This is a genomic window from Burkholderia sp. E168m15, from assembly GCF_016586105.1.
Classification (GTDB): domain Bacteria; phylum Pseudomonadota; class Gammaproteobacteria; order Burkholderiales; family Burkholderiaceae; genus Burkholderia; species Burkholderia orbicola.
Genome location: NZ_BCPO01000119.1, coordinates 1 through 55,611 on the forward strand (window position 1 = coordinate 1; position 55,611 = coordinate 55,611).

Annotated in this window: 54 protein-coding genes (1 of these 54 only partly in view); 32 read left to right on the forward strand and 22 right to left on the reverse strand. The window is 67.7% G+C overall.

All coding sequences use genetic code 11. From position 1 onward, the window contains the following. The coding region (locus JMF86_RS18925) for a porin (protein ID WP_201317107.1) at positions 1 to 396 on the reverse strand (396 nt) is incomplete at its 3' end. A 434-nt stretch (positions 397 to 830) separates the two neighbouring features. Here JMF86_RS18925 and JMF86_RS18930 point away from each other — a divergent pair. The 16 genes from JMF86_RS18930 (at position 831) to JMF86_RS19005 (ending at position 15,405) form a co-directional block, all read left to right on the forward strand. Further along, the gene (locus JMF86_RS18930) at positions 831 to 1,148 is read left to right on the forward strand and encodes a non-heme iron oxygenase ferredoxin subunit (protein ID WP_006478721.1); all 318 of its coding nucleotides are present in this window, start codon (positions 831 to 833) and stop codon (positions 1,146 to 1,148) included. Between the two features lies 1 nt (position 1,149). After that, positions 1,150 to 1,461: a recombinase-like helix-turn-helix domain-containing protein gene (locus JMF86_RS18935; protein ID WP_011547421.1), complete on the forward strand. Its 312-nt coding sequence runs from the start codon at positions 1,150 to 1,152 to the stop codon at positions 1,459 to 1,461. A gap of 60 nt (positions 1,462 to 1,521) precedes the next feature. Next, positions 1,522 to 2,592 carry an aromatic ring-hydroxylating dioxygenase subunit alpha gene (locus JMF86_RS18940; RefSeq protein WP_011547422.1) on the forward strand — a complete coding sequence of 357 codons (1,071 nt, stop codon included), beginning with the start codon at positions 1,522 to 1,524 and terminating at the stop codon, positions 2,590 to 2,592. After that, positions 2,585 to 3,355 (forward strand): SDR family oxidoreductase, encoded by a 771-nt coding sequence (locus JMF86_RS18945; protein WP_011547423.1) that lies wholly within the window; start codon positions 2,585 to 2,587, stop codon positions 3,353 to 3,355. Before JMF86_RS18940 ends, JMF86_RS18945 begins: the two co-directional genes overlap by 8 nt. Positions 3,356 to 3,389: 34 nt before the next feature. Beyond that, positions 3,390 to 3,917, forward strand: a complete 528-nt coding sequence (locus JMF86_RS18950) for a cupin domain-containing protein (protein ID WP_011547424.1) — start codon at positions 3,390 to 3,392, stop codon at positions 3,915 to 3,917. A gap of 18 nt (positions 3,918 to 3,935) precedes the next feature. Further along, entirely contained in the window at positions 3,936 to 4,853 is a 918-nt protein-coding gene (locus JMF86_RS18955; RefSeq protein WP_011547425.1) for an alpha/beta fold hydrolase, read from the forward strand. Beyond that, on the forward strand, positions 4,850 to 5,707 hold the full coding sequence (locus JMF86_RS18960; RefSeq protein WP_011547426.1) for an IclR family transcriptional regulator: 858 nt from the start codon (positions 4,850 to 4,852) through the stop codon (positions 5,705 to 5,707). The genes JMF86_RS18955 and JMF86_RS18960 overlap by 4 nt, the downstream gene beginning before the upstream one ends. Continuing rightward, positions 5,704 to 6,501: an SDR family oxidoreductase gene (locus tag JMF86_RS18965; RefSeq protein ID WP_011547427.1), complete on the forward strand. Its 798-nt coding sequence runs from the start codon at positions 5,704 to 5,706 to the stop codon at positions 6,499 to 6,501. Before JMF86_RS18960 ends, JMF86_RS18965 begins: the two co-directional genes overlap by 4 nt. Then, a complete protein-coding gene (locus JMF86_RS18970; protein WP_011547428.1) occupies positions 6,494 to 8,161 on the forward strand; it encodes a thiamine pyrophosphate-binding protein in 1,668 nt (555 codons plus the stop codon). Before JMF86_RS18965 ends, JMF86_RS18970 begins: the two co-directional genes overlap by 8 nt. Next, positions 8,154 to 8,981 carry an aspartate dehydrogenase gene (locus JMF86_RS18975; protein WP_011547429.1) on the forward strand — a complete coding sequence of 276 codons (828 nt, stop codon included), beginning with the start codon at positions 8,154 to 8,156 and terminating at the stop codon, positions 8,979 to 8,981. The genes JMF86_RS18970 and JMF86_RS18975 overlap by 8 nt, the downstream gene beginning before the upstream one ends. A 72-nt stretch (positions 8,982 to 9,053) precedes the next feature. Next, positions 9,054 to 10,544, forward strand: coding sequence for an aldehyde dehydrogenase (locus tag JMF86_RS18980; protein WP_011547430.1), 1,491 nt, complete (start codon positions 9,054 to 9,056; stop codon positions 10,542 to 10,544). An 18-nt stretch (positions 10,545 to 10,562) separates the two neighbouring features. Beyond that, a complete protein-coding gene (locus JMF86_RS18985; RefSeq protein ID WP_011547431.1) occupies positions 10,563 to 11,525 on the forward strand; it encodes a VOC family protein in 963 nt (320 codons plus the stop codon). After that, on the forward strand, positions 11,522 to 12,766 hold the full coding sequence (locus JMF86_RS18990; RefSeq protein WP_011694776.1) for an NAD(P)/FAD-dependent oxidoreductase: 1,245 nt from the start codon (positions 11,522 to 11,524) through the stop codon (positions 12,764 to 12,766). Before JMF86_RS18985 ends, JMF86_RS18990 begins: the two co-directional genes overlap by 4 nt. 38 nt (positions 12,767 to 12,804) lie before the next feature. Continuing rightward, positions 12,805 to 14,205: an MFS transporter gene (locus tag JMF86_RS18995; RefSeq protein WP_011547433.1), complete on the forward strand. Its 1,401-nt coding sequence runs from the start codon at positions 12,805 to 12,807 to the stop codon at positions 14,203 to 14,205. Between the two features lie 171 nt (positions 14,206 to 14,376). Next, on the forward strand, positions 14,377 to 14,928 hold the full coding sequence (locus JMF86_RS19000) for a GNAT family N-acetyltransferase (protein ID WP_011547434.1): 552 nt from the start codon (positions 14,377 to 14,379) through the stop codon (positions 14,926 to 14,928). A gap of 75 nt (positions 14,929 to 15,003) precedes the next feature. Then, complete coding sequence (locus JMF86_RS19005) at positions 15,004 to 15,405, forward strand: PPC domain-containing DNA-binding protein (RefSeq protein WP_011547435.1); 402 nt, start codon at positions 15,004 to 15,006, stop codon at positions 15,403 to 15,405. Positions 15,406 to 15,551: 146 nt separating this feature from the next. Here the strand turns inward: JMF86_RS19005 and acnB are convergent, their stop codons facing one another. Further along, positions 15,552 to 18,137, reverse strand: a complete 2,586-nt coding sequence (gene acnB, locus JMF86_RS19010) for a bifunctional aconitate hydratase 2/2-methylisocitrate dehydratase (RefSeq protein WP_011547436.1) — start codon at positions 18,135 to 18,137, stop codon at positions 15,552 to 15,554. A 369-nt stretch (positions 18,138 to 18,506) separates the two neighbouring features. Between acnB and JMF86_RS19015 the strand changes: the two genes are divergently transcribed. Next, complete coding sequence (locus tag JMF86_RS19015) at positions 18,507 to 19,307, forward strand: BPL-N domain-containing protein (RefSeq protein WP_236593020.1); 801 nt, start codon at positions 18,507 to 18,509, stop codon at positions 19,305 to 19,307. 22 nt (positions 19,308 to 19,329) lie between these two features. On the opposite strand, the gene JMF86_RS19020 is transcribed toward JMF86_RS19015, so the two are convergent. The 3 genes from JMF86_RS19020 to JMF86_RS19030 form a co-directional block, all read right to left on the reverse strand. Beyond that, positions 19,330 to 19,803 (reverse strand): nuclear transport factor 2 family protein, encoded by a 474-nt coding sequence (locus JMF86_RS19020; protein ID WP_011547438.1) that lies wholly within the window; start codon positions 19,801 to 19,803, stop codon positions 19,330 to 19,332. Between the two features lie 139 nt (positions 19,804 to 19,942). Next, on the reverse strand, positions 19,943 to 20,191 hold the full coding sequence (locus tag JMF86_RS19025; protein ID WP_006478739.1) for a hypothetical protein: 249 nt from the start codon (positions 20,189 to 20,191) through the stop codon (positions 19,943 to 19,945). A gap of 475 nt (positions 20,192 to 20,666) precedes the next feature. Continuing rightward, positions 20,667 to 21,101, reverse strand: a complete 435-nt coding sequence (locus JMF86_RS19030) for a universal stress protein (RefSeq protein WP_011694775.1) — start codon at positions 21,099 to 21,101, stop codon at positions 20,667 to 20,669. 364 nt (positions 21,102 to 21,465) lie between these two features. Between JMF86_RS19030 and JMF86_RS19035 the strand changes: the two genes are divergently transcribed. The 6 genes from JMF86_RS19035 (at position 21,466) to JMF86_RS19060 (ending at position 26,479) form a co-directional block, all read left to right on the forward strand. After that, entirely contained in the window at positions 21,466 to 22,950 is a 1,485-nt protein-coding gene (locus JMF86_RS19035; protein WP_011547441.1) for an amidase, read from the forward strand. A gap of 376 nt (positions 22,951 to 23,326) precedes the next feature. Then, positions 23,327 to 24,013: a hypothetical protein gene (locus JMF86_RS19040; RefSeq protein ID WP_011547442.1), complete on the forward strand. Its 687-nt coding sequence runs from the start codon at positions 23,327 to 23,329 to the stop codon at positions 24,011 to 24,013. A 143-nt stretch (positions 24,014 to 24,156) separates the two neighbouring features. Then, a complete protein-coding gene (locus JMF86_RS19045; protein ID WP_011547443.1) occupies positions 24,157 to 24,987 on the forward strand; it encodes an arylamine N-acetyltransferase in 831 nt (276 codons plus the stop codon). Positions 24,988 to 25,078: 91 nt separating this feature from the next. After that, positions 25,079 to 25,255 carry a ribbon-helix-helix domain-containing protein gene (locus JMF86_RS19050; protein WP_006478745.1) on the forward strand — a complete coding sequence of 59 codons (177 nt, stop codon included), beginning with the start codon at positions 25,079 to 25,081 and terminating at the stop codon, positions 25,253 to 25,255. A gap of 2 nt (positions 25,256 to 25,257) precedes the next feature. Next, entirely contained in the window at positions 25,258 to 25,608 is a 351-nt protein-coding gene (locus JMF86_RS19055) for a glyoxalase/bleomycin resistance/extradiol dioxygenase family protein (protein ID WP_011547444.1), read from the forward strand. A gap of 7 nt (positions 25,609 to 25,615) precedes the next feature. Beyond that, entirely contained in the window at positions 25,616 to 26,479 is an 864-nt protein-coding gene (locus JMF86_RS19060) for a class I SAM-dependent methyltransferase (protein ID WP_011547445.1), read from the forward strand. A 22-nt stretch (positions 26,480 to 26,501) separates the two neighbouring features. Here the strand turns inward: JMF86_RS19060 and JMF86_RS19065 are convergent, their stop codons facing one another. The 5 genes from JMF86_RS19065 to JMF86_RS19085 all read right to left on the reverse strand — a co-directional run bounded on the left by JMF86_RS19065 (position 26,502) and on the right by JMF86_RS19085 (position 34,053). After that, the gene (locus JMF86_RS19065) at positions 26,502 to 31,343 is read right to left on the reverse strand and encodes an NAD-glutamate dehydrogenase (RefSeq protein WP_011547446.1); all 4,842 of its coding nucleotides are present in this window, start codon (positions 31,341 to 31,343) and stop codon (positions 26,502 to 26,504) included. 140 nt (positions 31,344 to 31,483) lie between these two features. Continuing rightward, entirely contained in the window at positions 31,484 to 31,705 is a 222-nt protein-coding gene (locus JMF86_RS19070; protein WP_012339784.1) for a hypothetical protein, read from the reverse strand. A gap of 447 nt (positions 31,706 to 32,152) precedes the next feature. Next, positions 32,153 to 32,341 carry a 4-oxalocrotonate tautomerase gene (locus JMF86_RS19075; RefSeq protein WP_011547447.1) on the reverse strand — a complete coding sequence of 63 codons (189 nt, stop codon included), beginning with the start codon at positions 32,339 to 32,341 and terminating at the stop codon, positions 32,153 to 32,155. Between the two features lie 70 nt (positions 32,342 to 32,411). Continuing rightward, a complete protein-coding gene (locus tag JMF86_RS19080; RefSeq protein ID WP_011547448.1) occupies positions 32,412 to 33,185 on the reverse strand; it encodes a class II aldolase/adducin family protein in 774 nt (257 codons plus the stop codon). Then, a complete protein-coding gene (locus tag JMF86_RS19085; RefSeq protein WP_011547449.1) occupies positions 33,163 to 34,053 on the reverse strand; it encodes an urea transporter in 891 nt (296 codons plus the stop codon). Before JMF86_RS19085 ends, JMF86_RS19080 begins: the two co-directional genes overlap by 23 nt. 362 nt (positions 34,054 to 34,415) lie before the next feature. Between JMF86_RS19085 and JMF86_RS19090 the strand changes: the two genes are divergently transcribed. Beyond that, complete coding sequence (locus JMF86_RS19090; RefSeq protein WP_011547450.1) at positions 34,416 to 34,970, forward strand: putative glycolipid-binding domain-containing protein; 555 nt, start codon at positions 34,416 to 34,418, stop codon at positions 34,968 to 34,970. On the opposite strand, the gene JMF86_RS19095 is transcribed toward JMF86_RS19090, so the two are convergent. From JMF86_RS19095 to JMF86_RS19115, 5 genes are all read right to left on the reverse strand, one after another. After that, the gene (locus JMF86_RS19095) at positions 34,931 to 35,869 is read right to left on the reverse strand and encodes an alpha/beta fold hydrolase (RefSeq protein WP_011547451.1); all 939 of its coding nucleotides are present in this window, start codon (positions 35,867 to 35,869) and stop codon (positions 34,931 to 34,933) included. The two genes, JMF86_RS19090 and JMF86_RS19095, sit on opposite strands and share 40 nt — an antisense overlap. 4 nt (positions 35,870 to 35,873) lie before the next feature. Next, the gene (locus JMF86_RS19100) at positions 35,874 to 36,779 is read right to left on the reverse strand and encodes a metal-dependent hydrolase (protein WP_011547452.1); all 906 of its coding nucleotides are present in this window, start codon (positions 36,777 to 36,779) and stop codon (positions 35,874 to 35,876) included. Then, on the reverse strand, positions 36,776 to 37,705 hold the full coding sequence (locus JMF86_RS19105) for an SDR family oxidoreductase (protein ID WP_011694774.1): 930 nt from the start codon (positions 37,703 to 37,705) through the stop codon (positions 36,776 to 36,778). Before JMF86_RS19105 ends, JMF86_RS19100 begins: the two co-directional genes overlap by 4 nt. A gap of 20 nt (positions 37,706 to 37,725) precedes the next feature. Continuing rightward, positions 37,726 to 39,306 carry an NAD(P)/FAD-dependent oxidoreductase gene (locus tag JMF86_RS19110; protein WP_011547454.1) on the reverse strand — a complete coding sequence of 527 codons (1,581 nt, stop codon included), beginning with the start codon at positions 39,304 to 39,306 and terminating at the stop codon, positions 37,726 to 37,728. A 246-nt stretch (positions 39,307 to 39,552) separates the two neighbouring features. Then, the gene (locus tag JMF86_RS19115) at positions 39,553 to 40,224 is read right to left on the reverse strand and encodes a lysoplasmalogenase (protein ID WP_041489474.1); all 672 of its coding nucleotides are present in this window, start codon (positions 40,222 to 40,224) and stop codon (positions 39,553 to 39,555) included. Between the two features lie 351 nt (positions 40,225 to 40,575). On the opposite strand from JMF86_RS19115, the gene speB reads away from it, so the two are divergent. Continuing rightward, complete coding sequence (speB, locus tag JMF86_RS19120; protein ID WP_011547456.1) at positions 40,576 to 41,544, forward strand: agmatinase; 969 nt, start codon at positions 40,576 to 40,578, stop codon at positions 41,542 to 41,544. A 79-nt stretch (positions 41,545 to 41,623) separates the two neighbouring features. On the opposite strand, the gene JMF86_RS19125 is transcribed toward speB, so the two are convergent. The 4 genes from JMF86_RS19125 to JMF86_RS19140 all read right to left on the reverse strand — a co-directional run bounded on the left by JMF86_RS19125 (position 41,624) and on the right by JMF86_RS19140 (position 45,099). After that, complete coding sequence (locus JMF86_RS19125) at positions 41,624 to 42,604, reverse strand: sulfonate ABC transporter substrate-binding protein (protein ID WP_011547457.1); 981 nt, start codon at positions 42,602 to 42,604, stop codon at positions 41,624 to 41,626. A 123-nt stretch (positions 42,605 to 42,727) separates the two neighbouring features. After that, positions 42,728 to 43,576 carry a MerR family transcriptional regulator gene (locus JMF86_RS19130; protein ID WP_006478759.1) on the reverse strand — a complete coding sequence of 283 codons (849 nt, stop codon included), beginning with the start codon at positions 43,574 to 43,576 and terminating at the stop codon, positions 42,728 to 42,730. Between the two features lie 9 nt (positions 43,577 to 43,585). Continuing rightward, complete coding sequence (locus tag JMF86_RS19135) at positions 43,586 to 44,146, reverse strand: GNAT family N-acetyltransferase (protein WP_011547458.1); 561 nt, start codon at positions 44,144 to 44,146, stop codon at positions 43,586 to 43,588. A gap of 80 nt (positions 44,147 to 44,226) precedes the next feature. After that, the gene (locus tag JMF86_RS19140) at positions 44,227 to 45,099 is read right to left on the reverse strand and encodes a LysR family transcriptional regulator (RefSeq protein WP_043887355.1); all 873 of its coding nucleotides are present in this window, start codon (positions 45,097 to 45,099) and stop codon (positions 44,227 to 44,229) included. A gap of 140 nt (positions 45,100 to 45,239) precedes the next feature. Here JMF86_RS19140 and JMF86_RS19145 point away from each other — a divergent pair, with 140 nt between their 5' ends. After that, a complete protein-coding gene (locus JMF86_RS19145) occupies positions 45,240 to 46,238 on the forward strand; it encodes a quinone oxidoreductase (protein WP_011547460.1) in 999 nt (332 codons plus the stop codon). A gap of 59 nt (positions 46,239 to 46,297) precedes the next feature. On the opposite strand, the gene JMF86_RS19150 is transcribed toward JMF86_RS19145, so the two are convergent. Next, complete coding sequence (locus JMF86_RS19150; protein WP_041489377.1) at positions 46,298 to 47,812, reverse strand: MDR family MFS transporter; 1,515 nt, start codon at positions 47,810 to 47,812, stop codon at positions 46,298 to 46,300. Between the two features lie 230 nt (positions 47,813 to 48,042). Between JMF86_RS19150 and JMF86_RS19155 the strand changes: the two genes are divergently transcribed. After that, positions 48,043 to 49,602 carry a methyl-accepting chemotaxis protein gene (locus JMF86_RS19155; RefSeq protein WP_011547462.1) on the forward strand — a complete coding sequence of 520 codons (1,560 nt, stop codon included), beginning with the start codon at positions 48,043 to 48,045 and terminating at the stop codon, positions 49,600 to 49,602. A 51-nt stretch (positions 49,603 to 49,653) separates the two neighbouring features. On the opposite strand, the gene JMF86_RS19160 is transcribed toward JMF86_RS19155, so the two are convergent. Together JMF86_RS19160 and JMF86_RS19165 are read right to left on the reverse strand one after the other, a co-directional pair. Beyond that, entirely contained in the window at positions 49,654 to 51,327 is a 1,674-nt protein-coding gene (locus tag JMF86_RS19160) for an ATP-dependent helicase (RefSeq protein ID WP_011547463.1), read from the reverse strand. A 127-nt stretch (positions 51,328 to 51,454) separates the two neighbouring features. Continuing rightward, a complete protein-coding gene (locus JMF86_RS19165; protein WP_011547464.1) occupies positions 51,455 to 52,309 on the reverse strand; it encodes a helix-turn-helix domain-containing protein in 855 nt (284 codons plus the stop codon). Between the two features lie 476 nt (positions 52,310 to 52,785). Between JMF86_RS19165 and JMF86_RS19170 the strand changes: the two genes are divergently transcribed. The 5 genes from JMF86_RS19170 to JMF86_RS19190 all read left to right on the forward strand — a co-directional run. After that, positions 52,786 to 52,995 (forward strand): hypothetical protein, encoded by a 210-nt coding sequence (locus JMF86_RS19170; protein WP_011547465.1) that lies wholly within the window; start codon positions 52,786 to 52,788, stop codon positions 52,993 to 52,995. Positions 52,996 to 53,168: 173 nt separating this feature from the next. Continuing rightward, complete coding sequence (locus tag JMF86_RS19175) at positions 53,169 to 53,444, forward strand: hypothetical protein (RefSeq protein WP_006478768.1); 276 nt, start codon at positions 53,169 to 53,171, stop codon at positions 53,442 to 53,444. Between the two features lie 6 nt (positions 53,445 to 53,450). Next, positions 53,451 to 53,732 carry a hypothetical protein gene (locus JMF86_RS19180; protein WP_011547466.1) on the forward strand — a complete coding sequence of 94 codons (282 nt, stop codon included), beginning with the start codon at positions 53,451 to 53,453 and terminating at the stop codon, positions 53,730 to 53,732. Next, positions 53,729 to 55,063, forward strand: a complete 1,335-nt coding sequence (locus JMF86_RS19185; RefSeq protein WP_011547467.1) for an FAD-binding oxidoreductase — start codon at positions 53,729 to 53,731, stop codon at positions 55,061 to 55,063. Before JMF86_RS19180 ends, JMF86_RS19185 begins: the two co-directional genes overlap by 4 nt. Before the next feature lie 60 nt (positions 55,064 to 55,123). Further along, positions 55,124 to 55,611, forward strand: partial view of a TrkA family potassium uptake protein gene (locus JMF86_RS19190; RefSeq protein ID WP_011547468.1) — the 5' end (the start) only. The gene runs 607 nt beyond the window's last position; only the first 488 of its 1,095 coding nucleotides appear in the window; its start codon is at positions 55,124 to 55,126; the stop codon falls past the right edge of the window.

Consider the following 55,611-nt stretch of genomic DNA (forward strand, 5'->3'; position numbering starts at 1 on the left):
GAGATACGCGGTGCTGAGCGGATCGAGATAGTCGAACGACAGCGGCGTCTGGCGGCCGAGCGTCAGTGTGCCGTAGCGCTCGGCGCTGAGGCCGACGAACGCCGCGCGGTTCCAGATCGTGTTCGCCGTCGCGAACTGGCCGTTGTTCGTATAGAAGCCGTTTTCCAGCTGGAAGATCGCCGACAGTCCGTCGCCGAGATCTTCCTTGCCCTTCAGGCCCCACCGGTCGGGCTGCGTATTGCCCTGGATCATCGCCCACTTCGCGTGGCCGCCGACGTTGTTCACGTATGCGACGCCCGCATCCATGCTGCCGTACAGCACCACGCTGCTCTGCGCCCACGCGCCCGACGCGACGCCCATCCCGATGACTGCTGCTACTACCGCATGCTTGACCATTTGATCTCCTGACTCTCCAACCTGATGAATACGTGTTGTGACGGCCTGCGCGGGGACGGCCGGCCGTCGCGCATGTTCATCGCCGAACGGGCATTCTTGTGTTCCATATAAGGAACAATGTGCCTTTAATGGAATGGAGTATAGAGGGGGTGCGCGCCCGATCAAAAATAAATTTTTCGGGACGGATGAGTGGCGGGCAGACGCCCGGCAATCCCGCGTGATGTCTTGAAAAAGCCGATAAATCCCCGTCGCATAACAAAAAATTACATTCGACAGGGTAGACGAAGGGAGCGGCCGAGCTAAGTGTCGGTGTTTTCCCTAGGACATGCAGCTTTTTATTTTGCTCGCGGAAAGTCGCTCCTATAATCACCATCCATAAACTGACGTTCCGGATATGGAACAAACCGAGAGTCGATCAGAAGGAAGGGTGTGAGATGTCTGAACAATGGATTTGCGCCGGTCATGCCGGCGCGCTGTCGGAAGACACGCCGATCGAGTTCAAGCGGACCGACGGCGTGGAAATCGGGATCTACCGCGTCGGCGACGACGTGTATGCGCTCGAGAACGTATGCCCGCATGCGTACGCGTTGTTGACGCAGGGGTTCGTCGACGAAGGCACGGTCGAGTGCCCGCTGCACGAGGCCGTGTTCGACATCAAGACGGGCGCATGCCTGAAGGGTCCGGGCGGACGCGCGCTGAAGCAGTACGCGGTGCGCCTCGCCGGTGAAGAAATCCAGATCAAGGTGGAATGACATGAAAGAAGCGACCGTCAACTTCAATCCCTTCCTGAAGCCGTGGGTGGCGCCGCAGCCGAACAACGTCGCGGGCAAGGGGCAGATCGAGATCCCCGGTCAGGTCGAGAACCAGATCTGGCAGAACCGCAAGGCCGCACCGACCCAGTACGAGAACGACCTCGGCGATGCGCTCGAACGCGTGTTCGAGAGCGGCGCGACCGAGGTGGACGATGTCGTCGCGGGGCTGAACCGCATCGGCTTCCGCGCGCCGGACGGCACGGTTTGGACACCTGAGCGTTTCCGCGCCGAAATGGCCTCGCTGGCGGAATGAACGCACTGACCGCGCCGCGCGCCTGAGCGCCGACCCGACAACCGCATCCGGAGCACACTGATGACGTCCCCCGACCAACACGAAGCCCAACACGACCCGGTCCGTGACTATCTCGACCGCGGCATCAAGAACTACTGGTATCCCGTCGCGCCGAGCTGGCAGGTGTCGAACGCGCCCGTCGGCCTCACGCGCCTGTCCGAGCAGATCGTGCTGTGGCGCGATCACGACGGCAAGGTCCACGCACTGGAAGATCGTTGCCCGCACCGCGGCGCGCGTCTGTCGCTCGGCTGGAACCTCGGCGGCAACATCGCGTGCTGGTATCACGGCATCGAAGTCGACGGCGGCGGCACGGTCAACCGCGTACCGGCCGTGTCGAACTGTCCGCTCGAAGGCACGAAGTGCGTGAAGTCGTATCCGGTCGAGGAGAAGGCCGGCGCGATCTTCCTGTGGTTCGGCGACGAAGCGCACGGCGAGCCGGCGCCGCTGAACCTGCCGGAAGAACTGGTCGCCGACGAGTATGCGCACTTCCTGTGCGTGTCGAACTGGAAGTGCAATTACCAGTACGCGATCGACAACGTGATGGACCCGATGCACGGCGCGTATCTGCACGCGACGTCGCACTCGATGGCCGAAGGCGACAAGCAGGCCGACATGCGCGTGCGCAAGACGGACACGGGCCTGATGTTCGAAAAGATCGGCCAGCGCGACGTGAACTTCGACTGGGTCGAGCTCGGCGAAACCGGCTGCCTGTGGATGCGCCTCGCGATTCCGTACAAGCAGAAGTTCGGCCCGGGCGGCAACTTCGGGATCATCGGCTTCGCGACGCCGGTCGACGGCGACCACTGCCAGGTCTATTTCTGGCGTACCCGCAAGGTCGGCGGCTGGCAGCGCGACGTGTGGCGCTTCATGTACCGCAACCGCCTCGAAGGCCTGCACTGGGACGTGCTCGAGCAGGATCGCTACGTCCTCGAAAGCCTCGCGCCGCATGCACGCGATCACGAATACCTGTACCAGCACGACGTCGGCATCACGCGCGTGCGCCGGATGCTGCGCCAGCGTGCGCAGGAGCATCTGTCCGCGCTCGACGCGCATCGTGCGGCGCACGCCGCCGCGGAGCCCGCGAATGGCTGAGTCCACTCCGGTCGTCGCGCTGCCCGGCCGCCGGGTGCTCGTCACGGGCGGTGCGCGCGGCCTCGGCGCTGCGTTCGTGACGGCGCTGGTCGAAGCGGGCGCGCAAGTCGCGTTCGGCGACGTGCTCGCGGAAGAGGGCCGCGCGCTGGCCGCGCGGCTCACGCAAGCCGGCCACACCGCGCATTTCTTCGCACTCGATCTCGCCGATCCGGCGAGCATCGACGCCTTCGTCGCGCAGGGCGCGGCGGTGCTCGGCGGCCTCGACGCGCTGATCAACAACGCGGCGATCACGAACTCGGGCGGCAAGCTGTCGACGGAGCTCGACGTGTCGACGTGGGACGCCGTGATGAACGTGAACGTGCGCGGCGTGTGGCTCGTCAGCAATGCGGCGCTGCCGCACCTCGCGCGGTCGGGTCGCGGCGCGATCGTGAACCTCGCGTCGGACACCGCGTTATGGGGCGCGCCGAAGCTGCTCGCGTACGTCGCCAGCAAGGGCGCGGTGATCGCGATGACGCATGCGCAGGCACGCGAGTTCGGCGCGCACGGCGTGACGGTCAACGCGATTGCGCCGGGGCTGACCGAAGTCGAGGCGACCGCGTACGTACCGGCCGAGCGTCACGCGTTCTACCTGCAGGGCCGCGCATTGACGCGCACGCAACTGCCTGAGGACGTGACGGGCCCGGTGCTGTTCCTGCTGTCGGACGGCGCGCGCTTCGTGACGGGTCAGCTGCTGCCGGTGAACGGCGGCTTCGTAATGAACTGATTTGAAGTTTTCACTCGGAATGAAGGAGAGGACGATGGCGGACGCCGATCTCGAACGCAAGTCGTGGGACCAGCCGGAAGGCGCAAGCTTCAACGACTGGATGGAAGGGCGCGTCGCGCGCTACGAAACGCGGCGCTACGACTGGGACGCGCTGAAGTTCCAGGCCGATTACGACCCGAAGTACCGCCGTGCGCAGATGCGCTATGTCGGCACGGGCGGCACGGGCGTCGCGAAGGACGTCAACACGGTGCCGGCCGGCAACTTCACGTTTTCGACGATGGTGATCCCGGCCGGCAACATCGGCCCGAGCCACATCCACATCGACGTCGAGGAAATCTTCTTCGTGCTGCGCGGCAAGATGAAGGTGATCTGCGAGCGCGACGGCGAGACCTGGGAAGCGATCCTCGGCGAGCGCGACCTGATCTCGGTGCCGCCGGGCGTGTATCGCACGGAAATCAACATCGGCGAGGAAGATGCGCTGATGTGCGTGATGCTCGGTTCGTCGAAGCCGATCACGCCGACGTATCCGCCCGATTCGCCGCTCGCGAAGATCAAGCGCTGAGACGGGGCGGATGAAGCAATGAGTGTCATCGACAAACGCGAACGTGAACGCGACCGCACCGCGGCGTTCGCCGCGCTGCTCGGGCAGTTTCCCGAGCAGCGTTGCGCGGCCGGCGCGGCGGGCGCGATCGGCTACCGTGAGGCGGGTGCAGGCGAGGCCGGCGCGCAGCATGCGGGCCGTGCGCTGCCCGTCGTGCTGCTGCACGGGATCGGCTCGGGCGCCGCATCGTGGGTCCGCCAGCTCGACACGCTGGGTGCATCGCGGCGCGTACTCGCGTGGGATGCGCCCGGTTACGGCGTGTCGACGCCCGTGCACGGCGCGTCGCCGGCCGCCGCCGATTACGCGGCATCGCTGAACGCGTGGCTCGAGGCACTCGGCATCGAACGCTGCGTGCTGGTCGGTCATTCGCTCGGCGCGATCATCGCGGGCGGCCTCGTCCGCGTGATGCCCGCGCGGATCGCCGGCCTGCTGCTGATTTCGCCCGCGGGCGGCTACGGCAGCGCACCGGCCGAGACCCGCGAATCGCGCCGCGACGCGCGGCTCGCGATGCTCGCGGAACTCGGCCCGGCCGGGCTCGCCGAGCAGCGCAGCGGCAACATGCTGTCCGGTTTCGCGAACGAGGAGGCAAAGGCATGGGTGCGCTGGAACATGGCGCGCATCGTGCCGGCCGGCTACGCGCAGGCCACGCATCTGCTCGCGAACGCCGATCTCGCGGCCGATCTCGCCGGCTTTCGCGGCCGCACGGCCGTGGCCGTCGGCGCGAACGACGCGATCACGCCGCCCGCCGCGTGCGAGCGGATCGCCGCGGCCGCGCACGTCGGGCTGCAGGTGATTCCGCAGGCGGGGCATGCCGGCTACGTGGAAGCGCCGGCCGTTTATTCCGCGCTGATCGACACGTTCTGTCGTCAGTGCGACCCACAGCGGGGGCCGGCATGAGCGAACCGCTGCAACAAAACGAATCCGACAACGCGAAGGCCGAAGCCAGCTACGTCGTGCCGGGCCTCGAACGCGGGCTGCGGATTCTCGCCGAATTCTCGCCGCGCGAGCCCGTGCTCGGCGCGCCCGAACTGTCGAAACGGCTCGGCATTCCGCGCACGACGGTGTTCCGTCTGCTGCAGACGCTCGAATCGCTCGGTTTTCTCGAACGCGCGGACAAGGATCGCAACTACAAGCTCGGCATCGCCGTGCTGCGGCTCGGCTTCGAATACCTGAGCTCGCTGGAGCTGACCGATCTCGGCCTGCCGGTGATCGAGAGCCTGCGCGACGCGACCGGCTTCACGACGCACATCGTGATTCGCGACGGCCGCGACGTGGTGTTCGTCGCGAAGGCGCAGAGCCAGTCGCCGGTGTTCAGCTCGATCCGCGTGAACGTCGGCACCCGGCTGCCCGCGCACGCGACGACGCACGGCCACGTGCTGATGGGCGACCTGTCGCTGAAGGAACTGCACGCGCTGTATCCGGAAGGCGCGCTGAACCGGATGACGAGCGCGACGCCGGAGACGGTTGACGCGCTGTACGACGTGATCCGCGAGGATGCGCTGCGCGGCTACGGCGTCAGCAATTCGTCGTTCGAGCGCGGGATCTCGGTCGTCACGGCGCCGGTGCGCAACGAGACGCAGAAGATCGTCGCGTGCATCACGGTGACGGTGCCGCGTCCGGAGATCGACGCGGCGCTGATCGCGGACGGGCTGATCGACAAGGTGCAGCGCGCGGCGGCGGAATTGTCGCGGCGGCTCAATTACCGCTCGGATGACGAGCACACGTTTCTCAAAGCTTTAGGACTCCGATGATCCAGATCGATCTGACCGGGCAAGTGGCGGTGGTGACGGGCGGCTCGTCCGGCATCGGCCTCGCGACGGCCGAGCGGTTCCTGCAGGCCGGCGCATCGGTCGCCATCTGCGGCCGAGACGACGAACGCCTCGCACGCGCCGAAGCGATGCTGCGCGACAAGTACGCAGGCGCACAACTGCTGGCCGTGCGCTGCGACGTGCTCGACGAAGCCGACGTGACCGCCTTCGCGCAAGCGGTGTCCACGCGTTTCGGCCGCGCCGACATGCTGGTCAACAACGCCGGCCAGGGCCGCGTGTCGACCTTTGCCGATACGACCGACGACGCCTGGCGCGAAGAACTCGAACTGAAGTACTTCAGCATCATCCGCCCGACGCGCGCATTCCTGCCGCTGCTGCGCGACGCGGCCGCGCCGACGATCACCTGTGTGAACTCGCTGCTCGCGCTGCAGCCTGAGCCGCACATGGTCGCGACCTCGTCGGCGCGCGCGGGCGTGCTGAGCCTCGTGAAGTCGCTCGCGACCGAACTCGCGCCGCAGCGCATCCGCGTGAACTCGATCCTGATCGGCATCGTCGAGTCGGGACAGTGGCGCCGCCGTTACGACACGCAGGCGCAGCCCGGCGAAAGCTGGGAAGACTGGACGGGCGCGCTCGCCCGCAAGAAGCACATTCCGCTGAATCGCTTCGGCAAGCCTGACGAGGCCGCCTGGGCACTTTTTTATCTCGCAACGCATCTGTCGTCCTACACGACGGGCAGCCATATCGACGTTTCTGGAGGCTTTGCACGCCATGTCTGAAAAAACCACGGTTGGCGAGCTGATTGCCGCCTTTCTCGAGCAGTGCGGCGTGAAGACCGCATTCGGTGTCATCTCGATCCACAACATGCCGATCCTCGACGCGATCAACTCGCGCGGCAACATCCGGTATGTCGGTGCGCGCGGGGAAGCGGGTGCGCTGAACATGGCCGACGGGCTGGCCCGCGTGTCGGGCGGCCTCGGCGTCGCGTTCACGAGCACGGGCACGGCGGCCGGCAATGCGGCCGGTGCGATGGTCGAGGCACTGACGGCCGGTACCGCGCTGCTGCACGTCACCGGGCAGATCGAGACGCCGTATCTCGACCAGGATCTTGCATATATCCACGAAGCGCCCGACCAGTTGTCGATGCTCGACTCGATCTCGAAGGCCGCGTTCCGCGTGCGTACCGTCGAAACCGTGCTGCCGACGATCCGCGAAGCCGTGCGCATCGCGCAGACGGCACCGACGGGCCCCGTGTCCGTCGAGATTCCGATCGACATCCAGGCAGCCGAAATCGAATGGCCGGAAGACCTCGCGCCGGCGCACGTCGCGGTGCGCGAGCACGACAGCGCCCGCGTCGCGAAGCTTGCCGACGCGCTCGCGGCCAAGCGCCGCCCGCTGCTGTGGCTCGGCGGCGGCGCGCGCCATGCACGCGAGGAAGTCGAACGCCTCGTGAAGCTCGGCTTCGGCGTCGTGACGAGTGTGCAGGGTCGCGGCGTGCTGCCGGAAGATCACCCGGCGACGCTCGGCGCATTCAACGTGCATGCGTCCGTCGAGGCGTTCTACAAGACCTGCGACGCGCTCGTCGTGGTCGGCTCGCGGCTGCGCGGCAACGAAACGCTGAAGTACAAGCTCGCGCTGCCGCAACCGCTGTTCCGCGTCGATGCCGATGCGCTTGCCGACAACCGCGGCTATCGCAACGAGCTGTTCGTACATGGCGATTCGAAGCGCGTGCTGGCCGAGCTGGCCGATCGCCTCGAAGGCCGCCTGTCGGTCGATCCGCAATTCGCGGCCGATCTGGCGGCAGCCCGCGAGGAGGCCGTGGCCGACGTGGCGAAGGGCCTCGGGCCGTACAAGAAGCTCGTCGACACGCTGCAGGGCGCGGTGGGCCGCGACTACAACTGGGTGCGCGACGTGACGATCTCGAACAGCACATGGGGCAACCGTCTGCTGAAGATCTTCGAGCCGCGCTCCGGCGTGCATGCGCTCGGCGGCGGCATCGGCCAGGGCATCCAGATGGGCATCGGCGCGGCGCTCGCGGGCGCGGCGGCGAAGACGGTCTGCCTCGTCGGTGACGGCGGCCTGATGGTCAACGTCGGCGAGCTCGTCACGGCCGTGCAGGAAAACGCGAACGTGATGATCGTGCTGATGAACGACCAGTGCTACGGCGTGATCCGCAACATCCAGGATGCGCATTACGGCGGCCGCCGCTGCTTCGTGCAGCTGCACCAGCCCGATTTCGCGCAGTTCTGCGCGAGCTTCGGCCTCACGCACTACCGGATCACGTCGCTCGACCAGGCCGAAGCGATCGTGCGCGAAGGGATCGCGAAGGAAGGGCCGGTGATGGTCGAGGTCGACATGCTGTCGGTCGGCTCGTTCGCGTCGAACTTCGCGGGGCCGCCGGTGAAGAAGGAAGCGCCGACGGAGCGCCAGTATGCATAACGGGCAAAAGCGGGCGCGCGCCCCCGTCGACGTCGCGATGATCGGCTTCGGCGCGATCGGCGCGGCCGTGTACCGCGCGGTCGAGCACGATGCGTCGTTGCGCGTCGCGCACGTGATCGTGCCGGAACACCAGCGCGCGGCGGTGCAGCGCGAACTCGGCGGCGCGGTGGAGGTCGTGTCGTCGGTCGACGCGCTGGCCCGCCGCCCCGAGTTCGCGCTCGAATGCGCGGGCCACGGCGCGCTCGTCGATCACGTCGTGCCGCTGCTGAAGGCCGGTACCGACTGCGCGGTCGCGTCGATCGGCGCGCTGTCCGATCTCGCGCTGCTCGACGTGCTGTCGCGGGCCGCCGACGAAGGCGGCACGACGGTGACGCTGCTGTCCGGCGCGATCGGCGGCATCGACGCGCTGGCGTCCGCGAAGGAGGGCGGGCTCGACGAAGTGCGGTACGTCGGCCGCAAGCCGCCGCTCGGCTGGCTCGGCACGCCGGCCGAGGAATTGTGCGACCTGCGCGCGATGACCGAGGAAAAGGTGATCTTCGAAGGCAGCGCGCGCGACGCCGCGCGGCTGTATCCGAAGAACGCGAATGTCGCGGCGACGGTGGCGCTCGCGGGCCTCGGCCTCGACGCGACGCACGTACGCCTGATCGCCGATCCGGCCGTCGAGCGCAACGTGCACCGCATCACCGCGCGCGGCGCATTCGGCGAGATGTCGCTGGAGATGAGCGGCAAGCCGCTGCCCGACAACCCGAAGACGTCCGCGCTGACGGCGTACAGCGCGATTCGCGCGCTGCGCAACCGCGCGGCCTGCTGCGTGATCTGACCGGACCATCGAGCATCCGCCCGCGCCACGGCGAGGGCGGATGTGCAGAGACAGATTTGTGGGACTTGTGACATGACTCCTTTCGATACGCGCCTCGTACCCGACGGCAACATCCTGATCGGCGGCGAGTGGCGGCGCGGCCGTGGCGCGCCTTACACGAGCATCTATCCGGCCGACCAGTCGGTGAACATGGAAGTGTCGACGGCGAACGCGGAAGACGCGGCCGACGCCGTCGTGGCGGCCGACGCCGCATGGCGTCGCGCCGACTGGGCCGGCCTGAAGCCGCACCAGCGCACGCACGTGCTGTACCGCATCGCCGACCTGATCATGCAGCGCCAGGAAGCGCTCGCGAACCTGCAGCGCCGCGACAACGGCAAGCCGATCGGCGAGACGCGCGTGCTGGTGGCCAGCGCCGCGAACACGTTCCGCTACTTCGCGGCCTGCCTCGAAACGCTCGACGAAGAGCTGACGCCGTCGCGCGGCGACTACCTGACGATGAGCGTGTACGAGCCGATCGGCGTGATCGCGGCGATCACGCCGTGGAATTCGCCGATCGCATCCGACGCGCAGAAACTCGCGCCGGCGCTCGCCGGCGGCAACGCGGTGGTGCTCAAGCCGGCCGAAGTCACGCCGCTCGTGTCGCTCGCGCTGGCGCGCATCTGCGAGGAAGCCGGCGTGCCGAAGGGCGTGCTGAGCGTGCTGCCGGGCAAGGGCTCGGTGATCGGCGACGTGCTCGTGCGTCATCCGCTGGTGAAGAAGGTGTCGTTCACCGGCGGCACCGAAGTGGGCCGCGGCATCGCGCGCATCGCGGCCGAGAAGCTGATGCCGGTATCGCTCGAACTCGGCGGCAAATCGCCGACGATCGTCTGCGACGACGCCGATCTCGATCACGCGGTCAACGGCGTGCTGTACGGCATCTTCAGCTCGTCTGGCGAAGCCTGCATCGCCGGTTCGCGGCTGTTCGTGCAGCGCGCGGTGTACGACGCATTCATGCAGCGGCTGGTGGCCGGCGCACGCAAGCTGCGCGTGGGCGACCCGACGCGGCCCGACACGCAGATGGGCCCGCTGATCACCGCGAAGCATCGCGAATCGGTGGAACGCTACGTCGCGCTCGGGCTGGAAGAGGGCGGCCGCCTGCTGTGCGGCGGCGAGCGGCCGTCGGGCGACGGGCGCGAGCACGGCTTCTTCTATCAGCCGACGATTCTAGAAGGCTTGCCGAACAGCGCGCGCATCTGCCAGGAGGAAATCTTCGGGCCGGTGCTGGTCGCGATGCCGTTCGACGACGAGGTGTCGCTGATCGCGCAGGCGAACGACAGCGTGTTCGGCCTCGCGGCCGGCATCTGGACGCGCGACTACAAGCGTGCATGGCGCATCGCGCGTGCGCTGGAGACGGGCACCGTCTGGATCAACACGTACAAGCTGTTTTCGATCTCCACGCCGTTCTCGGGCTGGAAGGAGAGCGGGATGGGCCGCGAGAAGGGGCGTCTCGGCATCCGCGAATACATGCAGCAGAAGAGCCTCTACTGGGGCTTGAACGACGCGCCGCTGCCGTGGGCGAACTGAGCGAAGGGGAATGACGCAATGAGCATCTTGGGAATCGAGCAGATCACGTACGGTGTCGACGACCTCGCGACGTGCCGACGCTTTTTCGCCGACTGGGGCTTGAAGGAAATCGCGCACGACGACACGCGTGCGCGTTTCGAGACGCTGAACGGCTGTACCGTGCTGGTCGTGAAAGCCGACGATCCGTCGTTGCCGCCCGCGTTCGAGGCCGGCCCGACGCTGCGTGAAGTCACGTGGGGCGTCGCGACGCCGCGCGAACTCGACGCACTGCGCACGAAGCTGGCCGGCCAGCCCGGCTATTACGCGCAGGACGATGCGGTCGGCTGCATCGATCCGAACGGGATGGCGATCCGTATCGAAGTGACGCGCAAGCGCGCGCTCGACATCACCGGCTCGCCGTCGAATGTGTGGGGCCAGACGCTGCGCGTCGACCAGCCGAGCCCGATCTATGCGCGTGCGGAGCCGGTCGAAGTCGGGCACGTGGTGTTCTTCACGAACTGCCTCGACGCACAGGAAACGTTCTATCACGAGCTGCTCGGCTTCGAGACGTCGGACCGTTATCCGGGCCGCGGCGCATTCATGCGCTGCGCGCCGCACGGTGGCCATCACGACCTGTTCCTGCTCGCGCTGCCGAATGGCAAGCGCGGCCTGAACCACGTCGCGTTCACCGTGCGCGACATCCACGAAGTGTTCGGCGGCGGCATGCACATCGACCGCTGCGGCTGGGAAACGCAGCTCGGCCCGGGGCGTCATCCGGTGTCGTCCGCGTACTTCTGGTACTTCCAGAATCCGGCTGGCGCGCTGATCGAGTACTACGCGGACGAAGACGTGCTGACGCCCGAATGGCAGCCACGCGAATTCGAACCGGGCCCGACGGTGTTCGCCGAATGGGCGGTCGACGGCGGCCTCGACGGCAACACGCGCCGGCAGAAGAACGCGAAGGCGCCGGAAGGCAAGTTCATGACGGAGCGCAAATCGTGAGCGAAGCAAACACACAGGAGCAGCCCGCGCCGGGCACGGTCGTCGTGATCGGCGGCGGCCAGGCGGCCGGCTGGGTGCTGAAGACGCTGCGCGCCGAAGGCTTCGCGGGCCGTCTCGTGATGATCGCCGACGAGCCGCATCTGCCGTACGAGCGCCCGCCGTTGTCGAAGGCCGTGCTGGCCGGCGACGCGGACATCGAAACGGTGCGCGTCGTGCGCCCCGACGAATTCGACGCGCTGAATGTCGAAGCGTGGCAGCCGGAACGCGCGGCGTCGATCGATCGCACGCGCCGCGTGGTGAAAACCGAAAGCGGCCGCGAGATCGAATACGACCGGCTCGTGATCGCGACCGGCGGCACGTCGCGCCGCTTGCCCGATGCGCTCGTCAAGACGCCGCACCTGCATTACCTGCGTACGCTCGACGAAGCGGCCGCGCTTGGCGAGAAGCTGCGCGCGAGCCGGCGCGTGCTCGTGATCGGCGGCGGCTGGATCGGCCTCGAAGTCGCGGCGACCGCGCGCAAGCTCGGCGTGGATGCAATCGTGGTCGAAGGCGCGCCGCGCTTGTGCGGCCGCTCGGTGCCGCAGATCGTGTCCGACTTCCTGCTCGACCTGCATCGTTCGAACGGTGTCGACGTGCGACTTGGCGTGGCACTCGAATCGCTCGATGCGCAACCGGACGACGCGTCGAAGGTGCGGGCGACGCTCGCCGACGGCACGACGATCGACGCCGATTTCGCGGTGGCCGGCATCGGCCTCGCGCTCAATGCATCGCTCGCGAGCGACGCGGGGCTCGCGATCGACGACGGCATCGTCGTCGACGAATACGGCGCGACCAGCGACCCGGCGATCTTCGCGTGCGGCGACGTCGCGAACCATCACAACGGCTGGCTGAAGCGGCGCGTGCGGCTCGAATCGTGGGCCAACGCGCAGAACCAGGCGATCGCGGCGGCGAAGGCCGTGCTCGGCGTGCGTGCACCGTACGCGGAGATTCCGTGGTTCTGGTCCGATCAGTACGACGTGAACCTGCAGATCCTCGGTGATCTGCCGGCCGATGCGCAGCTCGTCGTGCGCGGCGATCTCGCCGCGCGTCGTGCGACGCTGTTTTTTGTCGGCGACGGGCATGTGAGAGGTGTCATCGCCGTGAACAACGCGCGTGAGTTGAAGCTCGCGCGCAAGTGGATGAACCAGGGCCGGGCGGTGAATACGGAAGCCCTGGCAGACACGACCCAAGCGCTTGCCTGACCGGCCCAACCCGGAAAGAGATCCAGGAGATCCCCCGCATGAGCACTTTCGACAATGTCGTGGCCGGCAGGGCCGCGACGGAAGCTGCCGCCTCCACGCCCGGCGCGATCATCGCGCGGCTCGAGCGGCTTCCGGCCAACGCGATGCAGATCCGCGCACGCGTGCTGATCGGCACCGCGACGTTCTTCGACGGCTTCGACGTGATCACGATCGCGGCGACGTTGCCGCTGCTGATTCACAAATGGGGGCTGTCGCCGACGCAGATCGGCATGCTGATCGCGTCCGGCGCGATCGGCCAGCTGATCGGCGCATTCCTGTTTCCCGCGCTCGCCGAAAAGCACGGCCGCGTGAAGGCGATCGCGTGGAGCTCGGCCGTGATCGGCATCACGAGCATCGCGTGCGGCTTCGCGCCGACCTTCGAGATCTTCGTGCTGCTGCGAATCCTGCAGGGGCTCGGGCTCGGCGGCGAGTTGCCGGTCGCCGCGACGTACATCAACGAGATCACGCGCGCACATGGCCGCGGCCGCTTCGTGCTGCTGTACGAGATCGTGTTCCCGATCGGCCTGCTCGTGTCGATGGCGCTCGGCGCGTGGCTCGTGCCGCGTTTCGGCTGGGAGATCATGTACTTCGTCGGCGGGCTGCCGCTGATCCTGTCGCTCGTGCTCATCCACCTCGTGCCGGAATCGCCGCGCTGGCTCGCGTCGCGCGGGCGGCTCGCGGAAGCCGGGCGTGCGGTCGGCGTGTTCGAAGGATCGGTGCGCGGCGAGCTGCCGCCGGTCACGCAGGTGGCCGCGTTCGACGAGATGGTGCGCCAGCATCCGAAGCGCAGGATGAGCGACCTGTTCAGCGCCGCGTATCGCAAGCGCACGCTCGCGGTGGCGACGTTGTGGGCGACCTGCGGGTTCATCCAGTACGGGCTGTCGACGTGGCTGCCGACGATCTACAAGAACTTCTATCACGCGCCGCTGCAGCTCGCGCTGAACCTCGCGGTGATCGGTTCGGTGATGGGCGTGCTCGGGTCGCTCGCTTCCGCGCTGCTGGTCGACAAGCTCGGCCGCAAGCCGGTGATCGTGTGGTCGTTCGTGCTGTGCGCGCTGTCGCTGGCGCTCGCGGGTATCTATCACGCGTCGTCGGTGTACGTGGTCGCGGTGTTCTGCTCGCTGTCGCTCGGGCTGATGGCGTCGGGCTTCATTACCGCGTACGTCTATACGCCGGAACAGTATCCGACGAGCATTCGCGCGTCGGGCTGCGGGCTCGGCAGCGCGTGGCTGAAGATCGCGTCGTTCGCCGCGCCGATGATCGTGCCGCACGCGATCATCGGCGGGAACCTCGCGCCGGCGTTCTACCTGATCGGCGTCGTGCCGCTGATCGCGGCGGTGACCGTGCATTTCGTCGGAATCGAGACGAAGGGGAAGGTGCTGGAAGCGCTCGAAGCGTAAGCGTATTCCGCAGCGGCGGATGGCGTGAACCGAAAGGCTCGGGCGATGTTCCCCGGGCCTTTTTGTTTCGCGGCGCTCCCGCAGTGGTGTGCGGCGCCGAGCGTACGCGCGATTGTTGGCGCGCGGCTCGCGTGTTCTAATTCACGGTCCCGATTTCGTCAGACGAAAGCCATGCCCCTGTTCGAACCCGTCACGCTGACTACCTCCCGCCTTGTCCTGCGGCCGCTTCGCGACGCCGACGCGCCGGCCTTCTTCGAGATCTGGTCCGATGCGGAAGCGATGCGCTACTTCTCGTTCTCGCCGATGACGCAGATCGAGCAAGCCGAGGCGCGCGTCGCGCGCAACGTGCAGACGTCCGCGAGCGGGGAGAGCCTGACCTGCGTGCTGGAACTGCGGGAAACCGGCGAAGCGCTCGGCGAATGCGTGCTGTTCCACGCGAACGAGCAGTGCCGGCGCGCCGAGATCGGCTTCAGCCTGCGGCGCGCGTTCTGGCGCGGCGGATACATGCGCGAAGCGGCGTCGGCGTTGATCGACCATGCCTTCGGCACGCTGCGGCTGAACCGGCTCGAGGCCGATATCGATCCGCGCAACGCTGCGTCGGCGGGGCTGCTCGAGCGGCTCGGCTTCGTGCGGGAAGGGCTGCTGCGCGAACGCTGGATCGTCGGCGACGAAGTGTCGGACAGCGCGCTGTACGGGTTGCTGGCGAGCGATCGCGGCATGTAAGCGGGCCGACTTGCCGGATTCCCCGGGCGAACGTACGCTTGGTCGACCCCACGATCGACCAACAGGTTCTCGACCATGCAAGCCCATCCTCTGCGTCTTTCCCCCGGCGACGATCTGCGCGGCGCCATCGAGGCAGCGCTACATCGGCACGAAGCGCACGCGGCCTTCGTGATCCAGGGGATCGGCAGCCTGAGCGTCGCGCAGTTGCGCTTCGCCGGCGTCGACCAGCCGACCGAACTGCGCGGCGACCTCGAAATCCTGACGCTGGCCGGCTCGGTGTCGCCGGACGGCGCGCATCTGCATATGTCGATCTCGGATGCGGACGGCCGCGTGACGGGCGGCCATGTCGCGCGCGGCTGCGTGGTGCGCACGACGGCCGAGATCCTGCTTGCGCTGCTGTCCGCGCATCGTTTCTCGCGCGAGCCCGATGCGGGCACCGGCTTCAACGAACTGGTGATCCGGCGCGATCCTTCGTGAGCCGGGCGGCGACGCCGCATGCGTGTCGTGCAGCGGCGGTCGCGCCGTCGTTTCCATCCCGCATAAAAAAGCGCCGCGGCCATTCGGCCCGCGGCGCCTTTCGGTGCGCTGCGACGTCGACCACCCGCCGCAGCCCGACTGCGTACTTATACCTGCACGGTATCGGCCACTTCCTTGAAGTCTTCGATCTGGTCGAAGTTCATGTACTGGTAGATCTTGTCGCCGTTCGCGGTGAGCACGCCCATGTCGGCCATGTACTCTTCCTTGGTCGGGATCTTGCCCAGACGCGAGCAGATCGCCGCCAGTTCAGCGGAGCCGAGGTACACGTTCGTGTTCTTGCCGAGACGGTTCGGGAAGTTGCGGGTCGACGTCGACATGACCGTCGCGCCTTCGCGCACCTGTGCCTGGTTGCCCATGCACAGCGAGCAGCCCGGCATTTCGGTCCGTGCGCCGGCCGTGCCGAACACGCCGTAGTGGCCTTCTTCCGTCAGTTGCTTCTGGTCCATCTTGGTCGGCGGCGCGACCCACAGCTTGACCGGAATGTCGCGCTTGCCTTCGAGCAGCTTCGACGCGGCACGGAAGTGACCGATGTTGGTCATGCACGAGCCGATGAACACTTCGTCGATCTTCGCACCGGCGACGTCGGACAGCGTCTTCACGTCGTCCGGGTCGTTCGGGCAGGCGACGATCGGCTCGTGGATGTCGGCGAGGTCGATCTCGATGACGGCCGCGTATTCGGCGTCGGCATCCGGCGACAGCAGTTGCGGGTCGGCCAGCCACTGTTCCATCGCCGCGATGCGGCGTTGCAGGCTGCGCGGGTCCTGGTAGCCCTGCGCGATCATCCACTTGAGCAGCGTGACGTTGCTGTTCAGGTACTCGATGATCGGTTCCTTGTTCAGGTGCACCGTGCAACCGGCAGCCGAACGCTCGGCGGACGCATCCGACAGCTCGAACGCTTGCTCGACCTTCAGGTCCGGCAGGCCTTCGATTTCGAGGATGCGGCCGGAGAAGATGTTCTTCTTGCCTTGCTTGGCGACCGTCAGCATGCCTTGCTTGATCGCGTACAGCGGAATCGCGTTGACGAGGTCACGCAGCGTGACGCCCGGCTGCATCTTGCCCTTGAAGCGGACCAGCACCGACTCAGGCATGTCCAGCGGCATCGTGCCGGTGGCGGCCGCGAACGCGACCAGGCCCGAACCTGCCGGGAAGCTGATGCCGATCGGGAAGCGCGTGTGCGAATCGCCGCCGGTGCCGACGGTGTCGGGCAGCAGCATGCGGTTCAGCCACGAGTGGATCACGCCGTCGCCCGGGCGCAGCGCGATGCCGCCACGCGTGCTGATGAAGTTCGGCAGCGTCTGGTGCGTCTTCACGTCGACCGGTTTCGGATACGCGGCGGTGTGGCAGAACGACTGCATCACGAGGTCGGCCGAGAAGCCGAGGCACGCGAGATCCTTCAGTTCGTCGCGGGTCATCGGGCCCGTGGTGTCCTGCGAGCCGACCGAGGTCATCTTCGGTTCGCAGTACGTGCCCGGGCGCACGCCCTGGCCTTCCGGCAGGCCGCACGCGCGGCCGACCATCTTCTGCGCGAGCGAGAAGCCCTTGCCGCTGTCGGCCGGCTGGTGCGGCAGGCGGAACAGCGTCGACGGCGCGAGGCCGAGCGCTTCACGCGCCTTCGCGGTCAGGCCGCGGCCGATGATCAGCGGAATGCGGCCGCCGGCGCGCACTTCGTCGAACAGCACGTCGGACTTCACCTGGAATTCGGCGATGACCTTGCCGTCCTTCAGCGCCTTGCCTTCGTACGGGCGCAGTTCGACCACGTCGCCCATGTTCATCTGCGACACGTCGAGCTCGATCGGCAGCGCGCCGGCGTCTTCCATCGTGTTGTAGAAGATCGGGGCGATCTTGCCGCCGAGGCACACGCCGCCGAAGCGCTTGTTCGGGACGAACGGGATGTCTTCGCCGGTGAACCACAGCACCGAGTTGGTGGCCGACTTGCGCGAGGAGCCGGTGCCGACCACGTCGCCGACGTAGGCGACCAGGTGACCCTTTTCCTTCAGCGATTCGATGAACTTGACCGGGCCGCGCTTGCCGTCTTCTTCCGGCGTGATGCCCGGGCGCGCGTTCTTCAGCATCGCCAGCGCGTGCATCGGGATGTCGGGGCGCGTGGTGGCGTCCGGTGCCGGCGACAGGTCGTCGGTGTTGGTTTCGCCGGTGACCTTGAACACGGTGATGGTCAGGCTTTCCGGCACTTCCGGACGGCTCGTGAACCATTCGGCATCGGCCCAGCTCTGCAGCACGGCCTTCGCGTGCGCGTTGCCCTTGTCGGCGAGTTCCTTCACGTCATGGAACTGGTCGAACATCAGCAGGGTTTTCTTCAGCGCGTCGGCGGCGACGGCCGCGACGGCTTCGTCGGACAGCAGCTCGATCAGCGGCTGGATGTTGTAGCCGCCGAGCATCGTGCCGAGGAGTTCGGTCGCGCGTTCGCGCGAGATCAGCGGGCAGGCCGTCTCGCCTTTCGCGACGGCGGCCAGGAAGCCGGCCTTCACGCGGGCGGCTTCGTCGACGCCGGCGGGCACGCGATGGGTGATCAGGTCGAGCAGCGTCTGCTCTTCGCCGGCGGGCGGGTTCGTCAGCAATTCGACCAGTTCGGCGGTTTGCTGAGCCGTCAGCGGCAGGGGAGGAATACCGAGCGCGGCGCGGGCGGCCACGTGAGCACGAAAGTTTTCAAGCATGGGGAGACCTGCTGATATTGCGTTGGAGGGGAAGGCCTTGCCGGCACTCCGGGGCTATTCCAGGCACTGCTTTGAGCGGGATTCTAATCTCAATGAGGTGGAACGTCAAATGTCTTATGTCTTATATAAGACTTGGCGGTGCGAAAGACGGGAGGCGCGGCTGCATGGCGGAGTCGGCCTTGTCGGGCGGGGTCCTGCGGGCGGATGCGGGGTGGCGGTTCAGGTCGTCGGTGTCGCACATATCTGTACAAGCCTGCAGGAAACGGTACACACGGCGCGCATTCGGACGGCTACGCTGCCTGCACGCAGCTTGCAATCGGGTTTCGGAACGGGGGCGGGGGCACGCGCGCGCCTGCCGATCCGGCCCGAGTGGCGGCGATTCCCTTGACTTCGGCGATTCACGACATGCGCTCCAGAGACGCGATTTTCCTGATGGTGGCGCTCGTCGCGTCAGTGGCCGTTCACGCGGCCACGACCGGCGACGCAGCGCGCGACGCGGCCAGCCGGCCGGTCGCGCTGGTCTATCGCGGTCCGGCCGCGTGCGACGGGTGCCCCGAAACCATCGCTGCCCGCCTGCGGGAGTCGGACTACCGGTTCCGGGTGATCTACGTGGGGCCGGCGGAACCGCTCAAGATCACGCCCGCGGCGCTGGCCGGTGCGGCGCTCTATGTGCAGCCGGGCGGCGGCCAGGACATTCCAGGCGCGGCAGCCAGCATCGGCCGACATGCAATCAGGGCCGTGCGCCAGTACGTCGCGAACGGCGGCCGATACCTGGGGCTCTGCATGGGCGCGTACCTGGCCGGCGCGCAGGGTTTCGGGCTGGTTGCCGGCGATATCGACTCCGAGGTCGACCGGCCGGGTTCGACGCTGCACGGCATCGCCGACACGGTGACGCCGGTCGTCTGGCGCGGGAAAAAGCGTTGGATCTACTACCAGGACGGCGCGAGGCTGCCGGTCGCGCCGCTCGGCTCCGGCGGGATCGTGCTGGCGATCTACCCGAACAAGGACATCGCGGCCGCCACGTACCGCTATGGCAAAGGGCGTGTCGGCCTTGCCGGCCCGCATCCCGAAGCCGATGAAAGCTGGTATCGCGAGAATGGGCTCAAGAACCCGGACGGCGTGGCGCCGGACATGGCCTACGACCTGATCAACGCGACGATGAAGCCGTAGCGAAGCGGCCGTGGCGCGCGGCTTATTTTCGTTTGGCTCGGTATGCGTCGAGGTTTTTCCGTGCCTGCGCGCGGATCGCGCGCTGCATGAAGGGCGTCCAGCCGAGCAGCGCGCCTTTCATCCCGAGCGCCTGACGCGCCCAGCGCCACAGGTCGAAATGGTCGCGATGCTCGACGATGCGTCCGTCGCGAAACCGGAAGCGGGCGTCGATCCGGTTGACCACCCTTCGTCCGGTCGCGGCGAACCGGTATTGCGCGCTCCACTTCGCGCGCCCGGCCTGGTCGTCCGCGGCGACTTCGCCGAACGTCAGCGAGAACTCCTGGGCCCGCGCGACCAGCATTCGCCACATGTCGCGCGCGAGTTCGCCGCGCAGCTCGCCGAACGCGGGATCGCTGAACACGATGTCGTCGGCGTAGCACGCGAGCATCGCGTCGATGTCGCGCTGCTGGAAGGCCGTGTAGAAGCGCTGGATCAACTCGGTGTTCGAATGGGGCATGTTGGGCGTAACGGGCAGGGAGGGCGGACGGTGACGTCCGTCGAAATGTCGATCGGGGCAGTGGCGGCGGGCAGCGCGAACCGGTGCCCGCACCCGTGACTTCGGGCGTGGCTGGCTCGCCGCCGGATGATGATACGCGTCAGCGCGCCGCCATCGCGACGTCCTGATTGCCGCGGCCCGTCACCAGACAGCCCGACATGAAGGCCTCGCTCTGGCTGCCGGCGGCGGCTTCGCCGAAGCCGCGACCGAGCGCGTCGGCCTTCACCTGCGCGGCGCCTTGCTCGCACGCGAGCGGGCTGGCGTCGCGGCCCTGCGCGTGCAGGATCGCGCGATCGCCGATGAGATACGCCAGCAGGGCAAAAACAGCGATATGGACGGCTCGTCTCATGGTTCGTCTCCTCGTCGCCCAAGCGTACGCGGACACGTTCGGCGAAGCACTTGGGGCTTCCCCCGGTAAACGTCTGCTGAAAGCGGTGGCGGAGCAGGGCGATCCCGTCCTGTTTTTACTTCGCCGTTCGACGGGCGGGCAATGCGCGGGAGTTTGACGAATGTCAGGGTGCGGGCAGGCGGCGGCGGTCACGCGACCGTTCAAGGCGATAGCATGAATGCATGATTTGACGGAACGCGACGCGAGGTCGATGCGTCAGGTCCGGCAAGCACGCAGGTGTTGAATATCGCTGTCGAAATAGTGAGGAATCCAAATGTTGAACGTCTCTTCCGTGCTGATCAGTCTTGCCCCGATGTGGGCCATCCTGCTGCTGGCGTCTTCGGCGGCCGCCTATTTCGTGTTCTGGCGCAAGGCCATCGACTGAGCGTCGCGCGACAGCGTGCGCACCATGCGCACGCACGACCCGCCGCTCCCGTTATTGCACCGCCGTCACCGGTACGTTCGAAATCCGCACCAGCCGGGCCATCACGCTGCGCCGGAACACCGCCATCAACGTATGCAGCGGATCATGCCGCGGCGCGACCACCACGATTTCGTCGCAGCCGGTTTCGGTTGCCACGGCCGCGATCATGTCGGCCACCGGGCCGACCTTCATCACGACGGTGTATTGGACGCCGGCCTCCTTCAGAATCCGCTCCGCCATCGCCAGATCACCGGCCGCGAATTTTTCTTCGATCGCACGCAACCGCGACAGCGGGTGCCAGGCCTCGAGCCGCGTCGATTCGAGCGGCGCCTGTACGTTGATCAGCACGACCTCCGACGCGCAGCGCTCGCGATACAGAAACGTCGCATGGCGAACCACCTGAAGCGAGCGCGGCGAATGACCGACCGGAACCAGCAGCTTGAGCATGGACGATGAACCCGGAAACGAAGTGCTTCCAGCGTAGCGGGCGGCCGCGCGAAACGATCTAAAGAGATCGGCTGGCCGCATAAAAATGTCGTCAACACGCGCGGTCCCGTGGTGCGCCGATTAAAAATATAAGAAATTTAAGTTTATGCGCATAAACGATTTCATCCAGCGTGACGGTCTGGGCAGTTCGGCATGGGGCGCCCGGATTTAGTCGGATCTTCAATGAATCGCGACCGAAAATATCGGAGGTCGAGTATCCGGCGTCACGTAGAGTAGAGCATCGGCCGCGGCGCGGCGGCCTCCCGGCGGGCAGGGGAGCGAGCGCCGTCAAGCGGCCCGCCATTCCGACTCCAGGAGACCCCGCATGCCGCACGGCGCCCCGCAGTTTCTCGCTCCCGCTTCCATTTCCGTCGATCCGATCGTGCGCCTGTCGGCCGGCGAACTCTCGTCGGCGATCCGCACCAAGGCGGTTTCGTGCGTCGAGACGATGCGTGCGTATCTCGATCACATCGAGCGCGTGAACGGCGCGGTCAACGCGATCGTCGCGCTGCGCGACCGCGATGCGCTGCTGGCGGAAGCCGCGGAAAAGGACGCGGAGCTGGCGCGTGGCGAATACCGCGGGTGGCTGCACGGGATGCCGCAGGCGCCGAAGGATCTGGCGATGACGAAGGGGCTGCGCACGACCTACGGCTCGCCGATCTTCCGCGAGAACGTGCCGCAGGCCGATTCCGTCGGCGTCGCGCGGATGCGCGCGGCCGGCGCGATCTTCATCGGCAAGACCAATACACCCGAGTTCGGGCTCGGTTCGCACACGTTCAACGAGGTCTACGGCGCGACGCGCAACCCGTACGACCTGACGAAGAGCGCGGGCGGCAGCAGCGGCGGCACGGCGGCGGCGCTCGCGTCGCGGATGCTGCCGGTGGCGGACGGCAGCGATTTCGGCGGGTCGCTGCGCAATCCGGCCGCGTTCTGCAACATCGTCGGCTTCCGTCCGTCGCAGGGCCGCGTGCCGCGCTGGCCGGGCGTCGACGTGTTCGTGCAGCAGCTCGGCATCGAAGGGCCGATGGGCCGCACCGTCGGCGACGTCGCGCAACTGCTCGCGATCCAGGCCGGCTACGACCGCAACGATCCGCTGTCGCTCGCGGAAGATCCGGCGGTGTTCGCGCAGCCGCTCGACGCGGAGCTGCGTGGCAAGCGCATCGCGTGGGTCGGCGACTGGAACGGCTATCTCGCGACCGAGGCCGGCGTGCTCGCGCAGTGCGAGCACGGTCTGGCGACGCTGCGCGAGATCGGCTGCGACGTCGATGCCGCGCTGCCGGCGTTCGCGCCCGCCCGGATCTGGCGTTTGTGGCTCACGCACCGGCACCTGCTGTCGGGCGGCGGGCTGCTCGCGCACTATCGCGACCCGGCGCGCCGCGCGTTGCTGAAGCCCGAGGCGATCTACGAGGTCGAAGGGCTGCTCGCGCTGCAGGGCGCGGTGGTGTTCGATGCGAGCGTCGAGCGGACCGCATGGCATCAGGCGGTGCTGAGCTTCTTCGACCGCTACGACTTCATCGCGGCGCCGACCGCGCAGGTGTTCCCGTTCGACGTCGAGCAGCGCTGGCCGAAGGAGATCGCGGGCCGCGCGATGGACACGTACCACCGCTGGATGGAAACGGTCGTGCCGTGGACGCTGGCCGGCTGCCCGGTGATCAACGTGCCGGTCGGCTTCAACGACGCAGGGTTGCCGATGGGGATGCAACTGATCGGGCGCCCGCGCGCCGATCTCGCCGTGCTGCAGCTCGCGCACGGTTACGAGCAGGCGGCCGACTGGGTGGCGCGGCGCGTGCCGGCGTGGATGGCGGCGTGATGGCGCGGCCGGCAGGCGGGTGGTAAACGGTAGCCGCCGGTAGTCGGTAGCCGGCAGCCGGGCGACGAAACGGGCGGCGACGGCTGCCCGTTTCGTTTTGCATCGCTCGACGCGAAGCGCGCCGGCGGATGCGTTTCATCGCGTCGCGGGCGCGGGCCGCAGCCGGCGCCCATTGATGCAACCCGAGAAAGAATCGCGATGCGTGCCCGACATCGCGCGGCAAACGTGCGCGAATCTGCGCGACGGGGTGCGTCGGTCGCCGAATTGCAAGCAGCGGCGCGGCCTGATTTCGTTTCGATGTGTTTCAGTCGTTGCGGCGGCGCGCGACGCGCTTCGACAATATCGCCTCAACACAATTCGGGCACGAGGGAAACACATGAAGCACATTCGCGCGACGGGCCGGCATCTGGCCTCGGCAGGCATCGCGTTCGGCCTCCTGGTGAGCGGTGCCGCGCACGCGCAGCTCGACCTGCAGTCGATCGGCGCGTCGCTGCTCGGCGGCGGGCAGCAGCAGGCGGCGCCTGCGCAGGGCGGTGTCGCGCAGTTGCTGCAGGCCTATGTCGGTGCGAACCAGCAGGTGCTGAACGGCCAGTCGTCGCTCGCGTCGGCGATGGGGCTGACCGGGGCGGCCGGGCAGGCGCAACAGGCCGCGAGCCAGTTGTCCGGCGGCGATGCGCTGTCGCCGGCCACGCTGTCGCAGATGGGCGGCGCGCAGCAATCGGTGTCGCAGGCGCTCGGCCAGGCGTTCGCGAGCGGCGGCGCCACGCACGGCCCGATCGACAAGCAGGCGTTCAGCAACGGCCTCGCGTCGCTCGGCCAGGGGCTCACGCAGTATTCGCAACTGCAGTCGGGGCTCGGTAGTCTCGGCTCGACGAGCGCCGCGTCGCTGCTGCAATCGGGCCTGAATCCGCAGAGCATGCAGGCCGCGTCGTATATCGCGCAAAGCGCGCCGGGCCAGTTGCAGTCGCTTGCCGCGACGCTCGGCCAGGCCGTACAGTTCGCGACGAGTCAGGGCATTTCGGTGCCGCCGGTAGCGTCGTCCGCGCTGAAGCTGCTGCCGTAACGTAGTGCCGGTGCCGGTGCCGGTGCCGGTGCAAGCGCGATGCGCGGCCGGCATCGCGCGCGCCGGCTACGCACAATAGTCCCGCACACCATGGGGATTTCGCGCGATGCTATCGTGGCGTGTTCCCTTATCGGTGCCGGTTCATGACTGACTCGTTCGATCTCTCGCGCTATTTCTCCCGCATCGGCTACGACGGCCCGGCCGAGCCGACGCTCGACGTGCTGCGCCGGCTGCATCTGCTGCACCCGCAGGCGATTCCGTTCGAAAACCTCAATCCGCTGACCGGCGCGCGCGTCGCGCTCGACCTGCCCGCGCTCGTCGACAAGGTGATCGAACGCCGCCGCGGCGGCTATTGCTTCGAACTCAACAAGCTGTTCTACACCGCGCTCACGACGATCGGCTTTCGCGTGACGCCGCTGATCGCGCGCGTGCGCTGGATGCGGCCGCCCGAGATCGTCACCGCGCAGACGCACATGCTGCTGCGCATCGACCTCGACGGCGCGGCGTGGCTCGCGGACATCGGCTTCGGCAGCGCGACGCTGACCGCGCCGCTGCGCTTCGTGCCGGGCGAGCGGCAACTGACGCCGCACGGCGCGTTTCGCGTGATCGACGCGCCGGTCGACGGCGAATTCGACATGCAGTTCGAGATTCCCGACGGCTGGCAGACGACCTACCGCTTCTCGCTGAAGCCGGCCGAATGGATCGATTACGACGCCGCGAACTGGTTCACGTCGACGTATCCCGAATCGATCTTCGTGAACGACCTGATCGCGTGCCGCGTGCTGCCGGACGGCCGCGCGGCGCTGCTCAACACCGTGCTGACGCTGCGCGACGCGGCCGGGGCCGGGCGCACGGTCACGTTCGACAACGCAGCCGACTGGGCCGCGTGCCTGCGCGACACGATCGGCATCAATACAGCGGGATTCGATCTCGACGCGCTGTTCGAGCGGCTCGCGGCGCACGCCGCAAAGTAACGCGGACGCACGACCTCCGACGGCGGCCCCTGTACCCATGCCGCCATCGTTCTCGATTGACTTTTGCTAGATTGCTAGCATACTAGTACCCATGACCGACGAAGAAGTGAAGCAATTCAACGTGTACCTGCCGCTCGGCCTGATCCGGCAGGTCAAGCATCGCGCCATCGAAACGGAGCAATCGCTGTCCGCGCTGGTGGCCGACGCGTTGCGCGCGTATCTGGCCGCGCCGCCGCCCGGCGCGGGACCGTCCAATCAGGAGGAGTGAGCATGTCATCCGAACGAATCGAAGCCGTGTATTTGACCACGCACAACTGGGGCAAGTCGGCGAAGTTCTTTCAGGCACTGGGTTTCAAGCTGGAATTCGAAACCGATCACCACTCGGGCCAGTTGCGCAGCGGCGACGGTCCGTTCCTGTTCATCGCGGAAGTGCCGCCGAGCGAACCGCCCGACATGCAGGTCGTGCTCAAGGTAGCCGACGAGCAGGCGGTGCAGCCCCAGCCGATCGTCGACGTCGTCACGCCGTTCGAGGACACGCACTGGGGCACGCGCGACATGACCGTGCGCGATCCGGACGGCCGCGTGTGGCGCCTGCAGGCGCCGGGCAAGCAGGGCGCGTGAGGTCGACATGACGGATAACCGCGAAGACGATGCGCCCGACAGCACGGCCGCACGCGTCGCGCTGTGGCGCGCGTTGCACGTCGAGCTCGACGCCCCACCGCATGTGCTCACGGACGAAATCGGGCTGCAATTGCTCGCACCCGAACCCGGCTGGCAGCAGCGCGGCGACATGGACCCGCAGTTTACTCGGCCGTTTCGCGCGTCGATCGTCGCGCGGGCGCGCTTCATCGAGGATCTCGTGACCGAGCACGCCGCGCGCGGCGTGCGCCAGTACGTGATCCTGGGCGCAGGGCTAGACAGCTTCGTGCAGCGCCGGCCGGAGATGGCATCGCGCGTGACCGTGTTCGAAGTCGACCAGCCGGCGCCGCAGCGCTGGAAACAACGCCGCCTGGTCGAACTCGGCTACGGCGTGCCCGACTGGCTGCGTTTCGTGCCGGTCGATTTCGAGGCGAAGCAGTCGTGGCGCGACGCGCTCGTCGGTGCGGGCTTCGATGCCGGCCAGCCGGCGGTCGTGGTGTCCACCGGCGTCAGCATGTACCTGACGCGCGAAGCGAATGCGGCCGCGCTGCGCGAAGTGGCGTCGCTCGCGCCGGGGTCGACGTTCGCGATGACGTTCCTGCTGCCGCTCGAGAACGCGGCGCTGGACGTGCGCCCGGGGCTGGAAATGGCCGCGAAGGGCGCGCGGGCGAGCGGCACGCCGTTCATCAGCTTCTTCATGCCGGACCAGATTCAGGCGCTCGCTCGGGAGGCCGGTTTTGCGAAGGCCGAACACGTGTCGGCCGCCGAGCTGACGCGCCGTTATTTCGCCGATCGCACGGACGGCCTGCGGCCGCCGAGCCGCGCGGAAGAGTTGCTGGTCGCGACGGTTTGACCCGTCGCATCCGTCACGCGCGTCACGCCCGTTCGAGCACGGCCATTTCCCGCACGACCACGAGCAGCACCGCGAGGCTCGCGCCGCCGGATGCGCGCAGATCCGCGAGCAGGTGCTCGTAGCGCGCGAGCGCGGCCTCGCGGCGCGCGCGCCATGCGCCGACGATCGTGTCCGGCGTGGTCGAATCCGGCGATTCCGCGAGCGCGCTGGTCGCGAGCGTGCGCTTGAGCCGCGCGACTTCCGCGAGTGCGGCGGCGCGCGCGAGCATGTCCCAGTGCGTCGGCGTCGGCAGGTTCGCCGCGCGTTCGCCGATCCAGCCGTAATTGAGCAGCGTGCCGAGCGAGAAATAGACGCCCGCGACGAGTTCGAGGCTGCGGTTGCAGGTCGCCGCCACTTCGGCGATGTCGAGCAGCGCGGCCGAGATGTCGCCGCTCGCGACGCGTACCGCGAGCGCGCTGTCGACGCCCGCGTCGACCAGCACGCGCTGCCGCTCGGACAGCGCTTCCAGATCGTCGCCCGGCAGCAACGACGGCAGTTGCGGCGCGATCCGCTGCACCGCGTCGCGGCAACGCGCGATCAATCCGGCAACGCCGCCGTCGGCCACCGCGCCCGACTGCAGATGCCGCAGGAACCACAGCGCCGCGCGCTCCAGCAGCCGCGCGACGTCGACGAACATGCGCGCCTGCACGTCGTCGGCGACGCGGTTGTCGAGCGCATCGATATCGCGCCACACCGCATCGAGGTCGAATACGTCGCGCGCCATGATGCAGGCGCGCACGATGTCGCCCGGCTTCGCGTCGGTTTCCTCCATCAGCCGGTGCACGAATGCGCAGCCGACGCGGTTCACGAGCGCGTTGGTCAGGTGCGTCGCGAGAATCTCGCGGCGCAGCGGATGGCGGCGCATCGGCTCGCTGAAGCGCTGTTGCAGCGGCTTCGGGAAGTAGTCGACGAGCATCGCGGCGACGAGCGGGTCCTCGGGCACGTCGGATTCGAGCAGCGCATCGTAGAGCCACATCTTGCTGTACGCGAGCAGCACCGCACGCTCCGGCGACGTGAGGCCGAGCTTCGCGGCCTGCCGCTCGGCGACTTCGTCGTCGGTCGGCAGGAATTCGATCACGCGGTTCAGGCGGCCCGCGCGTTCGAGCCAGCGCATCAGCCGCGCCTCGGCGTCGAGCAGCTCGACCGCATAGCGGCCCGCGATCGACAGCGCCTGCGTCTGGTAGTAGTTGTCGCGCAGCACGAGCAAGCCGACTTCGTCGGTCATTTCCGCGAGCAGCGCGTTGCGCTGCTTCTCGGTCATTTCGCCGTCGGAGACGACAAGCCCGAGCAGGATCTTGATGTTGACTTCGTGATCCGAACAATCGACGCCGGCCGAGTTGTCGATCGCATCGGTATTGATGCGGCCGCCGCGCTGCGCGAACTCGATGCGACCGAACTGCGTGCAGCCGAGATTGCCGCCTTCGCCGACGACCTTGCAGCGCAGGTCCGCGCCATTCACGCGCACCGCGTCGTTCGCGCGGTCGCCGACCTGCGCGTGGGTTTCGCGCGCCGCCTTCACGTAGGTGCCGATGCCGCCGTTGTACAGCAGGTCGACCGGCGCCTGCAGGATCGCGCGGATCAGCTCGGTCGGCGGCAGCGCGTGCGCGTCGATGCCGAGCGCGGCCTGTACCGCCGGCGACAGCGGGATCGTCTTCGCGGTGCGCGGATACACGCCGCCGCCCGCCGAGATCACCGACGTATCGTAGTCGGCCCAGCTCGAGCGTTCGAGCGCGAACATGCGCTGGCGCTCCGCGAAGCTCGTCGCCGGGTCGGGGTTCGGGTCGAGGAACACGTGCCGGTGATCGAACGCGGCGACGAGCCGGATATGCGGCGACAGCAGCATCCCGTTGCCGAACACGTCGCCCGACATGTCGCCGACGCCGACCACGGTGAAGTCGGTCGCCTGCGTGTCGATGCCCATTTCGCGGAAGTGCCGCTTCACCGATTCCCATGCACCGCGCGCGGTGATCGCCATCTTCTTGTGGTCGTAGCCGACCGAGCCGCCGGACGCGAACGCGTCGTCGAGCCAGAAGCCGTATTCGTGCGAGATCGCGTTCGCGTAGTCGGAGAAGGTGGCCGTGCCCTTGTCGGCGGCGACGACGAGATACGGATCGTCGGGGTCGTGGCGCACCACGTCGGGCGGCGGCACGATCGCGTTGCCGGCGAGGTTGTCGGTGAGGTCGAGCAGCCCGCGCAGGAACGTCTGGTAGCACGCGATGCCTTCGCGCATCCACGCTTCGCGATCGCTCTGCGGCGGCGGGTTCTTCACGACGAAGCCGCCTTTCGAGCCGACCGGCACGATCACGACGTTCTTCACCATCTGCGCCTTCATCAGCCCGAGCACCTCGGTGCGGAAATCCTCGCGGCGATCCGACCAGCGCAGGCCGCCGCGTGCGACGCGCCCGCCGCGCAGGTGCACGCCCTCGACCCGCGGCGAGTACACCCAGATCTCGAACATCGGCTTCGGTTCGGGCAGGCCGGGCACCTTCGCCGGGTTGAACTTGAACGACAGGTACGGTTTCGGCTCGCCGTTCGCGTCGGCGAGGAAGTAGTTCGTGCGCTCGGTCGCGTTGATCACGCCGAGGAACTGGCGCAGGATGCGGTCCTCGTCGAGGTTCGGCACCTGGTCGAGCGCGCCTTCGATCGCCTTCAGCAGCCGTTCGGCCTGCACGTCGCGCGTGTCGCCGATGCGCGGGTCGAAGCGCAGCAGGAACAGTTCGACGAGTTGGCGCGCGATCGCCGGATTGCCGGTCAGCGCGCGTTCGATATATGCGTCGCTGAAGGTCGAGCCGACCTGCCGCAGGTATTTCGCATACGCGCGCAGGATCGTCACTTCGCGTGCGCTCAGGTGGGCGCGCAGCACGAGGCGGTTGAAGTCGTCGTTCTCGATCCGGCCGCTCCAGATCCGGTCGAATGCATCCTCGAACAGGCCTTTCACGCGCTCGATGTCGAACTCGGTATCGTCCGCGAGCTCGAGGCCGAAATCGTGTATCCACGCATGCGCGCCATCCTGCGTCTGGATCCGGTATGGCCGCTCCTCGTCGACGCGCACGCCGAGATGTTCGAGCATCGGCAGGCTGCGCGACAGCGCGATCGGGTCGCCCGCGCGATAGACCTTGAAGCGGAACGCGCGCGGCCCGGCCTCGATCGGCCGGTACAGGTTCATCGCGAGCTGGCCCGAGTCCTTCACGCGCTCGATCAGCTCGATGTCGCGCACGGCCGTGCGCGCCGGATAGTCGTCGCGATAGCCGGCCGGGAACGACTCGGCATAGCGTTGCAGCAGACGGTTGCCTTGTTCTTCGCCGAATGCGTCGAGCAGCGCGTCGGCGAGATCGTCCTGCCAGCGGCGCGTGACTTGCACGAGCCGCGTTTCGAGTTCGCGCGTGTCGACGTCGGGCATCGTGCCCGGTTCCGCATGCACGACGAAATGAATCCGCGCGATCGCCGATTCCGACAGCAGCGGCGTGAATTCGACGTTCACGCCGTTGTACGCGTCGACCAGCAGCTTCGCGATGCGGCGGCGCAGGTCGGTGTTGTACTTGTCGCGCGGCACGAACACGAGACACGACACGAAGCGGTCGAACCGGTCGCGCCGCACGAACAGGCGCGTGCGCTGGTGTTCCTGCAGGCGCAGGATGCCGAGCGCGATGTCGTAGAGCTGGTCTTCGTCGGCCTGGAACAGTTCGTCGCGCGGATAGGTTTCGAGCACCGTCACGAGCGACTTGCCGAGATGCCCCTTCGGCAAAAAGCCCGCGCGCCGCACGATGTTCGCGCACTTGCGGCGCACGATCGGGATCTCGGCGCTCGACACCATGTATGCGGTCGATGTGTAGAGCCCGATGAAGCGGCGCTCGCCGGTGACCTTGCCGTCGGCGCCGACGAGTTTCACGCCGACGTAGTCGAGATAGCCGGGCCGGTGCACCGTCGCGCGCGAATTCGCCTTGGTCAGGAAGATCGGCCACGCGCCGGTGATGATGTCGGCGGCGGCCTGCGGCAGCGGCGTGACGTCGGGCGCGTCGGACGTGCGCAGCGATTCGCGCAGGATGCCGAAGCCCGAGCCCTCGATGCCGCGCAGGCCGAAGCCCGTGCCGTCCGACACGAGCGCGTAGTCGCGCTGGCCGAGGAACGTGAAGTGATCGGCGGCCATCCATTCGAGGAATGCGCGCGCCTCGATGTCCTCCGCGGTCGCTTCGCGCGCCTTCATCTCCTTGATCGTCGCGCGGGCGATGTCGACGATCTTCGGCCAGTCCTCCACCGACGCGCGCACGTCGCCGAGCACGCGTGCGATGTCCTCGCGCAGCGTGTCGAGCAGCGCGGCGTCGCCGCAGCGGTCGACTTCGAAATGGATGAACGACGCGAGTTGCGACTGGCCGTCGCTCGAGGTCGCGCCGCCCGCGTCGACCCGCTCGATGCCGCCGCCGGCGCCGCGCCAGATGCGGAACACCGGATGCAGCGCCGAATGCAGCGCGAGCCCGAGACGGTTGACGGCCATCGTCACCGAGTCGACCAGGAACGGCATGTCGTCGTTGACGATCTCGATCACCGTGTGATCGGAATGCCAGCCGTGCTGTTCGAGGATCGGGTTGTACACGCGCAGGCGTTCGCTGCCGGGCACGAATTTCTGGGCGGTCTGCCAGTGCGCCATCGCGGCGCCGTACAGGTCGGCGATGCTGCGATTCTGCAGATCGTCGGCGTCGACGAAATCGTAGTAGTGACGCAGGAAGGGTTCGACGATCCGGAACGTGGCTTCGGGCAGGCGGGCGCGCGCGAATTCGACGACATCGGAGAGCAGGTGTGCGACGACTTCCTCGTTCTTCGCTTCCATGGCGGTCTCCGTCGGGTGGCCATTGGCTGCTGCGTCTGTCCGGCATTATGCGCCGATTGCGTGACAAAGCGATGTGCGGGTGCACAAGGGCGGTGGGTGTGAGGCGGGCATCTGCAGCGCCCGGACGCTGCAGATGTGGGTCAAGTCAACTCCGGCGGCTTCAGGTCGGGATGTCGCATGTAGAGCGGGTTCATGAAGTCGAGTAGCATCGTGTTCAATAGCGAGGAAACGAAGTCGCGATAGGCGATGAATTCTGAATCCGGGCACGACGCCTTGACTGTCAGCAGAGAGCGATCGAGATCGGCCCCCATTTGTAGGATCATATCGTTCAGGGCGTGCGCGACTTGCTTGTCCGTGATCATGGGGTTCACCTTGTTAGCATCCGGCTAGTGCGTTGCAACTGTTGACGCAGTTCCGTGGATACGGATTTGCAGGCGCCGGGATTCGCGAAGGAAATCAACGAAAAAAGCAGGGCGGCGGAGTAACCTTTGAGTGTTCTGATTTTCACGGTGTCTACTTGCAGTAATGAGTTGCGTATCGGCATGAATTTGCGTGCCGGAGTTCATTGCTGGCGATGACACCGATGAAGGTGAGTGGCTGGCTATTGTGATAAATGCGATTATTTTTAAACTAATTGAAAATAGTTGTTAATTAAAATGCAGTGATGAAATTGTCTGTGTGATGATAAAAATAGTAGTTGTCGATGTTGATGTCAATGACAATATATTGGGATAACTAACGAATGTGAGCACCTGAGAGCGAGGTGCCGCGTCCTCGTGGTGCGGACGCAGGCCTTTTACGGGGTGTTGTCAGCCCTCGTCGCTCCACAGCTTGCCGGCGGTCGCCCAGTTTTCCTTCTTCACGTCGGTGAGGATGATGTCGACCGAGCCCGGCGCGCAGCCGAGCGTTTCGCACGTGACGCGTGTGATTGCTTCGACGAATGCGCGCTTCTGCTCGACGGTGCGGCCTTCGAATAGCTGGATATTGAAAGTCGGCATGGCATGAGGCTCCGGTTGGAATGGATTGAACGATTGACGGTGAACGATGCGGTCGGGTGCGGAGGCAACGTCAGTCGCGATACGACGGATCGATCCGGTCGAGCCGGCGCAGCAGCGCCGGCCATTCCAGTTCGCCTTCGATTGCGCCGCCGTCGAGCAGTTGTTCCGCGGTGCGCTCGGCGATGGCCGGCGCCGGCAGCACGAGCGGTCCGCCGCCGGCCTGCGCGCGCACCTGGATGTCGCACGCCTTGATCAGCGTATCCATCAGCACATAGGCTTCGGCGACGGTCCGGCCGACCGTCAGCGTGCCGTGGTTGCGCAGCAGCAGCGCGGATTTCGCGCCGAGGCTCGCGGTCAGCCGCGCGCCCTCGGCCGGCGAGAACGCGAGCGCTTCGTAGTCGTGGTACGCGAGGTCGCCATGAAAGCGCAGCGCATGCTGCGACGCCGGCAGCAGCCCGTCGCGCTGGATCGACACGGCGATGCCGGCCGTATTGTGCAGGTGCATCACGCAGACCGCGTCGGCGCGTGCGGCGTGCACGGCCGCATGCAGTGCGAAGCCGGTCACGTTGACCGCGTGCTCGCTGGCGCCGATCCGGTTGCCGGCCAGGTCGATCTTCACGAGGTTCGACGCGCGAACCTCGTCGAACGTGAGGCCGAACGGATTGATCAGGAAGTGGCCGGGTTCGCCCGGCACGGTCGCGGACAAATGCGTGTAGATCAGGTCGTCCCAGCCGTTCAGCGCGACGAGCCGGTACGCGGCCGCGAGGTCGACCCGCAGCTTGCGTTCGGCGTCCGAGATCGGGCCGCCGGGCTTCACGGCATCAGGACGGTATGCGAATGACATCGGGTTCTCCGAGGGTGAAGCGGCGCGCGACGGCTACGGTCGCCCACGACGCGAGCGCGAACGGGGCCGTGAACACGGGGATGTCCGCACACATCGCGAGCCACTGGAGCAGCGCGGCGAGGGCGGCGGCCGCGAGCGCCGCACGCGGGCCGCGCGGCATCAGCGCGAGCGCGGCGAGCGCACCGTTGAAACCGAGCAGGCCGTCGGCGAATGCGCCGCCGCTCGCGCCGAGCGCGACCAGCAGCACGGTCGAAACGAGCGCGCCGCCAAGCGCGAACACGGCCGCGCGGCGCGACGCGACGGCGAGGCCGGCGACGACCAGCGCGCCGGCCCACGCGCCGTGCGCGAAGGTGGTTTGAGCGACGCCCGACAACAGCGCGGCGGCAGCGGAATCGAACGTCAGCAGCGCGTCGGCGCTCGCGCCGTCCGCATGCTGCAATGCGACAAACGGCAGCCACAGCGCGGTGACGGCCAGGCACGGGCTCGAATACGGGCACTGACGCCAGCGGGCGAGCGGCTTGCGCATCGCGCGTTGCACGAGCGCCGCGCCGATCGCGACCAAGGGTATCAGCGCGACGGCGGCGAGTGGATGGGGCGCGAACAGCACGGCGATCAGCGCGGCCAGCGCGCCGTTGAAGCCGTGCAGCCCCTGTTCGACGTCGCGGCGTTCGGCGCCCATCAGCACGGCCGTCATGCTGGCGGCGGCCGAGCCGACCAGCGCCGCGCACGCGAGCCGCAGGTCGGTCAGTGCCAGCGCGACGAGCAGCAGCGCGCCGGTGAGCGCATTCGCCTGTAGCACGACCTGCCCGATGCCGCGCAGCAGGATGCGCAGGTCGATCGACGGCGAGGCGGGGCGGGCGGTAGGCATGATGGCAGCGGAACAGGATGAGCCGCGAGCATAGGACACTCCGCGATGCACCGGAATAGGGAATTCTGGATAGTCAGGATTTGAGGTCGATGCCCTGAAACGGGGCGTCGAGAGGTGCGGGGCGCGTACTTGGAGGTGTTTTGTTGGCATTTTCGCGAGATTCCGGCGATTCGATATCAAACTTGCGCCATCGCTATTGTTTTCGCGTGCCCGCTGGGCTGCCGCCAAGGGGGGGCCAATGCGCGTCAGTTTCAACGCTCTAGCGACCGGGCCGCCGAGCTGGACTCGATCGACGGTGACATTCCGGATAGCGATGATTTATGTGACGATGCCCCGACACGGGATACCAAGGAGGTGGAACGATGCGTGAGGTGCGGTGGGCGTCGCTCGAAGGCGACGGGGTCGAACATCTGACGTTCGACCGCAGTGGCGGCGCGATCGTCGTCGAAAGCGCCGTGGTCGGCCAGCGGTACGGCCGCGCGTACGGGCTTGCGTATCGCGTCGAGTGCGATTCGCAGTGGCGGGTGAAGTACGCGGTGCTCAAGGTGATGGGCGGCGGCACGCTCGAGCTGCACGGCGACGGGGCCGGGCACTGGCGCGACGGTTCAGGCCGCGAACTGTACGAGCTCGCCGGCTGCATCGACATCGACATCGCGGCGACGCCGTTTACGAATTCGCTGCCGATCGGCCGCCTCGAGCTCGCGCGCGGCGAGCGGCGGCCGATCGACGTCGCGTACATCTCGACGCCCGACCTGACGGTCACGCCGGTCAAGCAGGCTTATGCGTGCATCGAACCGGGCCGCCGCTACCGCTACGAAGGGATCTTCCGGAATTTCACCGCGGAAATGGACATCGACAACGACGGGCTCGTGATCGACTACGAAACGCTGTTCAAGCGCCTGCCGCCGCTGCGCTGAACTGCGGCGCCCGTTTGCGCGGCCGGCGCCGCCGCCGGTACTGCCGCGACCGCGGGCCGTTCATGCGCGGACGCGAACCGGTCGATCCGCGACGCGATCAGGTCGGGATGGCGCAGCACGATCCAGTGCGTGCCATCGATTTCCTCGCGCACGTGGTCACCGAGCCAGCGGTCGAGGTCGACCGACATCTCGGGGGTCACGTAGCGGTCGCGTACCGGGACGAGGATCTGCACCGGCGCCTGCGCGTACCGTTCACGCGGCTTGCGGGCCCGCGCGAGAAAGTTCGCACGGTACATCTGCATCCCGTTCAACGCGTTCTTCAGTTGCACGGGATCGCGCTCGGCCCGCACGCGTTCGGTGAGCTGGAGCCAGCGCGGCCACAGCGCGGCCCCGCCGAGCCGCCATACCAGCGACGGCACGACCGGCAGATGGAAGAACCCGATGTACCACGACTTCAGGCTCTGCTTGAGCCGCAGCTTCGCGCGGAACACGTGATCGAGGCACGGGCCCGAGATCGACGTGTACGACGCGATGCGGCCGCGCAACGCCGGGTCGGTCACGGCCTCCCAGCACTGGATCGAGCCCCAGTCGTGGCCGACGAGATGGAACGGCCGGCCGCCGCAGGTCGCGTCGGCGACTGCCTTCAGGTCGCCGGCGAGCCGCTCGAGCGTGTAGTCGGCGCGGCGGCGCGGCGCATCGGATGCGCCGGCGCCGCGCACGTCGTACGCGATCACGCGGTAGCGCTTCGCGAGCCGCGCGCGGATCGGCGCCCACACGGCCGCCGAGTCGGGATAGCCGTGCACGAGGATCAGCGGCGGCGCGCGGCGCGACCCGCTTACGTAGACGGCGAGTTTCACGTCGCCGGACTGGACGGTCAGCATCTCGTGAGCGCGCGCCATCGCGTCATGCCTGCGCGACCGAATGCAGCGGCACGCGGCGCGGGGCGGCTTGCGCCGCATAGCGCGCGTTGGTCGCGTCGATGTTCTCGAGCAGCGTGTCGAGCTCCTGCAGGTATTGATGGTTGTCGTGATCCCACGGGTGGAAGCCCGGACGGAAGTAGTCGAGCCATTCGCGCGCGATGCTCGGGAACACGCCGTTCTTCGGACTGTACAGATACTTCACGAGGCGCCACATGCCGCCGAACTTGCCGTGTTCTCGACGGTGCGCGCGCATCAGCCGCACGTGGAAGTCGAACACGATGGCCCAGAAGAATACGGTCGTCGTCAGCATCGTGCCGGTGCGCAGCAGGTAGCTGCCGAGGCCCGGCTTCATCACGGTGCGCCACACGTCGTAGGACACCGCCTTGTGCTCGGTTTCCTCCATCGCATGCCACATCCACATCTGCTGGTAGCCCTCGACCGAGCCGTCGATCCGGTGTTCGTGGCCCGACAGCAACTGGTTCGCGAGGATCGCCGTGTAGTGCTCGAGCGCGATCGTGATCGCCAGCTGCATCGAGTGCGGCAGCACCTTCTTGAACCAGCCGAGGATCGTCCACAGGCGCTTGTCGAGCTTGTGCGCGGGCAGGCCGGACGCCTGCAGCAGGTCGTTGTACTCGATGTGCTCGCGCGTGTGCATCGCTTCCTGGCCGATGAAGCCGATCACCTGCTTCTTCAGCTCGGGGTCCTCGATCCGGTCGCGGTAGTTGCGCACCGAATCCATGAAGAAGCGTTCGCCGGCCGGGAACAGCAGCGACAGCGCATTCATGAAGTGCGTGACCGGCACGCCCTGCACGTGCCAGTCCTTCGCGCGTTCGGGGGGCAGCGCGAAACGGATGTCGCGCCGCACGGGCATCATGTTCGGTGTCATCATGATTGTTCTCCCTGATTGCCTGCATTGTTGTAGGTGGCGTGCACCGGGGCCGGCGCCGGCGTGCCGCGTGCGGCACGGCGGGCCTTCGCGGCCTCGCGGCGGGTCGCGAGCACGACGAGCGCCTGGTAGGCGGCCGGCAGGATGCGGGCCATCCAGTCCGCGCCCTTCGCGTCGCGGCCGATCAGCACGCGGCGCTTGTTCTTGCGCACGCCGGCGAGGATCGTGCGCGCGGCGTCGTCGGCGGTCGTGATGAAGAACTTCTCGAAGCTGTCCTTGCCTTGCTGTTCGCTCTCGACGATGAAGCCGACCATGTTCTTCGCGACGCGGCTCGACTGCGCGATGTTCGTGCGGATGCCGCCCGGATGCACGCAGGTGGCCGACACGCCGCACTTCATCATGTCGAGTTCCTGGCGCAGCGATTCGGTGAAGCCGCGCACCGCGAACTTGGTCGCGTTGTAGCCGCTCATGCCCGGCTGCGCGAAGATCCCGAAGATGCTCGACGTGTTGATCACGTGGCCGTCGCCCGATGCCTTCAGGTGCGGCAGGAACGCCTTCGTGCCGTGCACGACGCCCCAGAAGTTGATGTTCACGATCCACTCGAGATCGCTGTATTCCATGCCTTCGATCGTGCTCGACAGCGCGACGCCCGCATTGTTGAAGATCAGGTTGACCTTGCCGTGCTCTTTCGCGGTGTCGTCGGCCCACGCGAACATCGCGTCGCGATCGCCGACGTCGAGGACGCGCGTCGACACGCGCACGTTCGGCGCGATCGCGCGGACGATCCGTTCGGTTTCGGCGAGGCCGACGCCGTTCTTGTCGGCGAGCGACACGTGGCAGCCGGCCTGCGCGAGCTGGATCGCGAGCGCGCGGCCCATGCCCGAGCCGGCACCCGTGATCGCGGCGACCTTGTTGGCGAAATCTCTCATGTCGTGGCTCCTTGTCTGACTCAGGCCGCTTCGGCGGACGTGGAAGCGGAAGCGGCTGGCGCGGCGGCGGGCCGCGCGGTCGTGTCGTGCGGTGCGCGATACGCGTGGTAATCGGCGATCGAGAAGTGCGCGGTGGCCTGGCGGAAGCGCCAGGTGAAGCCCGGCCACAACGTCGTGTTCTTGCCGGTGCGCGGGTCGAGGTACCAGCTCTTGCAGCCGCCCGTCGACCAGATCGCCTTCTTCAGCTTGCCTTGCAGGTCGCTGTTGAACTGCGCCTCGACGAGCGGGCGCACCTCGATCGCCTCCGCGCGCTCGCGGCGCATCGCCTGCAGCGCGCCGAGGATGTATTCGATCTGCGACTCGATCATGAACACCATCGAGTTGTGGCCGAGGCCCGTGTTCGGGCCGACGATCATGAAGAAGTTCGGGTAGCCGGGCAGCGTCGTGCCGAGATACGCGTGCGCGCCGTCGCGCCACGCGTCGACGATATCGAGGCCGCCGCGGCCGATGATCGCGCCGCGCGGATACGGGTCGGCCACCTGGAAGCCGGTGCCGTAGATCAGGCAGTCGACTTCATGGCGCTTACCGTCGGTCGTCACGACCGCGTCGGCTTCGATATGGTCGATGCCGGTCGTGATCACGTCGACGTTCTTGCGCGACAGCGCCGGGTAGTAGTCGTTGGAGATCAGCACGCGCTTGCAGCCGAGCGTGTAGTTCGGCGTGACCACCTTGCGCAGCTCCGGATCGGGAATCTGCTTGCGGATGTGGCGCAGCGCGAGCTTCTGCACGTTCTTCATCAGCGACGGATGGATCGCGAAGCCGAGCACGCGCGATTCGAGCATCCAGTAGATGCCGCTGCGCACGAGCTTCTGCGTGAACGGCAGCGTGCGGAACAGCCATTTCTCGAAGCCGCTCAGGTTACGGTCGGGCTTCGGCATGATCCACGGCGGCGTGCGCTGGAACAGTGCGAGTTCCTTCACGCGCGGCGCGATCTGCGGCACGAACTGGATCGCGCTCGCGCCAGTGCCGATCACCGCGACGCGCTTGCCTTCGAGCGGGTAGTCGTGATCCCACTGCTGTGAATGGAACGCACGGCCCTGGAAGTTTTCGACACCGGGAATCGCCGGCAGCGCGGCGCGCGACAGGCCGCCCATCCCCGACACCAGCACGCGCGCGGACAGCCGCTTGCCGTTCGCGAACGTGAGGCGCCAGCGTTGCGCGGCTTCGTCGTATTCGGCGCGCTGCAATTCGTGATTCAGCCGCAGGTGCGGGCCGACGCCGAAGCGCTGCACGCAGTCTTCGAGATACGCGCGGATCTCCGGCTGCGGCGCGAACATGCGCGTCCAGCGCGGGTTCGGCGCGAACGAGAACGAATAGACGTGCGATTGCACGTCGCATGCACACCCGGGGTAATGGTTGTCGCGCCACGTGCCGCCGACCGACGCGGCCTTCTCGAGGACGACGAAGTCGGTCACGCCCGTCTGTTTCAGGCGGATCGCCATCCCGAGGCCGGCGAAGCCGGTGCCGATGATGGCGATGTCGATGGTTTCGTCCAGGCCGTCATGGCCGGGTGGACCGAAAGGCAACGTGCGAGCATTCATCCGGGTGTCTCCGATTTGGCTCATTTTTGAATGTTACATTGTTTGATGTAACGATAGTGGGTGAACCCGGAAACCGCAAGAGGCTAGAAGCGGCGCTCTAAGGGCCGGAAGCCAGGCGGGAAAAGGCTGAGCGGGGTTTGGAACGGAGCAGTTTCCGCAATGCGGGATGGCCGGAAAAGGCCGTCGGCAGGGCGAGACGGGGAAGAAACGGGACCGCCGGCGCGCGACGGTCCGTTTGAAACGGTATCAGGGACGGATCGATCGGGCGGCCGTCTCATGGAAAACCCCGGCCACGATCGTGACCTGCGCGAGCGCATAGAGGCCCCAGATCAGATAGTCGATGCCCGGAAAGCCGTCAAGGAAGCGGCCGACGCCGATCAGCGTGTCGGAGCCGACGAAGATCAGGCTGCCGACGGCGACCAGCGGGCCGCGCGTGCGGGCGGCGAGCGCGAAGCTCGCCATCACGCACAGCACGAGCATGTAGACGGCGACCGGCGCCAGCAGCTCGCCGAGGTGCGGGAAGAACGCCGCGTAGAACGCCGGCGCGGCGATCCATAGCCCGACGAGCGCAACGATGCGCCAGCCGTGCGGCCGCGCGCGCCACCGGAAGAAGATCGCGCAATAACACAGGTGCGTGAGCAGGAACGCGCCGAGGCCGAGGACGAACGACAGCGGCCAGTCGGGCAGCGCGAGCAGTACGTCGCCGAGCACGGCGGTCGCGAGCGCCGCGCACAGCCACGCGCGTTCGCGCGGCGCGCCGCAGGTGCTGCCCGCCGCGAGCAGCAGGATGCCCATCGCGGCTTTCGCGGCGGCCTGGCCCGGATAGGGTGCGGCGGCGAGCGACAGTCCGTACAGCAACGCCGCGGCGATGGCGAGCGGCCAGAGCCGGCGATAGGTGGCGGGAAGCGTGGCGATCAAGGCGGGTGTCTCCGGTTTGTCTTCGTCTGCAGCGGACGGCGCGCCGTCGAGGGCGCGGCTGCCGGCCATTATCCGGAAGAACGAAGGCGCGAAAACCGGTGAATCCTTCTAGGAAACGACGGCGACGAGCCGCGATGCCGCCGCTGGTTTTTCCGCGCGTTGCCCCGGCTGAACCGGGGCAACGGCTGCGATTCGGCTTGCTATGATCGCCGCGGTATTGCCGTTGTCGATGCCCCGCCTGGCCGCGCGACCGGATGCGCGAGCCGGGGCGTGCCGATGAATCCATGCCGTGCCCGGCCCGCGCGCTGATGCGAAGGGCGGCGCCGGCTCCCCACGAAAACAGGTCCGACCATGACCGAACTTCTCCACGGCGACGGCGCGATCCGTCGCACGACGCCGTACGGTTCCTCGATCGAAAACACCTATGCGGGCGTGCTGTCGTTCATGCGCCGCAATTACTCCCGTGCGCTCGACGGCGTCGACGTCGCGATCTCCGGCGTACCGCTCGATCTCGCGACGACCTATCGTTCCGGCGCGCGGCTCGGGCCGGCCGCGATCCGCGCGGCGAGCGTGCAGCTCGCGGAGCTCCATCCGTATCCGTGGGGCTTCGATCCGTTCGACGATCTCGCGGCCGTCGACTACGGCGACTGCTGGTTTGACGCGCACAATCCGCTGTCGATCAAGCCGGCGATCGTCGAGCATGCGCGCACGATCCTGCGCTCGGGCGCGAAGATGCTGACGCTCGGCGGCGATCACTACATCACGTATCCGCTGCTGGTCGCGCACGCGGAGCGCTATGGCAAGCCGCTGTCGCTGATTCACTTCGACGCGCATTGCGATACGTGGGCCGACGACGATCCGGACAGCCTCAATCACGGGACGATGTTCTACAAGGCCGTGAAGGAAGGGCTGATCGATCCCGCGACGTCGGTGCAGGTCGGCATCCGCACGTGGAACGACGACTTTCTCGGGATCGAGCGGCTCGATGCCGCGTGGGTGCATGACCATGGTGCGCGGGCGGCGGTCGAGCGGATCGTCGAGATCGTCGGCGCGCGGCCTGCGTATCTGACCTTCGACATCGATTGCCTCGATCCGGCGTTCGCGCCGGGAACCGGGACGCCGGTGGCGGGCGGCTTGTCGTCGGCGCAGGCGCTGGCGATCGTGCGCTCGCTCGGGGCGGTGAATCTGGTCGGAGCGGATGTGGTGGAGGTGGCGCCCGCGTACGATCATGCGGACATCACGGCGATCGCGGCCGCGCATGTCGCTTGCGATCTGCTGTGTGTATGGCGGCAGAAGAAGGTGGCGAACGCGTTGCGTTGAGCGTGTGCCACGCGGGACACGAAAGCGGCCGGCGGGGCATCGCGCCCGGCCGGCCTGCTGAGGGAGGGTGCCGCGCGTATTACTTCGCCGCCAGCGCACTCGCGACGTTCTTGTCGACCCAGGCGTTGTCGGCCACGCTCAGCTTCTGCGGAATCAGCTTCGCCGCGTAGAACGCATCGGCCACACCTTGCTGCGCGGCGACGATGCGCTCGTCGAGCGGCACCGCACCGAACGGCACGCGCTTGATCCACGTCTCGACGAGCGCCTGCGGCAACCCGACCTTCGGCGCCAGCAGCGCGGCCGTGTCGGCCGGATGCCCGTTGACCCACTGGCCCGTTTCGCGCGCCTGTTTCAGGATCGCGCCGACCACGTCGGGATGCTGTTGCGCGAAACTCCGCGTCGCCTCGTAGAAATTGTTGGTCGCCGCGAGCCCCGTGTAGTCGGACAGCGTGCGCACCTTCAGCGCGCTCTGCGCGGCCGCGTAGTACGGGTCCCAAACCGCCCACGCGTCGACGTTGCCGCTTTCGAACGCGGCGCGCGCGTCGGCCGGCGGGAGATAGACCGGCTGGATTTCGTCATAGCGCACGCCGGCCTTCTTCAGCGCCTCGAGCAGCAGGTAGTTCGCGCTCGAGCCTTTCTGCAGCGCGACCTTCTTGCCGCGCAGGCCGGCCACCGTCCGGATCGGCGAATCGGCCTTTACGAACACTGCCTCGTTGTGCGGCGCCGGCGGTTCCGCGCCGACATAGACGAACTGCACGCCGGCCGCCTGCGCGAACACGGGCGGCGGCGCGCCCGTATAGCCGAAGTCGATGCTGTTTGCGTTCAGTGCTTCGAGCAGTTGCGGGCCGGCCGGGAATTCGAACCATTGGACGCCATAGCCGAGCGGCTTGAGCCGCGCCTCGAGCGCGCCCTGCGCCTTGACGATCGACAACAGGCCGGCCTTTTGATAACCGATGCGCACGATCTTGTCGGCGCCGCCTTGCGCGAACGCCGACGCGGCGGACAAGGCGACCAGCGAGACGGCGGCGGCGCGGGTGATCCAGCGGGTGAAACGAATCATCGAATGAACTCCATGCGAGGCATCTTCGGAGAGCGGCCGGTGCCGCTCGGTTGGAAGAATCGTCGCATGGGCGATCGTGCCCGCAAACGAAGCATTGCCGATATGGATATGACGGCGTCGGCCCTATGCTTTGTCGTCGTGGCCTGCCGGATCGGACGTATCCGGCGCGCCGGACTGCCGCGCCGCTTCGTCGCTGAGCTTCTTGTCGAGGATCGTCGCGACCCGGCCGCCGAGATACGCGCCGGCCGCGGTTTCGAGCGCGCGGTTCGTCTCGCCTTCGACGAACACGGCAGCGAGCGGACGCAGCCGCCAGATCGCGTCGACCAGTTCGGGCACGTCGGTGGCCGGCGGCAGCGTGCCGGCGTCGTAGCGGTCGAGCCGCTTCACGACGAGATCGACGAGCAGCCGCGCGATCGCGTCGAAATGCGGCCGCGCGAGGCTGATCACGTCGAGCAGCTCGCGCGGCGGAATCCCTTCCTTCGTCATCGCGGCCGCCGCCTCGAGCAGCGCGGGGCTTTTCGCGACGAACGACAGGCCGCGCCGTTCGAGCAGCCCGAGCTCGGTCACGCGCGACAGTTGCGTGGTCGCTTGCGGGCCGAACATCTGCGCGAGTTGCGCGAGCGAATAGGTTTTCGGCAGCTCGTGCGACCAGCGGCCGCCGATCGCGTTCTCGAGGCCGAGGATCGAGCGCAGGTCGTGGCCTTCGTCGATCGCCTTGATCAGGTCCTGGATGTTCGACAGCGTGTAGCCGCGCGCGAGCAGATGATTGATCAGCTTCAGGCGCGCGACGTGCGTGTCGTCGTAGATGCCGACGCGCCCGCGTTTCTCCGGCGGCGCCAGCAGCCCGCGGTCCTGGTACGCGCGGACGTTGCGCACGGTGGTGTCGGACACGCGCGCGAGTTCGTCGACCGTGTACTCGTTGCGGGAATCCGGCGTGGCCTCGTCGGGCGTGGAATGAGTCTGTTTTGACATGCGGCCATTCTAGCGCGCGGCGGCAGGCTCGGGCGAGGCGGGGCGCGTGTTCGCGCCGTCGCCGAGCGGGCGCTGCAGCAGCGCCGTGTCGATCCAGCGGCCGTGCTTGAAGCCGACCGCTTTCAGCAGGCCGGCCGGTTCGAAGCCGAACGCGCGATGCAGCGACGTCGAGCCGCCGGTGCCGCCGTCGGCGATCACCGCGATCATCTGCCGCCACGGGCCGCCTTCGCAGCGCGCGATCAGCGCGTCGAGCAGCGCGCGGCCGATTCCGCGGCCGCGCTGCGCGTCGTCGATGTAGATCGAATCCTCGATCGCGAAGCGGTACGCGCTGCGCGTGCGGTAGGGCGTCGCGTACGCGTAGCCGGCTACGCGACCGTCGCATTCGGCGACGAGATACGGCAGCCCGTGGCTGAGCACCGCGTCGCGGCGTGCGCGCAGTTCGGCGACGTCGGGCGGCGTTTCCTCGAACGACGCGACGCTGTGGTGAACGTGGTGTGCATAGATCGCGTGGATCGCGTCGAGGTCGGCGTCGGTCGCGTCGCGCACGACGCAGGTGGGAGCAGTAGACATGAGGGCAGCGCGGGCGAAGTCAAAACGCTACTATGCCGGCCGCCGACGCGCGTGGCAAAGCCGTTTGTGGTTTCGGCGGCTTACAGCCGGCCGTCCGCCGCATGAACCGCATCGGCGATCGCGTCGGCGACGCGCTGCACACGCGGCGACCGGCGCACGTCCGGATGAACGACGAGCCAGATTTCGCGCTCGATGTCGCAACGCGGCGCGGCCGTCAGCTCGACGAGCGGTGCGCCGGCGTGCGCGGCCGGATCGTCGACGAGAAACCGCGGCAGCAGCGCGACGCCGGCCCCGGCTGCGCACGCGCGATGCTGCGCGGCGAGGTCGTTGGCGATGAACGCAAAACGGCGCCCGGCCGCGACGCGTTCGAGCCATTGCTGCTGCGGCGTTTGCGCGAGCGCGTCGTCGTAGCCGACGAACGGCCAGGTGTCGGGCGGCGCGTCCGCCCATTCCGGTGCCGCGCACAGCGCGAAGCGCATCGTGCCGAGCCGGCGCGCGGCGAGCCCCGGTTCGCTCGGCCGCGACAGCCGCACCGCGAGGTCGGCTTCGCGCGCATACAGGTTGGCCGCATGCATCTCGCCCATCAGGTCGATCCGCAGCGCCGGCCACGCGCGCTGTGCACGGGCCAGGCGCGGCGCGAGGAAATGGCTGGCGAACACCGGCGACGCCGATACGCGCACCACGCCGTCGAGCGCGGCCGCGCCTTGCGCGGCGCGCGCGAACGCATGCGCGTCGGCTTCGAGGCGTGCGGCGTGCTCAGCCAGGTGCAGCCCTTCGTCGGTCGGCGGCCAGCCGCGCGGCAGCCGGTCGAACAGCCGGATTCCCAGCGCCGATTCCAGCGCGTCGATGCGCCGCGCGACCGTCGAATGCTGGACCTGCAGCGCTCGCGCGGCGGCCGACAGGCTGCCGCCGCGCATCACCGCCAGAAAGTAGCGGATGTCGTCCCAGCTCATCGGCAGCGCGGGTGCGCCGGCAGAATCGTGATCGGTCGAATTTTGCACAGTAGATGGGCGCTCAGCGTGAATTCCGTTCGATTATGCACGATGGGATCATCGTGTCACTTCATTCACTTCATTCGATAGCGAGGAACGTCATGACCCAAACTGCCAACGCCATCCGGATCGGCATCGACCGTTACGGCGACGCCGGCGTGCTGCGCCGCGTCGATGCGCCCGTCGGGTTACCCGGGGCCGGCGAAGTGCGGATTCGCCAGACCGCGATCGGCGTGAATTTCGTCGACATCTATTTCAGGACGGGCGCGCACGCGTTGCCCGCGCTGCCAGACGCGCTCGGCGTCGAGGCGGCCGGCGTGATCGACGCGGTCGGGCCGGGCGTGACGGAGCTCGTCCCCGGTCAGCGTGTCGCGTATGCCGGCCTGCCGACCGGCAGCTACGCGAGCCTGCGCACGATGCCGGCCGAGCGCGTGCTGCCGATTCCCGACGGGCTGAGCGACGAAGCCGCCGCCGCCGGGCTGCTGAAGGGGATCACCGTCTACATGCTGCTGCATCGCGTGCGGCAGGTTGGCGCCGGCGATACGGTACTCGTGCACGCGGCGGCCGGCGGCGTCGGGCTGCTCGCGACGCAGTGGGCGCATGCGCTCGGCGCGCGGGTGATCGGCACGGTCGGATCGGCCGCGAAAGCCGCGCTCGTGCGCGTGCACGGCGCCGAAGCGGTGGTCGATTATCGCGAGGAGGATTTCGTTGCAGCCGCGCGGGCGTTCGGCGGCGGGGCGGGCGTCGATTACGCGATCGACGGAATCGGCGGCGACGTGCTGACCCGTACGCTCGGGGCGGTTCGTCCGTTCGGGATGGTCGCGAGCATCGGGCAGGTGGCGGCGATCGGCGCGCGGCAGACGTTCGATCTCGACGAGTTGGGCCCGGCCCGTTCGATCGCGCTTGCGCGGCCGAGCGTGCTCGGTTTCATCGCGCGCGACGTCGACGCCTATCGGGACGCCGCGCGTGCGACGCTCGACCGGCTGGCGGGCGGCATGCATGTCGAGATCGGCGCGCGGCTGCCGCTCGAACAGGCGGCCGACGCGCACCGGTTGCTGGAGTCGCGCGCGACGACGGGCGGTGTCGTGCTGCTGGCGTGACGGCGGGCGCGGGCGGTTCGCGACGCGGCTCGACGGTCGCGTCGCAAGCCGCCCGCTGGTCAGTGGTGCTTGCGCAGTGGCGCATCCTCGACGAACCACGCGAGCACGAACGCGATCGCGATGACCGTCGCGGCCGACAGATACACGACGTGCAGCGACCCGGCGAACGCATGCAGGTACGCGTCGCGCACGGCATCCGGCGACTGATGCACGGCGGCCGGGCCGAGCGCGGGCGGCAATTCCGTGCCGGCCGGCAGCGCATGCGTCATCCGCGATTGCAGCCCGTGCGAGAACAGCGCGCCGAACGCGGCGACGCCGAGCGAGCCGCCGATCGAGCGGAACAGCGTCGCGCCCGACGTCGCCACCCCCATGTGCCGGAATTCGACCGTGTTCTGCACGGCGAGCGTCAGCACGGGCATCACCATGCCGAGGCCGATCCCGAGCAGCGCCATGTACGCGTACATCGTGTGCAGCGGCGTGTCGAGCGTCAGCGTCGACAGCAGCGCCATCGCGACGCCGCCGGTCAGCGTCCCCGCGATCGGGAACATTCGGTATGAGCCCAGCCGCGAGATCAGCCGCCCGCTGACGATCGACGTGACGAGCATCCCGCCCATCATCGGCAGCAGCTGCATGCCGGCCTGCGACGGCGTCGAGCCCTTCACGACCTGCAGGTAGAGCGGGATGAACGTGACCGAGCCGAACAGCGCGATGCCGACCACGAAACCGATCAGGCTGACCAGCACGAAGGTGCGGTGGCGGAACAGCTCGAGCGGCATGATCGGTTCGGCCGCGAGGCGTTCTTCGTAAATGAAGCCGCCGATCGCGACGAGGCCGAGCGCGAGCGTCATCCAAAGCTGCGGCGACGTCCACGGCAGCAGCGAGCCGCCTTCGCTCGTGAACAGGATCACGCAGGTGAGGGCGGTCGCGAGGAACGCGGCGCCCATGTAGTCGATCCGGTGCTTCACGTGCGCGGTGTGCGGCCGGAACGCCATGCCGATCACCGCGAGCGCGAGCACGCCGAGCGGCAGGTTGATCGTGAAGATCCAGCGCCACGACAGGTGTTCGACCAGGAAGCCGCCGAGCAGCGGCCCGACGATCGTCGCGAGGCCATAGACGCCGCCGAACATCCCCTGGTAGCGCGCCCGGCGATCGGGCGGCACCAGATCGCCGATCGCGGCCATCGTGACGACCATCAGGCCGCCGCCGCCGAGCCCCTGCAGCGCGCGCAGCACGATCAGTTGCGTCATGTCCTGCGCGACGCCGCACAGCGCGGAGCCGGCGAGGAACAGCACGATCGCCGCCTGCAGCACGATCTTGCGGCCGTACAGGTCGCCGAGCTTGCCGTACAGCGGCAGTACGACGGTGGACGACAGCAGGTACGCGGTGACGACCCACGACAACTGGTCGAGCCCGCCGAGTTCGCCGACGATCGTCGGCAGCGCGGTCGACACGATCGTCTGGTCGAGCGCGGACAGCAGCATGACGAGCAGCAGCGCGGCGACGATCAGCCCGGTCGGCGCGTCGCGGCGGGCCGCGTCGGCGGCCGGCGGAGTGAGGAGGGTGTCGGTGGTCATCGAGATATCTGCCATGGCAGGGAATTGGGTTGAAATATAGCCATTAATGATTGACTAGTCAATTTCTGCCCAGCCTCGATATGTTGCAGTCGTAACGGGAGATTGCCGCCGGAAAAATTGACCACGATCAGCCGCAAGGCAGGGCCGGACTCAAGTTTTGTGCAGGCAAACCGTAATAGAGAGGGCCGCGGACCGATTGCCGCGGCTCTTTTCACCGCTCACGTGCCGTCATGAACCTGAACGCCCTGTTTTCCCGTTTCTCCATCCGTACGCGGATCTTCTCCACGCTCGGCCTCGTTGCCGTGCTGCTCGTCGTGTCGGGGCTGATCGGCCTCGCGGGCATGCAGAGCTCGAACCGCGCCCTCGACGAGGCCTATACGCGGCAACTGGCGGCGAAGACCGCGCTGTCCGCGGCGAGCCTGAACCTGACGATCGTGCGCACCACGCTCGACCGTGCGCTGCTGCATCCGGAAGCGCCGGAGGTGCCCGAGCTCGTGAAGAAGGCCGAGGGCTATCTCGCGAAGGCCGACACGGCATGGCGCAACTACGCGGCGATGCCGCACGACGGCGACGAGGGCCCGCTCGCGAGCCGCCTCGATGCCGCGCGCCAGGCGTTGATCGGGCAGGCGCTGAAGCCGATGATCGATGCGATCCGCGAAGGGCGGCGCGACGAAGCCGACCGCTTGCTAATGACCGTCGCGCCGCCGCTGTCGGTCGCGCTCACGCAGGCGACCGACGCGCTCGATGCGTACCAGGCCGGGCGCGGCAAGGACGTGTACGACACCGCGCAGACCTATTACGGCTGGATGCGCATGGGCGCGATCGCGGGCATCGCATTCGGGCTGGCCGCGTGCCTGGGTTGCGCGATCGGCCTGCATTTCGCGATCACGCAACCGGTGAATCGCCTGCTGTCGCATTTCCGCCGACTGTCGGACGGCGACCTCACGTCGGAAGTGCGCTGGTCGTCGCGTGACGAGATGGCCGAGCTGGTCAAGGGCGTGACGGGCATGCAGCGCAGCCTCGCGGATACGGTGCGCCAGGTGAGCCACGGCTCCGAAGCGATTTCGACGGCGACGCACCAGATCGCGGCCGGCAACACCGACCTGTCGCAGCGCACCGAGGAACAGGCGTCGGCGCTGCAGGAGACGGCCGCGAGCATGGAGCAACTGACGGCGACCGTGAAGCAGAACGCGGACCACGCGCTCGAGGCGCAGGCCTGCGCGGACAGCGCGAGCGAGATCGCGACGCGCGGCGCGACGGTCGTCGGCGAGGTGATCGGCACGATGAACGAAATCGACCAGAGCTCGCAGAAGGTCGCCGACATCATCGGCACGATCGAAGGCATCGCGTTCCAGACCAACATCCTCGCGCTGAATGCGGCGGTGGAAGCCGCGCGCGCGGGCGAGCAAGGCCGCGGCTTCGCGGTGGTCGCGGGCGAGGTGCGCACGCTGGCGCAGCGCTCGGCGTCCGCGGCGAAGGAAATCCGCACGCTGATCGGCGAATCGGTCGAACGGGTCGCGACCGGCTCGCGGCTCGTCGGTATGGCCGGCACGACGATGCAGGACATCCAGCAGGCGATCGGGCGCGTGACGGGCATCATGACGGAGATCGCGGCCGCGTCGAGCGAGCAGCGCGACGGGATCGAGCAGGTGAACCGCGCGGTGTCGCAGATGGATCAGGTGTCGCAGCAGAATGCGGCGCTCGTCGAGCAGGCGGCCGCGGCTGCCGCGTCGCTCGAGGAACAGGCCGACGGGCTGCGTCGCGCGGTGGGCGCGTTCCGCGTCGCCTGAATCGAAACGACGGCGGCGCGGTAACGGGCAGGCGCTTGCCCGCCCGCCGCGTCAACCCGCCGCGTCCGCCAGTTGCGCGGCCGCGCGCGACGACGCGACGATCAGCAGCTTCATCGTCGCGCGCGTCGCACCGACGAACAGCTTGCGCGCGGCCCGCGCGTCGAGCGTGTCGAAGTCGACCTCGGTGAGGATCACGCACGGCGCCGACTGGCCCTTGAAGCGGTAGATCGAGTCGAGCAGCACGTCGCCTTCGCGATACTCGGGGTTGCCGAACAGGTCGTACTTGCCGGTGAAACGCTTGATCCGGTGCGGGCCGAGCTGGTCGAGCGGCGCGAGCACCGAGCCTTCGCGGCCGCGGTACGACAGCACCGCGATGTCCTGCTTGCGGAAACCGAGCGATAGCGCCTGCGTGATCGCACGCTTGGTCGCGTCGATGCAGGCTTGCGCCAGTGCGTCGCCCGACGCGCCTTCTTCCCCGTAGGCCGACACCGACGGATCGGACCCGTCGAACGGGCTGCCCGAACGCAGTTCGGCCGCGAGCGGCTCGACCCGGCCGACGACGTCGCGCACGAATTCGAGCAGGTCGCGCGGGCTGCGGTAATTCGCGAGTGCCTTCAACGTGACCCAGCCGGGCAGCGCGACGGGTTCGCGCATGTACAGGTTCTGCAGCGGATCTTCCAGCCACCACCATGCGCCGTCCGGCACGAGCAGGCGCTCCAGCGCGGCTGCCCACGGCGCATGGAAATCCTGCCCTTCGTCGACGATCAGCACGTCGAAGCGCCAGCGTTCGGGAATCGGCGCTTGCGCGAAGCGCGCCTCGAGCCGGTCGAATTCGCCGGGCACCTGGAAATCGGGCGTATAGCCGCCGTCACGCGCGACCCAGTCGCACAGCTGGTGGTAATTCGCGATCTTCGCGCCGGGCGGTGCGATGCGCGCGATGTAGTCGGCGAGCGGCCGGTTGAAGCAGACGTAGAGCACGCGCTGGCCGGCCGCGACGGCATCGCGCATCACCTGCACCGCGAGCTGGGTCTTGCCCGACCCCGCGGTGCCGGTCACGCGCAGCCGGAACGGCGTGAAGTCGAGCTGGCGCGCCCATGCGGCGAGCCCGCCCGACAGCCGCGTGACGAGCGTGCCGGCTTGCCCGACGAGCGCGCTCGTGTCGGGCGTGAGCGCGAGTTCGTCCGCGAGGAAATGGTGGAGCTTCGGCGCGTTCGGAAAGTGCTCGTCGTCCTCGGGCAGGATCTGCTGGATCACCTGCGCGAGCTGCGCCTTGCGCGACGCATCGACGATGCGGTCGGGCGCGACGCCGGCGATCGACGCGTCGCGGATCGAGTAGTCTGGGCAGTACAGCAGCGCCTCGACGCCGTAGACGCCCGCGCCGAGCGCGGCCGTCAGGCGCCGGTGCAGCGTCTCCTGCGTGCGCGCGAGCTGGATCGGGACATTGCGCTCCTTTTGCAGGTAGACCTTCACGAGCCCTTTCGGGGTCTCGCGCAGGAAGCCAGCCTTCTGTTCGATCAGCAGCACGCGCCCGGCCGGGCTCACGACGACGAACGCGGCTTCGCCGAACACCGAGAATGCCTGGTCGGCGCGCGTCCAGTGGACGCCGTGATACACGGTGTAGCTGTCGGGCAGCGCGTGTTCGAGCGCGGCGAGCGTCTCGCGCTCGCGTTCGGCCGCGCCGGTCGCGGCGAGGCTTTTCCAGTCGTCGGGGATGAGGCGGGCCATGGCGTCGGGCGGCGGATGCCGGCGTGGGCGTGAACGGGTGCGGCTATTGTACTGAGGAACCCGTTCATGCCCGCGGCGCCGCGCGGAGGTTGGCCGTTCGCGATTCGGGCGGCCGGCCCGGCGGACGTCAGCCGCGCGTGAGCCGCTTCGCGAGATCGGCGCTGAGGATCGCCATGCGCGCGGGTTTTTCGTAGCACACCACGTCGAACGCGCGGATCACTTCGCTGATGTCGGCCTCGCTCGCGCGTCCGGTGAGCAGGTCGCCCGTCAGCACGAAAATCGGCGCGCCCGGGTTGTCGGACGTGCGCACGGCCTTGATCGCGGTGGCGGCCGTCCCGTCGTCGAACAGCCATTCGGTCAGGACCGCGTCGAAGGCCTGACCCTGCAGCGCGTCGACGAACGCCGCGAGGCCGTCGAACGCGGCCGTCGCGAAACCCTGCCGTTCGAGATAGCGGCACAGCTCGGTTGCGCTGACGCGATCGGGGTCGATCACCGCGACGACGAGCTTGTCGCTCTCCGCGCGGCGCGGATAGATCTCGATCTTGTGTACGTCGTACGCGTTCTGGTACAGCACGCCGGTATGGCGCAGCACGCGCCAGCGGCCGTTCTGTTCGTACGCGACGAACTCGGGGCGCGCGCCGGCTTCGAGCGGCGCGCCGATCCAGGCGGTGCACGGAATCTCGGCGACGCCCGCATACAGGACGGCTTCCTGGGAATAGGCGCCGACCATGCCGGGGTCGAGCGTTTGCGCGCCGAACAACTGGGCGGCGGGTTCGCCGTACGCTTCGGCGACTTTCTTGATCTGCGCGAGCGTCCAGGGGCTGCTGCCGCGCAGTTTGCGGTGGCCTTGCGAGAAACTCAGATCGAGGATGCGGCACAGCTCGGTGGTCTGCTGGCGCTTGCCGATGCCGTTGCGGGTCATCAGTTCGCGCACGCGCTCGGCAACCGCGAGGGAATCCGTGGTGATTGCTTCAGTGGTCATGCTACGGGGACGGATCGTGACGTTCAGAACGACGCCTTGCGGCAGTCTCGGCGGACAGTCTTCATGACGTCCAATGGCGAGCCGACCGGCCACGCACGGAAAAGATAACTTTACCGCAAAATGGTCGTCATTCAGTGTTGTGAAAGGTGCGTTTGTGTGAAAGGTGTGTCATGACGTTACGTCCGACCAGCCTCGGCGCGAGCGCGCGGCGGGGCGTTCGACGCCTTCACGTCCGCATTCCGACGGACCGGGATGGGATTGACGACGGACCGGGATGCGATTGCGCACGAGACGGCAGGTAATCGCCGTGCGATGCACCAGCGCAGGGCGCGTACTGGCCCGGACCGACGTAGCCATGCCATTTTTGTAGGACGATCGCTGGACGGTTTCCTCTAGTGAAACCAACGAAGTTACATTTTCGACGCCAGCAAAGCCGCGTGCTACGATTTCGCCGTCTCAAAAAAGCGTTTGAACCGATGCAGAAGAAATTCTTGATGCGCGGATACGAAATGAACTGCGAGCCGCGCGTGACGGAGACCGGCAAATACGCCGCGCAGGTCGAGGTCACGAAGGTGGGTTTCAGCCGCGAGGCTGCGTTCCGCAAGCTGGGTGAATTCGACACCGAAGCCGAAGCGGTCGCGTACGCCAGACAATTCTCCGAAGAGTGGTTGAGCCGCTATGCGTAGCGCGGCGTGTGCCGAGGCCCGTGCCATGCGGGCCTCGGGTCGAGCGGCGGTGTAGTGCGCCGAACGGCCGGCATTGCTGCCTGAATATTGCGAATGCGTCGGGAAATTTGTAGATTGACGACTCCCGTTGTGGGGTATCGATCGTCCGAAGGCAACGCAATTGGAGACCGCGAATGTCCACCTTGTGCATGCAGACCGTCGTTCACGGCAAGACCGTCCAGATCGTGCTGTCGCCCGAGAGGCGGACAGCCAGGATCGACATCGTCGATGACGAAACCGGCAGCTACCCGCCCCGCACGATGAGCATCGAGCAGTACGTCAACGCCGGCATGGCCGACGACGAAATCGCGCGGCATGTTCTCGAAGTCGTCACGATGTCGATCGAGCAGCTCGCGAGGCTGCAGCCGTTCGATCGTACGGCAGGCACGCAAACGCGCTATTCGCACTGAGCGCTTGTGCAGCGGCCGCCCCGCGCAGGCCGTGAAGTCCTGACTGAATGGTTGCGCGGTGATCGGGCATTCGACGTGGCGTGGTCGAGCGCGACGCGCATCGATTGCGCGTGCGCGCTACGCCGGCAGATACAGGAACGGCTCGCCGTTTTCCCGCTCGACGGACAGCAGCCGCTCGCGCTGATCCTGCGCGAACAGTTGCTTGCCAGCCGCGGCCGCTTCGGCGATCGCGGCATCGACGCGCTAAGCTTCGCCTGCCGTGCCCTGACATCCGACAGAAAACAATGACCACCACCTATCCGCTGCACGACGCATTGAGCCACGCCGATACGGCATTTCCACCCGAAGCCGACGTCGTGATCGTCGGCGCCGGCATCATGGGCTGCGCGGCCGCGTACTACCTCGGCTTGCGCGGCTTGAAAGCCGTCGTGCTCGACAAATCGCGCATCGCCGGCCAGCAATCGACGCGCGCGTGGGGCTTCGTGCGACAGCAAGGGCGTGAATCCGCCGAAGTGCCGCTGATGATGGCCGGCATGCGGATCTGGGAAGGCCTGGAGCAGGCGCTCGGTTTCGATCTCGAATGGCGGCAGGGCGGCTGCCTCTACCTGGCGGACAACGAAGACGACTGGGCCTCGTTCCAGGCGTGGCTCACCGTGGCGCGCGAGCACGGGCTCGACACGCGCACGCTGACGCGCGCACAGATCGACGAACGCGTGAACGGCCTGTCGACGCACGCGCGTACCCTCGGCGGCTTGTACACGGCGACCGACGGCCAGGCCGAGCCGCGCCGCGTGGCCGCCGCGTTCGCGGCGCGCGCGACCGAGGCCGGCGCGCGTTTCTTCGAAGGCTGCGGCGTGACCGCGATCGAGACGGCGGGCGGCGCGGTCGTCGGCGTCGCGACCGAACGCGGCACGATCCGCACGCGGCGCGTGATCTGCGCGGCCGGCGCGACCAGTTTCCGGCTGCTCGACGGCGTCGGCATCCGGCTGCCGCAGCAGGCCGTGCGCGGCACCTGCATGCGCACCAACGTGCTGCCCGACGTGTCCGCGTCGACGATCTGGGGGCACGGTCTCGGCATCCGGCAGCGCAAGAACGGCGCGATCAACCTCGCCGACGACATGCAGGTCGACGTCGATCTGACGCTCGGCCACCTGCGCGGATTGAGCCTCTTCTGGCCGGAATTCTGGTCGCAGCGCGACAAATTCCGGCTGCACCTGAATGCGTCCGCCTGGCGCGACGTGTTCGCACGCATTGGCGGCGCGACCGGGCCGATCGAGCCGCGCGATCCGCAGCCGCAGCCGAATCGGGCGCATGCGCCGCGCGCGCTCGCGAAGCTCAAGGCAATCTTTCCCGCGCTGAAGGATGCGCAGATCGTCGAAGCGTGGGCCGGCCTGATCGACGTGCTGCCCGACGGCATCCCGGTGATCGATGCGCCGGGTACGCCGTCGGGGCTCGCGATTGCGACAGGGTTCTGCGGGCACGGCTTCGCGATGGGGCCGATCGTCGGCCGGCTGCTCGCCGAATGGATCGACACGGGCGCGCCGTCGCTCGACCTGTCGGCGTTTCGCGCGCGGCGGTTCGTCGACGGGACGATGGTGCGGCCGCGCAGCATGCTGTGACGGCCGGGCACACGCGTTCCCGTCGTAGAATCGAGCCCGCATCCTTCAGGAGATTCCCCGTTGGCCACGCCATCCGATCAGCGCCGCTCGTTGCGCATGCGCCTGCGTCGCGCCCGCAATCCGTGGCAGGCGCCGCGTGCGCGCACGCTGTTCACGCGCCCCGCGACGTCGCCGCTGCGCACGCTGCTGTTCCGTCTCGGCGCGGTCGTGCTGTTGTGCACGCTGGCGTTCCTCGTGCTGTATCTCGATCGCGACGGCCTGCGCGATTCGACCAAGAGCACGCCGATGACCGTGGCCGATCTCGTGTACTTCACGATGGTCACGGTCGCGACGGTCGGCTACGGCGATATCGTGCCCGTCACGGCGCGGGCGCGCCTGCTCGATGCGTTCTTCATCGTGCCGATCCGCATCGGCATCTGGTTCATTTTCCTGGGCACGGCGTATCAGTTCGTGATCCAGCGCGTCATCGAGGAATTCCGCATGAAACGCCTGCAGAAGCAACTGTCCGATCACATCGTCGTGTGCGGTTATGGCCTGTCGGGATCGAT

What these genes read in the sequence shown, in the direction of transcription:
- JMF86_RS19065 (WP_011547446.1), bottom strand. Translation starts at nt 31,343, where the DNA reads ATGGAAGCGAAGAACGAGGAAGTCGTCGCACACCTGCTCTCCGATGTC.
- JMF86_RS18945 (WP_011547423.1), top strand. Translation starts at nt 2,585, where the DNA reads ATGGCTGAGTCCACTCCGGTCGTCGCGCTGCCCGGCCGCCGGGTGCTC.
- JMF86_RS19055 (WP_011547444.1), top strand. Translation starts at nt 25,258, where the DNA reads ATGTCATCCGAACGAATCGAAGCCGTGTATTTGACCACGCACAACTGG.
- JMF86_RS19025 (WP_006478739.1), bottom strand. Translation starts at nt 20,191, where the DNA reads ATGAGACGAGCCGTCCATATCGCTGTTTTTGCCCTGCTGGCGTATCTC.
- JMF86_RS19030 (WP_011694775.1), bottom strand. Translation starts at nt 21,101, where the DNA reads ATGCTCAAGCTGCTGGTTCCGGTCGGTCATTCGCCGCGCTCGCTTCAG.
- JMF86_RS19040 (WP_011547442.1), top strand. Translation starts at nt 23,327, where the DNA reads ATGAAGCACATTCGCGCGACGGGCCGGCATCTGGCCTCGGCAGGCATC.
- JMF86_RS19060 (WP_011547445.1), top strand. Translation starts at nt 25,616, where the DNA reads ATGACGGATAACCGCGAAGACGATGCGCCCGACAGCACGGCCGCACGC.
- JMF86_RS19090 (WP_011547450.1), top strand. Translation starts at nt 34,416, where the DNA reads ATGCGTGAGGTGCGGTGGGCGTCGCTCGAAGGCGACGGGGTCGAACAT.
- JMF86_RS19085 (WP_011547449.1), bottom strand. Translation starts at nt 34,053, where the DNA reads ATGCCTACCGCCCGCCCCGCCTCGCCGTCGATCGACCTGCGCATCCTG.
- JMF86_RS19185 (WP_011547467.1), top strand. Translation starts at nt 53,729, where the DNA reads ATGACCACCACCTATCCGCTGCACGACGCATTGAGCCACGCCGATACG.
- JMF86_RS19155 (WP_011547462.1), top strand. Translation starts at nt 48,043, where the DNA reads ATGAACCTGAACGCCCTGTTTTCCCGTTTCTCCATCCGTACGCGGATC.
- JMF86_RS19130 (WP_006478759.1), bottom strand. Translation starts at nt 43,576, where the DNA reads ATGTCAAAACAGACTCATTCCACGCCCGACGAGGCCACGCCGGATTCC.
- JMF86_RS18960 (WP_011547426.1), top strand. Translation starts at nt 4,850, where the DNA reads ATGAGCGAACCGCTGCAACAAAACGAATCCGACAACGCGAAGGCCGAA.
- JMF86_RS19095 (WP_011547451.1), bottom strand. Translation starts at nt 35,869, where the DNA reads ATGGCGCGCGCTCACGAGATGCTGACCGTCCAGTCCGGCGACGTGAAA.
- JMF86_RS18955 (WP_011547425.1), top strand. Translation starts at nt 3,936, where the DNA reads ATGAGTGTCATCGACAAACGCGAACGTGAACGCGACCGCACCGCGGCG.
- JMF86_RS18975 (WP_011547429.1), top strand. Translation starts at nt 8,154, where the DNA reads ATGCATAACGGGCAAAAGCGGGCGCGCGCCCCCGTCGACGTCGCGATG.
- JMF86_RS19135 (WP_011547458.1), bottom strand. Translation starts at nt 44,146, where the DNA reads ATGTCTACTGCTCCCACCTGCGTCGTGCGCGACGCGACCGACGCCGAC.
- JMF86_RS19020 (WP_011547438.1), bottom strand. Translation starts at nt 19,803, where the DNA reads ATGCCCCATTCGAACACCGAGTTGATCCAGCGCTTCTACACGGCCTTC.
- JMF86_RS19100 (WP_011547452.1), bottom strand. Translation starts at nt 36,779, where the DNA reads ATGATGACACCGAACATGATGCCCGTGCGGCGCGACATCCGTTTCGCG.
- acnB (WP_011547436.1), bottom strand. Translation starts at nt 18,137, where the DNA reads ATGCTTGAAAACTTTCGTGCTCACGTGGCCGCCCGCGCCGCGCTCGGT.
- JMF86_RS19150 (WP_041489377.1), bottom strand. Translation starts at nt 47,812, where the DNA reads ATGACCACCGACACCCTCCTCACTCCGCCGGCCGCCGACGCGGCCCGC.
- JMF86_RS18985 (WP_011547431.1), top strand. Translation starts at nt 10,563, where the DNA reads ATGAGCATCTTGGGAATCGAGCAGATCACGTACGGTGTCGACGACCTC.
- JMF86_RS18965 (WP_011547427.1), top strand. Translation starts at nt 5,704, where the DNA reads ATGATCCAGATCGATCTGACCGGGCAAGTGGCGGTGGTGACGGGCGGC.
- JMF86_RS19035 (WP_011547441.1), top strand. Translation starts at nt 21,466, where the DNA reads ATGCCGCACGGCGCCCCGCAGTTTCTCGCTCCCGCTTCCATTTCCGTC.
- JMF86_RS18970 (WP_011547428.1), top strand. Translation starts at nt 6,494, where the DNA reads ATGTCTGAAAAAACCACGGTTGGCGAGCTGATTGCCGCCTTTCTCGAG.
- JMF86_RS19145 (WP_011547460.1), top strand. Translation starts at nt 45,240, where the DNA reads ATGACCCAAACTGCCAACGCCATCCGGATCGGCATCGACCGTTACGGC.
- JMF86_RS18940 (WP_011547422.1), top strand. Translation starts at nt 1,522, where the DNA reads ATGACGTCCCCCGACCAACACGAAGCCCAACACGACCCGGTCCGTGAC.
- JMF86_RS18935 (WP_011547421.1), top strand. Translation starts at nt 1,150, where the DNA reads ATGAAAGAAGCGACCGTCAACTTCAATCCCTTCCTGAAGCCGTGGGTG.
- JMF86_RS19175 (WP_006478768.1), top strand. Translation starts at nt 53,169, where the DNA reads ATGTCCACCTTGTGCATGCAGACCGTCGTTCACGGCAAGACCGTCCAG.
- JMF86_RS18930 (WP_006478721.1), top strand. Translation starts at nt 831, where the DNA reads ATGTCTGAACAATGGATTTGCGCCGGTCATGCCGGCGCGCTGTCGGAA.
- JMF86_RS19170 (WP_011547465.1), top strand. Translation starts at nt 52,786, where the DNA reads ATGCAGAAGAAATTCTTGATGCGCGGATACGAAATGAACTGCGAGCCG.
- JMF86_RS19140 (WP_043887355.1), bottom strand. Translation starts at nt 45,099, where the DNA reads ATGAGCTGGGACGACATCCGCTACTTTCTGGCGGTGATGCGCGGCGGC.
- JMF86_RS19000 (WP_011547434.1), top strand. Translation starts at nt 14,377, where the DNA reads ATGCCCCTGTTCGAACCCGTCACGCTGACTACCTCCCGCCTTGTCCTG.
- JMF86_RS18950 (WP_011547424.1), top strand. Translation starts at nt 3,390, where the DNA reads ATGGCGGACGCCGATCTCGAACGCAAGTCGTGGGACCAGCCGGAAGGC.
- JMF86_RS18980 (WP_011547430.1), top strand. Translation starts at nt 9,054, where the DNA reads ATGACTCCTTTCGATACGCGCCTCGTACCCGACGGCAACATCCTGATC.
- speB (WP_011547456.1), top strand. Translation starts at nt 40,576, where the DNA reads ATGACCGAACTTCTCCACGGCGACGGCGCGATCCGTCGCACGACGCCG.
- JMF86_RS19075 (WP_011547447.1), bottom strand. Translation starts at nt 32,341, where the DNA reads ATGCCGACTTTCAATATCCAGCTATTCGAAGGCCGCACCGTCGAGCAG.
- JMF86_RS19160 (WP_011547463.1), bottom strand. Translation starts at nt 51,327, where the DNA reads ATGGCCCGCCTCATCCCCGACGACTGGAAAAGCCTCGCCGCGACCGGC.
- JMF86_RS19125 (WP_011547457.1), bottom strand. Translation starts at nt 42,604, where the DNA reads ATGATTCGTTTCACCCGCTGGATCACCCGCGCCGCCGCCGTCTCGCTG.
- JMF86_RS19080 (WP_011547448.1), bottom strand. Translation starts at nt 33,185, where the DNA reads ATGTCATTCGCATACCGTCCTGATGCCGTGAAGCCCGGCGGCCCGATC.
- JMF86_RS19045 (WP_011547443.1), top strand. Translation starts at nt 24,157, where the DNA reads ATGACTGACTCGTTCGATCTCTCGCGCTATTTCTCCCGCATCGGCTAC.
- JMF86_RS19165 (WP_011547464.1), bottom strand. Translation starts at nt 52,309, where the DNA reads ATGACCACTGAAGCAATCACCACGGATTCCCTCGCGGTTGCCGAGCGC.
- JMF86_RS19005 (WP_011547435.1), top strand. Translation starts at nt 15,004, where the DNA reads ATGCAAGCCCATCCTCTGCGTCTTTCCCCCGGCGACGATCTGCGCGGC.
- JMF86_RS18995 (WP_011547433.1), top strand. Translation starts at nt 12,805, where the DNA reads ATGAGCACTTTCGACAATGTCGTGGCCGGCAGGGCCGCGACGGAAGCT.
- JMF86_RS19050 (WP_006478745.1), top strand. Translation starts at nt 25,079, where the DNA reads ATGACCGACGAAGAAGTGAAGCAATTCAACGTGTACCTGCCGCTCGGC.
- JMF86_RS19110 (WP_011547454.1), bottom strand. Translation starts at nt 39,306, where the DNA reads ATGAATGCTCGCACGTTGCCTTTCGGTCCACCCGGCCATGACGGCCTG.
- JMF86_RS19105 (WP_011694774.1), bottom strand. Translation starts at nt 37,705, where the DNA reads ATGAGAGATTTCGCCAACAAGGTCGCCGCGATCACGGGTGCCGGCTCG.
- JMF86_RS19070 (WP_012339784.1), bottom strand. Translation starts at nt 31,705, where the DNA reads ATGATCACGGACAAGCAAGTCGCGCACGCCCTGAACGATATGATCCTA.